A 55,881-nucleotide genomic window follows, 5' to 3' on the forward strand; every position below is an offset into this window, starting at 1 on the left:
CGAAGGATGAGTTAGAAGGAATCTTCCAAGGATACAAGGTAATCTACTCTTCTCAATCTCTACAATTGGATTTGGGACATGGGGAACCTCATTATCATGGGTTGGTGGAATTGTTGGTGAAGAAGTAAGAGATGTAGAGGTATCGGTCTTGGTCGGAATTAGTAAAAATGAAAAAGATATTTTAGGTTATAGGAAGACTCGTCAATTTTTGACGAGTCTTCCCTTATGTAAGAGAGATAGTCTCATTTTTGGCGTTTAGTGCAAGATAAAATATAAAAGTTGCAGTACGATACATGATATAGACGTCTATCATGAAAATCAGCGGAGTGGGTCCTTTTGTAAGAGAGATGTTGCATTAAGACATATTCTACTATTCTCATTTATTAAAAATAATCTACATTTCATGAAACGTTTTAATCATCCCATCAGTCTAACTTGTAGAAAAAGAGGTGAGGGCATGTTGAGAGAGAAAACAATCCGCGAGGCGAAAAGAGGGGATGAAAAAGCATTTCAAGATCTTATTCAAATAGAGAAGAACAAACTCTATCGTCTTGCCTACGTATACGTTAAGAATGAAGATGATGCTCTTGATATAGTTCAGGATGCGATATATAAAGCTTTTCTATCGATCAAAAAATTGAAGGAGCCACAGTATTTTTCCACTTGGCTATCAAGGATCCTCATTCATTCCGCATTGGATTATCTTAAGAAGCATAGAAGGGTAGTCCCAATAGAGGACATGGGTGAGTTCTTTAAAATAGAGAATCTTCAGCTGGAGGACAAATTGGATTTGGGTGGAGCAATCGACAGGTTAGATCCCCTCTATAAAACAGCCATCATTCTTAGATATTATAAGGATCTCCCCATTAAGGAAATAGCGGAATTATTAGAATGCCAAGAGGGTACGGTTAAAACGAGAATACATAGAGCGATCAATCAGTTGAAGTCAGATTTGGAGAGAGGTGAATATGATGAACGATTTATCCAACAAGGTAAAGAAGGAAATCGAAGCGATTCACATTCCTGAAGAGAGGTTAACCTTTTCAATCGAACAAGCTATTAAAAAGGGAAAACGGCATCGAAAAAAGGTTAGGGAAAAATGGACCTATGTTTGTAGTGCAGCGGTTGTGCTGATTGGCATGTTCCTTAGTTCTGGCACTGTTTCACCAGCGATGGCAAAAGTGGTTTCAAAGATTCCGATTATCGGAGAGATCTTGTATTCGGATGAGGGGATATTAGAGGCGATTTCAGAGAGCCTTCAAAGAGAAGGATATGACGTTAATAAGATAAACCTGACAATCACTCAAGAAAAAGAAATTATAATTGGAATCAGAGGTCAGATACCCCAATATGAAATGATAAAAGAAAAGGTAGGGGGCATTGTCTCGAATGTTCTTGAATCAAAGGGATATGATGCATACACCTGGAAAGTAGTTAGGAAACAGGAGGAGAAAATACCAGTTAAGGATGAACAGGTACAGAGGAGGAGTAGGGAATTCCAATTAATTGACTCTGAAACGAGGAAAGAAGCATCAAAACGAAATATTAAAATATCAAGTATATTCCAATTCGAAAATCCCAAATCCATAGTAGTGGAAATTCCAAAAACTGAGGAAAGAACGAACGAAATCAAGAGAATTGTAAACGACGTGATGGCTACTAATCAGCTCACAGAGATTCCAATTAAAATAAAGAAAGTGAGCGTTAGCAAAAAGAAACAAGAAGGAAGATGGTCACAGGTTCTTATGCCGATTCACCATGATCTAATGGGTAAGGAAGAGTATAAGGTGAAAACAGTGGGGTTTACTGTGCATCCCAGTCCGCAAATTTTAGTATCTCTTACGATTTCTAGCAAAGATGTAGAGGCGGAGGAGTTTGCCCAACAGCTCGAACTAAGGATTGATGAAGTCCTGAAATCTGAAAAGATGAAGGCATTGGTTCAGGATGATTCTTATCAGATTCTGATTAAGAGTAAAGAAGGAAACGAAATTAATTGAGGTATAGAATGAAATAAAAAGAGGAAAAAAGTCTGGCGTCCTCGCCTTTTATAAAATACTAAGCATTCACTGGGGGCTAACAATGTTAAAAATAGTGAGAATAGTGGTCAGCATCATTGTGTTAGTGTTATCTGTTTATGGATTATTCAGTACGGAAAAAACTGAACTCCTGCCATTTATCATGCTCTTGTTGAGTGTACTTTTAGTGGTCATGGGAACGGAAGAGTTGAAGAAAAGCCCTAAGTCGTATAGTGGATACCTGTTTTATATTGTCTCATTTTTTGTGTTCATGGTTTCTTTAAAAGGGCTTGTCTATTAATTTTCTTATTTAACAAAACCTGCTGAGAGAGTATTTACAAACAAACCGAAAAGAAGCAAATGATCAGGGAAATGCTCCTATGTATCAAAAGTAAAGGTCCGTCCCTCAACGCGTTAACGCACTGAGGGACGGACCTCTACTTATTTACCTTTTATTAATAGTCACAGTTGCCTATCCACTTCAAGTATCGCTTCAATCTCCAAATTTAAGGTTACGTGAAAAAGGGTGAGGCTACATTTATATTATCGTTTTTTTCCTGTCATGACCTTTATGAAATCTTCCACAAACATCTGATAGTCGATCTTCAGGAAGATATTGATGTTCTTTTCAGCCGGCTTGGAGCTGACCCTGAAGTCGGCGATGGATGTACCCTGTCCGAGTCCTGAGGTCAGGACTTCGACTTCCCTTCTGATGGTCTTCCCCATGTCAGGATTCACCATCAGGGATAGGGTCACGACATCGTGTAGGGGGGCTCCGTTTATACCGGGGACCAGTTTCTTATAGGCATTGATATAGTATGTCATAACGTCATCCATGATCTGGACGAGGGGGTTATCGGTCATCTCCTGAATGGTCTTGATTTGTTCTAGGGTGATGATCGCCTTGTTGGTGACGTTCAACGGGGCAATGTAGAGGTTATCGAGTTTTTTGACTACAAGTTCTGATGCAATGGGGTCCCCGTAGAAATTGGCTTCTGCTGAAGGCGTCACATTTCCGGGGACGAAGAAAGCTCCCCCCATGATATAAAATTCCTTCACTTTCTTGGCAATATCTTCTCCTAAAACGTAAAGGGAGGCGAGTGACGTGTTTCTTCCGACATCCACAATCGTGACATCGTCATTCTCCTCGATGATGGTGTATAGAGTCGAGAAGTTGGTGAATTCACCTGAGAAGTTATCCGGAGGACGGATCGGTCCCAAACCGTCCTTTCCATGGATTTCGGGATAGTAGGTGGGGATTTTCCCGGAAGAAGGGGTGTTGGAACCGCCGATGATCGGTACATCCGTCCTTCCTGCAAGCTTAAGCAGATAAGCGATGATATCGGTGGCTTGCTCCTTCCTGACATTTCCGTAGCTGGATACGATGCCAAGTACCTTTATGTCCGGACTCAACAGGGCATACATGATGGCAATGGAGTCATCTATGCCGGGATCAGCAAATAAAATAATGTTTTTCATGGGATTCTCCTCACGATATTCGTATTTCTATAACGTATCGGAGAAAGGTAGAATTTATTCCATTCGACAATAAAATGCAACCGCTGCTTCTTCCATTTCAAGGAGCTTTTGCTTCAGGTCAAAGGAAACGTATAATAAGGTTGTCTAACATGAAGAAAGGAATGGAATCAATGAAATCACTAATAGGAAAGATTGCACTTGTAACAGGAGGAAGCCGGGGAGCTGGCCGTGCCATTGCTGTTGAATTAGGAAAAGCTGGGGCGACTGTGTATGTGACGGGGCGCAGCAAAAAAGGGAATGCAACCAAGAACTTTCCGGGAACGATTGACGACACGGTTACTCAAATTGAAGAAGCTGGCGGAAAAGGAATCGCGGTTCGCTGTGACCATACGATCGATGCGGAAACAGAAGCAGTCATCGGGCAAATTCGTGAAGAACAAGGAAAGCTCGATATCCTGATCAATAATGTGTGGGGCGCCCATGACATCGGAGTGAATCCGGGTCCATTCTGGGAGATCCCTCTTGCGAACTGGGATACGATGTTCACTGCAGGTGTACGAGCTCAGCTGGCAACGAATCATTTCGCCATACCTCTACTTCGTGAAAATAAAGAAGGAATGATTGTTCATACGACTTTCTGGGATGATGGAAAGTACACGGGGCAGTTCTATTATGATCTGGCGAAGAACGCACTCGTCCGCATGGCGTACGGACTTTCAGAAGAATTAAAAGACAACAATATCGCGGTTCTTGCTGTGTCACCAGGATTTATGAGGACAGAGCTTGTGCTTAAGCATATGGGAGTGGATGAGGAACACTGGCAGGATTCAGAAGACTTAAAGTCATCTGAAACGCCACATTATGTGGGACGTGCCATTACGGCGCTTGCGATGGATTCGAACGTGATGGAGAAGACAGGTCAGGTGTTGAAAGTCGGAGAACTTGCTAAAGAATATGCGTTTACAGATGTGGATGGGCGATACATTCCACCGTTTACGATGTAGGATGATGAGCCCCCTGGCATAGAACCGGGGGATTTTTCAATTTTAATCATTCAGTCTTAACCCTGGTGTAACCCGAATAAACTATTCATGATAACCACTTTTCCATACGAATAGGGGTGGCGAGATGTTTTCGGTGACAGAAATGCGTACGTTTGAATTATTTTCTGTTTCTCATATCACTGTGCTTTTGCTGTTTGTGGCTGTATCGATTTGGTTGGTTTACTTCAGACATTTCCTGAAGAGATATCAGTCAATTTTGAAGTGGACGCTATTCTGGGTGTTGGTCCTGTGTGAGGTGTCGTGGCATATCTGGCTACTTATAACAGGAACGTGGGAAGTGGGGGATTTACCTCTACAGCTCTGTTCTGTCAGCACCTTTATCGCGGTATATCTGTTTCTGAAGTCAAATCAGAAGGCATTTTACTTGTTGTTCTTTATCGGGTTTCTCCCACCGATGTTAAGCATGGTGACACCTGAAATGGCTTATCAATTTCCTCATTTTCGCTTTCTTAAATACTTTCTCCATCATGCAGCCATTGCGTGGTCCGTTCTTTATTTCGTCGTGTATGAAGGGTACCGGGTCCCAAGGAAAGCCATCTGGACCGGCTTTCTCATGGTCAATCTTCTCGCCCTACCGATCTTCTTCCTGAACATTCTTCTCGATACGAATTTCTTCTACCTGGCGAATCCTACGGAATCCAAGACGATCTTGTCCTTTTTCGGAACGGGAGTCAAGTATTATATGAATCTAGAAATCGCAGCACTTGTGGTATTTTTTGTGACGTATCTTCCGATGGGGATGCTGATGAAGCGGGAGAGGGAAAAAGGGTAACGACTTTTCAGTTTTATTCGTCTAATGTACAAAAGGGGTGTAGACCGTGAACAAAATTTTAACGATTATCAATATCATTGCAGTGATAGCTGTTGTTTTATTTATTATACAACCGATTCGAACAGCGCCGCCGACACCAAATGTAACCGTAGGGGAAGTTGCCATTCCGACATCAGAGGGCTCTTATTGTTGGGAGGGATTTATTTCAGGTCAGTGTGTGGATAAGGAGTATTCAAGCGTAGTGGCCATGGCAGATGAATATCAACCAACTACGGTATCCCAAAATGAAAAGATCAAAGTTACATTTGATAAGAAGCCAAAAACGCTGGAAGTGGAGAGATGGATGGGGGAGGAGGAGGTAGAAATAGTGGAAATAAAGGATGATTTTCTGGGGGTTCCAAAAGAGAAGGGGGTATATGTGTATCATATAATCTCCAATTGGAAGCAGGGAGACGGGAGTTATGTGTTTTCGGTTGAAGTGAAGTAATGGAAAGCACACAACCAATCTGAAGATCCCTTTTAGAGTGAAGTATACGTAAAAAATCAATTATACCAAGGTGTTGATTTCCCGTTCACTCCTATATATATAGGTTGAAAACCTATATATATAGGAGTGAATGGGGGGCCTGAACATTTGAATGGATGGACGAAGCCGCTAAGTGAGCGCGATGAAACAAGGGGGGTCATATGTAAATGAATTATGAATGGTCTCATGGCTGATATCAAGTGATGTGACGGTGAAGGATGGTAGCCATTTGTCCTCTCAATGTGAATCAGATAAAAGCGGGACTCGGGATAGACATGGATACATAAAGAAGACTGTAAAGATGGAAAAGATAAAATAGTATATAATAGCTGCTTGGGAGCTGAAAAATCATAAATGAGGAAAATTATGGGGCCAGGGAGAATCGTTTTAATGGCAGTAATGGCAGGGGTTTACTCTGCAGTTTTGGATAATATGGAGACTGCCTACAATTTAAATACTAGTGTGAGTGCTGTTCTTTTAGTACTATTCACATTTACTACGGGATACATGTTGTATAAGGTAGGGCAAAATGGAAGTGAAGAATGAATTTTTAATCAAGCTCTTTTTACGAAGAAAAATAATCAACGAGAATTAAGAAATCATCAAACATATATTAATCAATTGAGTTAGATTAGACTTAACAGTGATGCTGCCTGAAGTTGTCTATTATCCAAAAAGCTTTTACAATAATATGTAACAAGAAATCAGTTTATAGGTGGAGGGATAATGATATGACCAACACAGAAAAACATTACTCAGAAGAAAAGTTCTGGGACAAGTTAAAAAAATACGGGGTAAAGGCGGGACATTCCGTCGTATATACGGCTTTACTTCTTTACTTTGTGCTGCAAAAACCGGATATCCCTGTGAAAGCGAAGATGGTGATCATCGGTGCGCTGGGCTATTTCATTCTTCCGACTGACTTTATTCCTGACATTGCGGTTGGAATCGGATTTACAGATGACCTAGGAGCATTGGGGTTGGCTTTATTGCAGGTCGCCATGTATATCGATGATGAGGTGAAAGTAAATGCAAAGGCAAAATTGAGGGATTGGTTTGGGGAAGATGTAGATACATCTGAAGTTGATGATAAATTGTAAAGAAACAAATGGATGGCCGTTGATCGTCTTTATTTCATTATGAAGATGAACAATGGCCATCCTTTTTCTATATATTCAAAAAATCAATATACACTATTGAATTGCCTCGTGAAAATGGGTAAGATGAAGAAGCAACAGGTAATTTATCAGAATAATTTGAAATTATGACCTAGGGGGTATATGATGGGAAGAATAGTTCATTTCGAAGTCCATGTTGATGACATGGACAGGGCAAAGAAGTTTTATGGTGAGGTATTCGAATGGAAGTTCGAAGACTGGAGTGAATTCGCCGGAATGCCTTATTTTGGGGCGGTAACAGGGGATGAGAATGAGATGGGAATCAACGGAGCGCTGATGCAGCGTCAAGGTCCTCCTCCTGAAGCGAACAAGCCTTTAAATGGGTATGCTTGTACAATGGGAGTGGGAGATTACGACGGTACCGAGAAGAAAATCCTCGAAAATGGCGGGAAAGTCGCTATGCCGAAATATGCTCTTCCTGGAATGGCTTGGCAGGGTTACTACATAGATACAGAAGGGAACATCTTCGGGATTCATCAGCCGGATAAAGATGCAAAATAAGATCTGATTTAAGCAACGCCCTATACAATGAGATAGGGCGTTTTTCTAGTGTAGATATCGATGGTTTTTTACTATCAGAATTCTATTCTTGTGGTAAAATAAGGGTATAATAAATAGTAGGTGAGTGATAATCATAGAGGTATTTTTGATTTGTTTCTTTGCGTTTGTCATCATCTATCAAACGGTGTTTGCGATGATTAAAGTGTTACAAATCGCTTTAGAGCGGAGACAAATAACAAATCAAAAGTATAAAGTGATGCTTACCTCTTCCATTACAGTTGGTAGTGTCAGCGCTGCACTCTTGCCTGTTGGGTATACCATTTTCTATTAGTCTATTCTTAAATGGGTGTAATGAATCAAAATAGAAGCATTTGGAGGGGGCATATGAATTCATTGATTGGAATCGCCATTATTCTTATCGTGTTTTTTTCATCAAGTATCATTGAGAAAAGATTGAAAAATATTGAAATGCAGAATAAGGTTGTCATTAAGGTTTTAGAAGAAATTAGAGATAGAAAATAGTAGATAGAAATATCAATGAACGGAGAGAAAAGGGAGTATGAAACGATTTATCCGCTTGTTTTTTAAAGAAAGCCAAAATAAACGTACTATTAAACCTATTAGAACTATGAATAGCATATTATTAGTCTTTGCCCTGATTTTGCTCATTATGGCATTTTTAAATGATACTTCCATGAATTATATGGGATGGTCTATGATGGTACTTGGGTTGATTCATTTGTTAGATGGCATAGAGAATTATCTACTAAAAGAGAGCATGGGCCCATCTTTCGGACTTGCCGCCGTATTTTGTATGTTTTCTTACACGTTGTTTTAGTATAGGTACATCTTTCCCAAAACCCCGCCAATATTCTCTCATGTTGTGGTAGAGGCCTCTATTTGATTTCTATACGAATGACTTTTCCTTGAATCACTTTTTCAACAGACAGTTCTTCATACGCGTTTAGTTCCCTCATTCAGCTTTCACGCCTATAAAGATTCAGACATATGGACAAAATCAGCATTCTATTCATCTAATACACCTCGATCTATCAATGGTAGAGAAGGCGATATGCGTTTCAGGAAGGATGAATGTTTCGGGAGCGATCGGATAATCGTAAGTAGATTTTTCCCTGCTTATGCAATAAAGCAAGTGCAGGAATCAATTAATCTATCTAATCAATAAAATATTCAAATCAAAGGTGTAGAGTGGTTTTCATAATAATAAAATCTCACATATAGGAGGCAATACATATGGATACAACACAACAAAACAGCAGTGCCTGGGACAAAAAGGTCGAAGAAGGATCCAGGTATACAAAGTCGGTCAGTAGTGAAATCATTGAGCGAAGTAGAAATGGTGAATGGGAGATCACGGTCACAACTGAGAAATCGGTACCAAAAAGTTGGTTTCCGCAATCGTTAAAGGATCTGAAAATACTTTGCTTGGCTTCTGGCGGAGGACAGCAGGCTCCAGTTCTTGCTGCCGCAGGAGCTGACGTGACGGTTACGGATCTATCCAAGAAGCAATTAGAACAAGATGAGGAAGTAGCTCAACGTGAAGGTTTAACATTGAAGACCGTACAAGGAGATATGGTGGATCTTAGCAATTTTGAAGATGAATATTTTGATATGATCATTAATCCTGTCTCCAATTTATTCGTGAAGGATGTTCATCCTGTATGGAAAGAGGCTTCCAGGGTTTTAAAAGATAAAGGCATTCTTATTTCCGGGTTTACCAATCCTCTACTATGGATCTTTGATGATGCAGAAGAAAGAAAAGGGGTTTTGGACGTCAAGCACTCTATTCCTTCCTCCACTTTGGATCATTTATCTGAGAATGAGGTTCAGGTATATCTTGATTCAAATCAAACGATTGAATATGCCCACACGTTGGAAGACCAAATCCAAGGTCAAATCGATGCCGGTTTGGTCATTACAGGTTTCTACGAAGATGACTTTGGGGGAACGAGGATTTTAGACAAACATATTAAAACGTTTATGGCTACCAGGGCTGTAAAGGGCAGAGTAAAATAATAGAGCTTCTTCGAGGGAGGGAAAAGATGACGGAAATGCGTAGGGGAGATGTCGTCCTTATCCTAGGAATCGTGTTGATGATTGGATCCGTACTGAATTTCATAGCGTTCGATGAGAGGAAAGGCTCATTTCTCCAACTCACCTTTGGCATGTATGAACCCTTTGGGACATTGGCATGCCTCTTGTTCTCAATCATCCTGATCGGGATTGGGTATCATCTTAAGTGGAATGTTTCATTCATACATTTTGTCCTTTACCTAATATTCATTATTATTATTTCGGTTATTCCAGTTATTTTCATATTCATACATGCTGGGGAACTCTGATATGCAATAAAAAAAAGATCCCCCTCAAACAGATGATTTGTAATCAATTACTACCCATGTAAAAATTAATTCATACTACATTAATCGGAATGAGGAGATGATGGAATGAACGTAGCTGTTGTAGGTGCAAATGGACAAATCGGGAAGCATGTGATCAGACTTTTACAAGAAAACAATAATCATTCGCCGAAAGCCATTGTAAGAAAGGAAGAGCAGGCGGAGGCGTTTGAGCAAGAGGGAGTTCAATCTTCACTGGTTGACTTAGAAGGAACAGTCGATGACATTGCTAAGGGACTTCATGGTACCGAGGCAGTGGTATTTACAGCTGGGTCAGGTGGCAGCACAGGTTCTGATAAAACGTTACTTATCGATCTTGATGGAGCGGTGAAAGCGATGGAAGCCGCGAAACAGGCCGGGGTCGATCGTTTCATCATGGTCAGTGCACTTCAGGCTCATAACCGCGAGAACTGGAATGAATCCTTGAAGCCTTATTATGTAGCAAAACACTTCGCTGATCAGGCCCTTGTACAGAGTGGCTTAACCTATACGATTATCCGCCCGGGAGGATTATTGAATGAACCGGGTACTGGGAAGGTCTCAGCTGGAGAAAATCTATCTAGAAGCTCAATTCCCCGTGAAGATGTGGCACGCACCATCGTGGTTTCCCTGTCAGAGGAACATACATTCAACAAGGGCTTCGATCTCGTGTCAGGTAGGGATGAGATCCAAGTCGCAGTTCAAAACATATAGGAATAGTGGAGAAAGAATGGTCATCGTTTGTGATGGTCATTCTTTTTTTAGTTGAGAACATTGTTTTATTTTGGAATAATTGGTATACAGATACAAGTGGAAGGGATTTGAAAATGAACTATTTTTTGAAAGTCAATCTCATGAGCATTTTATATGCTCTCATGATTCTGGTACCGACCGAGTTAATGGTAAATGTATACAGGTTGAGTAGACGAACGGGCTGGGATATCGCTACTGTCAATGATGTCAGTGGATTCCTTATTATGGCCGATCTCATTTTGGGGACGGTGCTATTTTATCTAATCACTAAAAATTGGATGGGAAAACGGAAGGAAAGCTATTGGACTTCTATTCTTTGGTTTCCATATTTTATCCTGTTTGTTTATGTTACCGCCACATTTTTTCCTACCACCTATAGAGGGGACACTCCTAATCCGGCTTCTGGCATTGTGCTGATTGGGATGTTGATAGTATATCCATTTTATATTTTGGTGATGAACTTTTTAGGTTTGATAAGTGATGAAGAGGGAGGAGAATATTCCCATGGTGATAAATAATGAAAGAAGAAAAACCATCGCCATTGATATGGATGAGGTGATTGCTGATTTTCAAAAGAAGCATTTGGACCTATATAACCACGAGTATGATGAAGTTTTGACACTTGAAGATTTACAATGTACAAGGCTATGGCAAATTCGTCCCCAGTTAAAAGATGAGATTCTTGCGTATGTGGATGATCCGGGTTTCTTTAGGGACCTTGAGGTAATGGAAGCAAGTCAGGAGGTAATAAAGGAACTCAGTCAAGATTTCGAGATATTCATCACGACAGCAGCAATGGAGCACCCGTCATCCTTTTCAGCGAAATATGAGTGGCTGAAAGAACACTTTCCTTTTATATCAGACTTGAATTTTGTCTTTTGTGGGAATAAAAGCATTATTGATGCAGACTATCTGATTGACGACAGCCCAAGGCATTTCAAAGGGTTCAGAGGAAAGGGCTTATTATTTACTGCACCTCATAATGTGGAGATTTCTTCTTTTAAGCGGGTAAATGATTGGCAGGAAGTAAGAGAATATTTTTTAAGATAACCATATCCAATGTGGTGCTCGCCACTTTAGAGGAGTTTCCTTCTTTTATTAGTTAAATATTTCGTAATTTTCTTGCAAATCGAACTTGGAAAAAAGTTCAAATCGAGGTAAAATAAGAACATACGTTTCGTTCGAGGCGATAGATAGGGGGAGAGAATGATGAATCAAACTAAATATAAATCAGTATGGAATCTCGACAGCATCTTTAAGGGCGGAAGCGGATCACCCGATCTTCATGACCATATGATTCAGACGGAAGTTTATATCAAGGAACTGGATGAGAAATTGAAAGAGTGGAAGACTCCACGAGAGGAAAGTGATGCATATCAAATAGCTGACATACTTCATGAACTTCGAGAAATAAAATTGTGTATATCCCAAGCGAGATCCTTCGTCATTTGCCTTCTTGCCCAAGACCCGAAAGATCAGGTAGCTCAATCCTATAGAGGCAAGACTACTGCTCTTCTTTCACGCTATGAATCAATTAATAGTCGCTTTAAAAAGAGGTTAGCTATAACGGAGAAATCTCTTTGGCGGAATTTGCTAGAAACAAAGGAATTAAAAGAGTATCGCTTCGTCCTTACTGAATGGAAAGACGATGCGGACAGGGAACCCTCTCAGGAAATGTCAGACCTCATGGTGGATGGGTATCATTCCTGGGGGGAGTTCTATCAATCGTTCATGAGCAGTATTAAAGTCGAAGTAAAGAACCAGGAGCTATCTGTTGGACAGGCTCTCAATCTTCGTTCTCATTCAGACCCGTCTGTACGGGAAGAGTCCCATAGGGCACTGGTGGAGAAGTGGGCTGAGCATGAGGGAATGTTCGCTCAAATCTTGAATCATCTTGCGGGATTCCGCTTGAACATGTATAAAAGCGTAGGAGTCGAGGACGTGATCTCCGTCCCCCTTGCCCAAAATCGCATGAAGGAAGAAACACTGCATGCCATGTTATCCGTGATTGAGAAGAATAAAGAGCCTTTTGCCGATTACTTGAATGTGAAAGCTAAAATGAATGGCGATTCTAAAATGAAATCCTTTCACTTTGGTTCTCTGATGAATCACGAACAACAAAGCATTGAATATAGTGAAGCGGCCGCGTTGATCGAGGAGCAATTTCATGGGTTTGGAACTGAAATGGGCCAGTTTGCAGAGAAAGCATTCGGGGAAGGTTGGGTCGAGGCTGAAAATCGTCCGAATAAGTCAGCGGTGGCATTTTGTGCAGGTTTTCCGCAAATAGGTGAATCAAGGGTATTCCTGACTTTCAATAACACGTTCAAAGGGATTTTATCCCTTGTACACGAATTGGGGCATGCTTTTCATAACCATGCCATGAAATCTGTGGATGGGATCAACAAACAGTATCCCATGAGCTTGGCAGAAACGGCTTCAACCTTCGCTGAAATGATCATACTGGAAGCGGCCATGGAGAAAGCGAATTCCGACGAAGAGAAACTGTTCATCCTCGATGAGAAACTAAAGCGAAGCGTCATGAACTTTATGAACCTTCACGCAAGATTCATCTTTGAAAAAGAATTTCACGAAGAAAGAAAAAAGGGGTTCGTTTCCGCTACCAGACTAAACGAGCTAATGAAGTCAGCCATAGAACGGGGCTATGATGGGTCTCTTGATGAGATCCCGATTCACTCATGGGTATGGACGCCCCACTTTTATAAAACTGAATCTCCCTTTTATAGCTTTCCATATACATTTGGATATTTACTTGCGTTGAATTTCTTTGCGAAAGCCAAGGAAACAGGGAAAGAATTTGAACAGCACTACTTGTCACTGCTGGAGGATTCAGGAAGCATGTCTGCAGAAGATCTCGTTATGAAGCACTTGGGGGAAGACATCACCGAGGGAGCCTTTTGGGAAAAAGGGATGAGATTATGCATTAAGGACAGTGAGGAATTTGTGAGATTGGCCGCATCACTAGCGAAGTGAAGAAGACTATAGGTTGACATAAATAACAATGATTGATGATCAGGAGAGAATTCATGGACAAAATCTTATATAATCTGGCAAGTCTACTAAACAATCAAGATACAAAAATGATCATCGGCATCTCAGGACACGGTGCTTCAGGGAAAACCACATTTGCAAAGAAGCTTTTGACGCTTCTGGAAGGAAAGGATATTAACTATATCAACACCGATCCTTATATCGTTAGTTCAGACGTCAGAAAGCATACATCCATCCAATATGAGTATCAAAGTGAAATCCATCAATCCAAAATGACCGCCTGTCATCCCAATGCCCATCATATGTTGGCACTGGACCGGGACCTCAAGATGGTGAGAGAGGGAATGGACTTCTATACGATGGACGTTCAATATGAAAGAAGTCAGCTAATCACCTCCCGAAACAACCTGACGATTATTGAAGGGATGACGGTTGCGTTCAGCAATCCCAATTTATTCGACGTCATGATTTACTTTTATACGGATGGTGAAACGGAACTAATGCGAAGAGGGATTCGTGATGTTTCAGAGAGAGGAATGGACATAGAGTATTTACGAAATACCCATAATGAACGCAGAAGATGGGGAAGAGATAACAAGGGGATTGACGGATAAGAGGAGACATGATGCAGAATTAGTAACAAGGATACTGCGAGACGAAGGAATCGATGTTGTAATCTCTAGCCCATACAACCGTTCAATCTTAACCGTACAAAAGCTTGCTGAACAAATTGGGCAAGAAGTAATCATCTTCGAAAACCTAAAAGAAAGAATGTTTTCTGCTGGAAAAATGAGAGTTTCTGATAAAGATTTATACATGATATTAAACGAATCATTTACAGATCCTCACTTTAGATTGCCTAGTGCGGAATCTAATCATACAAGTCAGAAACGAGCCGTAAACGTATTGATAGACTTATTAGATATCTACAAAGGGCGAAAGCTTGTAATAGGAACTCACGGATTGGTTATGACGTTGATGATGAGCTACTTTGACAAACAGTATGATATGGATTTTCTATTGAATACTTCAAAGCCAGATATATATCGCATGGAATTTAAAAGTAGGGATTTAGTTGGGGTGAAAAGGTTATGGGAGGAGTAATCATTCCTTTACCTAGTCCTCCCTTGGTTATATATTCTTTATTATAAATGATGAAATGAAATAAAATGCTCAAGAATGGAGGAAGTCATGGAATCTACACTCATTATACTAAGAGGAAATTCAGGTAGTGGAAAAACAACGATTGCAAAAGCACTTCAGGATCATTTCGGACATGGAACCCTCCTTGTTTCTCAAGATACCGTTCGGCGGGATATGTTGAAAGTTCATGATAGAAAGGGAAATCTATCACTTGATTTGATCCGTCAAATTACAGAATACGGGAAAGGTAAATGTGAGTTTGTCATTCTCGAAGGGATTTTAAGTAATGATCGTTACGGCGAAATGATTCACGATTTAATCCAGTACTATAATGACAGAGCGTATGCCTATTATTTCGATTTATCCTTCGCGGAAACCTTCAGACGGCATAATACCCGTTCAAAGGGGAAGGAATTCGGGGAAGAATCTTTACGTGCTTGGTGGATAGAAGAAGATGTCCTTGGGATGAAAGGTGAAACGATGATTGGTAATGAGATGACAGAGGATATTGTTTTAAGCATGATTCTAAACCAAGTTCAAAGGTGATTGAATTTAATGTGAGTACGCTGTATTTACATTAGAGAAAACATTTTGTGATTGTATGGGAGCATTATAGCCAAACTGGATGGAGGGCATGATCATTCGAATCGAAGCTGTGAACATAATACCAAGGGTAAGTCAGATGAAACGATTCATTTATGAGTTACAAGAAAAAGGTATTGTTGAAAGAGAAGGGTTATTTACAGAAGTATTTCAGGTATCCAAAGAAGAACTTGATTCGTTGTTGTTTTTTGGAATGTTCAATATTCATGCAAACGTCCATTCTCTAAAAGTGCAAATTGAAGAATTATGCACTCTTGACTATGAGTACTTCATTTACACTGAATTAGTTTCCTTACAAACGAAATATCCTTCTTCGAAACCCATAAACTTTGAGTTGTTTCTGCTAGATGAAACCGATGAATTTGTGAAAGGAAAGCTTGGGGGAGTATCTGCCTTTACGGATTGGAATGGAAGAATGTGTTTTATCGTCGAACCACATGTGAAAGTGAGGGCTGCATTAAAGTCGGTAATCTTTCACGAGTACCATCATCATTGGAGAATGAGTCAGTTATCGATTGCTGAAGAGGATGAAACTCTACTGGATCGTTTAGTGTTAGAAGGTTTAGCAGAGCATTTTGTACGAGTGGAGTTGGGCGAAGCATTCCTTGGACCATATAAAGATGCTCTTTCGGAAACCGATGCCCGAATGTTATGGAATACGAAATATAAGCAGCATATACACGAAAAGGGGGAAGCTACAGACTCTTTTATGTTCGGGTGTGAGGAGATGGGGCTACCCTTTTGGGGTGGATATTCTTTGGGGTATCATCTTGTCGGATGGTACATAGATGAGCACAGGGAACAAAGGATCGAATAATTAACCTCATTACCTTCAATAGTTTATACAAGATGAAATAAAAGTAAGGGAGGAACATTGAAAAACTCATTGAGGAATTCTTTTTTTTGGAGGATCGCATTTACTCGAAAAGAACCTTTGAATTTGTTAACAATTTTTGGAATAATGGATAATAAGCAACGAATAGTGGAGGGATTGGATGAACATAAACGGGTATCTCATTCGATTAGCGATCACCATTATGGTGATATTTGGTGGAACGTTTACGATTCATTTTGTCAAAACGGGAGAAGTATTGATAGATCAGTTGCTAGGGGCTTCTGTTGGAATAATTCTTCTCGTGGCATCATGGGTATGGAGGAAAAGGAATATAAGGGGTGGAGAATTAATATGATCGGGTTACTCAATCTTGGAAGCCTATTGCTGGGACTGCTCGCTTGGATTCTTCCAGTCATTAATCTCATGCGATTTAGGGGAAATGAGCATAGAAGAGGGGTCGCGTTTTCCGTATTGAGCATGAGTGCGTGTGCTATATCACTATGTTTCCAGATGTTTTATCACTATCATCTAGTCATTATTGAGGATTGGTCAGCTCTTATGGACATAACGGGGGTAATGGTGACCATCGCGTCAGTGCTTCTCATTGGTACGGTTGGATTAAATACAATGACTCTGATCTTGTATCAGAACCGAGTCCCAGAATAATAAGAGTGAGGTATAATCATGACTTCAAAAGAGAACGTGAGAATGTGCGACAACGGGCATAAATATGTGAAAAAGAGCGATTGTCCGTCCTGCCCTATTTGTGAAGAAGAACGAAAACCGGAAACAGGATTTCTTTCTGTTCTTTCAGCACCAGCCAGAAGAGCGTTGGAAAACAATGGAGTGACGTCTTTAGAGGTGTTATCAACATTCAGTGAGAAAGAAATTCTCGCCTTTCACGGTATGGGACCTTCCTCTATACCAAAACTTAGGAATGCGTTGGAGGAAAGGGGATTATCGTTTAAGTAAGAGGGAATTGAAGTGATCAAGCATCATTATTAAAGTCTTTATTGAAAGTATTAAGAAAAAGGGAACCCCAAAAATAATGGAGTTCCCTTTTTCGCGACCAATCCGGTATTATGCCCCGGTTAGTATAGATAGACTCTCCTTGCTATGAAATACGGAATTCTTCATGTCTTTATTTTAACGATAAGTGAATATACAATAGGTATGCTAATATGGATTCATATAAAAATAAGTGTAGCATCGAAAAGAAATAGGTGAGTATATGGACATCAGGCACTTGAAATATTTTATCGAAGTGACGAGATTCAAGAGCTTTACACGGGCAGCAGATTCTTTGTTTGTGACCCAACCAACCATCAGTAAGATGATCAGGAATTTAGAAGAAGAGCTTGGGGTGGAATTGTTCGATCGGTCGAGGAAGCAGCTCATGTTGACAGATGCAGGACGGGCGATTTTGAAGCAGGCCCAGACGATTGATAAAGCATTCGAGAATGTTCAGCATGAACTGGATGATCTGATTGGACTTCAGAGGGGGCATATTCGCATCGGGCTGCCGCCGATCATGGATGCCGGTCATTTCATCAAGGTGCTGGGGGAATTTCATGCATTGTATCCTGGCATCACATTTCAGCTGATTGAAAATGGGACGAAACGAATTGAAGAAGATATTATAGGCGATCATCTTGACGTAGGGATTGCTGTCCTGCCGACAACGGAAGACAATTTTCATCACTTTTCCTTCATGAAAGAAGAACTCCGGGTCGTGGTGCCTAGAACTCATCAGTTGGCTTCTCGGAAGCAGATTAAATTGAAGGAACTGGAGAATGAATCGCTTATTCTCTTTAATAAGGACTTTGCATTGAATGACCGGATCAGGGGAGCATGTAAAGAAGCAGGTTTTCTTCCAAAGGTTGTGTCGGAGAGCTCTCAATGGGATTTCATCGGGAAGATGATTGAAGCGGGACTCGGGATTTCTATTCTGCCTACGAGTGTCTATAAGTTGCTGAAAGAGGATCTGATCGCCATCCAAGTAGTGAAGCCGGTGATCGAATGGGATCTTGCGATTATTTGGAGAAAAAATCAATATTTATCGTATGCTACAACAGAATGGTTGAAGTTTACACAGGAACGATTGATAGAGAGCATCTCGGATTGAGAGATGCTCTTTTTTGTTTTTAATAAAAATAATTTACCTGATTTTAGAAAAAATCATATTGATTTCACTTGAATGAAAGCCGTTGCATAGACAGTGTCTATGCTGAAGATAATGAACATTCATTTCACTTATCGCACCTGCGGGCGTACACTTTGGTTATCAAACGTTTGAGAAACCAAATAGCACAGAAGGGATTGGTCTATAATGTCAAAAACGAAGCATCCAAAAGAAAGTCTGGTCGTGAATACCGATCAGGTTATGATCAATGACTTAAACAACTACAATACTTTGTTCGGCGGTGTTTTGATGAAGAAGCTGGATAACAATGCCACGTTATCTGCAAGACGTCATGCCAGAGTTAAGGAATGTGTGACAGCGTCCACCGATTCCATCGACTTCCTATATCCGATTCATCAATCCGATTCGGTGTGCGTTGAATCCTTCGTCTCATATGTCGGGAATAAGTCGATGGAGATCTTCTGTAAAGTGATTGCCGAAGACATGATCACAGGGGAAAGACGAATCGCAGCAACTGCCTTTCTTACCTTTGTCGCATTGGATGAACATAAAAACTCGATCAAAGTTCCGGAAATTGTGCCGGAGACAGCTGAAGAGAAATTTCTCTTCGAATCAGGGAAAGAACGGGCTGAAAGAAGACGGATCAGACGAAAACACAGTAAAGAACTCATGGAAATCGTAGGATTGGAAAAACCATGGAATATGGGAGGAGAGGCATCATGACAACAATGGTAGCAGGAATGAACGAACTGCACGAAGCAAAAAAAGATGTGGAAGAGTTAAAACAGGAATTTCCTGAATTGAATGAGCAGCTGGTCCATGTTGTAAGCCTTACGAGACAATTGCAGCTAAAATACGGGTATATGGGTTCATTATTAAGAGACAAAGAGTTGCCGGACTATGAGCCCCAATTTGTAAGAGGTTCGATACTGGACTTGTATCAGCAGGAAGTGAGGAAACTGAAGGACAATCCGAATATCTCGAAGCTCAAGAACATAATGAAAAAACATTGTCAAATCACTGATTCGAAGCTGTTCTTGTTGATCTTAGGTGCAAAGCCTGAGTTGCTTCAAGGGTCAACGATAATAAAATGATTCTTTAAAGCAGGCAGTTGAAAATCTGCCTGCTTTTCAATTCGTATATATGATTGCAGAAAAAGTAATGATCGCCTTTATCGTGATTCTTACATATATTTATGACTGAAGATTGAAACTTTTTAAGTTTGATATCGTAAATGTAAGAAAAGGGGGATTTCACTTGAAAAAATTATCAGTAAGATCTTTATGTTCTGCTCTGGTTATTGCATTATGTGTGTGGATTGCGAGTATGGTGTTTTCATTTTCCTATGGTGAATGGAGTTTCTTCATCGGCCTTGGATTAACGGTTGTGCTTTTCTTTTTTAACAGTAGTGGTGGCACTTTATCCAAGGGAGCTACGATGCAGGCAAGTGAGGCAGGATGGAAGATTCAGAAGGATAATGAACTGAAAGCAAATGTAGGGGCCGTTTTTTATGGTTCTGCGTTATTTACGCTTATTAGTTTTGTTTTAATGTTAGTCACGTTCTTGTAGCGAAACACAGGAATGTTATATGGGTTCTCCAATTGGATAAATGTTTTCTAAGTTTATGAAAATAGCAATTTCAGATGAAAAGAGGAAATGTACTAATGACGAATGTAAATATGGTAGAAAAAAATGTTACAAATGGCAAGGCTACAACCGGAATGATTTTGGGGATAGTCTCCATTTTGACTGTGATTATTCCATTTATCGGGATTATCCTGGGTGTAGTTGGTTTAATTTTTGGTATCATAGGAAGGAAAGAAATAAAGCGTTTTAATCAAGAGGGGAAGAAGATGGCTATTGCAGGTATCATTTGTAGTGTGATTGGTATACTACTACCTATCGTTTTGATTATTTTGACTTTAATGGCTTATATGAATCCTGTATCAGTATAACTATTTGATAAAGTGCTCATTTATAAGGGTACCTAAAGTGACTACAGGATTAATTATTTTGGGCATTATTCTAATTATTGCAGGTTTTCTAACACCAATCGATTCCGGTACAACCATTTTGGTGTCGTCCATTCTATTTGTGATTGCATTTGTGCTATCACTTAAGAAGAAGAGAAGACTTTAGTAAAATTGAATAGAAAGAGAGACCAAACGGACCAAAGCTGGCCCGTTTGTTGTATACATAGAAGATTATTTTTTGAAATTTAAAATGCGAAGAATCGACTCATAACACATAGTTCGATAATACCCATGCAAGCTCTCATCATCCTTCATTAACCACTGAATTAAGCTGCCATCAATCATACATCGAATACTGACGGACGTTTGCTCGATGTTGTCTACTTGAAACACATTTTCTTCGATTCCTTGAGTTATAATTTGCTCGGTGATGGACCGGCAGTTTTGATAGAATCGTTGATTGATTTCTCCGTACTTCTGATCATTTTTTACTTGTGCTAAAAAGTCCAGGTAGACTCGATAGAAGCTTTTATTTTCTTCCGGACTGATGAACACCTGGTTGATATAGGCTTCAAGCTTTTCAATCGCTGTTTCTTTTTCAGCAATCGATTCGGCTTCTTTTTCATATATTTTTGTTGTAATCCATTCGAATAAGTGAGCGAATACATCCGCTTTATTTTTAAAATAATAGTTGGTTACGCCCTTACTGACATCTGCGTAATTGGCAATATCCTGCAGCGTTACAGATTCATACCCTTTTTCAGATGCTGCCTGAAACGCTGCCTTTAGTATTTGTTTTCGTCTTTGTTCCGCTTTTTTAGCCATTGTGACATCGAACCTCCAGTTAAAACCTACGATAAGTATACTAGATATTATTGACTTGTACGAGTGTTTTATACTGACCAGACAAAATAAATTGACCGGTCAGTATAAAATATACTATGATGAACGAGCAAAGTATTTATGAATAGATTCGAAAGGGGACATATTGACATGTCAATACAATTTAATGCTCTTGTTGTGAATAAAAAAGAAGACGATTTTTCAGTAAAGATTAAAGAACTATCTGTTGATGACTTACCAGCCGGTGATGTGACAATAGAAGTTCATTATTCCAGCGTCAATTATAAAGACGGTTTAGCGAGTATTCCGAATGGGAATATTGTGAAATCCTATCCATTTGTGCCCGGTATAGATCTTGCAGGAATCGTGGCTTCATCAAACGATTCTCGGTATAAAGAGGGCGACAAAGTAATCGTGACGAGCTATGAACTTGGTGTTTCCCATTTCGGTGGATACAGTGAATATGCGAGAGTCCCTGGCGATTGGGTGATACCACTGCCGGAGCAATTGACACTGAAAGAATCGATGACCTTTGGGACGGCAGGATTTACAGCAGCACTTTCCATCCATCAATTAGAAGAAAACGGTCTAACTCCTGAAAATGGTCCCGTATTAGTGACAGGGGCCACAGGCGGCGTAGGAAGCATGGCCGTTTCAATGCTTGCCAAACGAAATTATCACGTCATTGCAAGCACGGGAAAAGAATCAGAATATGATTTCTTAAAGAAACTAGGGGCAACAGAGGTCATCTCACGTGAAGATGTAACCCCTGAGAAAATTCGTCCGATCGGAAAACAGAAATGGGCAGCTGCCATTGATCCAGTCGGCGGTAAGACATTGGCTTCTGTATTAAGCAATACTAAATACGGTGGGGCGGTAGCGGTAAGTGGATTGACAGGGGGAGTAGATGTACCGACCACTGTGTTCCCGTTTATCCTTCGAGGTATCGATTTACTAGGGATTGATTCAGTGTATTGCCCTAAAGAGTTAAGAGTCAAGTTGTGGGAGCGAATGGCAACGGACTTAAAGCCTGAAGGACTAACTGACATTGAACAGGAAGTGTCATTAGAAGAACTTCCTCAAACCCTAGCTGACATCCTTGCTGGAAAAACAAAAGGGAGAACAGTCGCAAATATCAGGGAATAGAGGAAAGACTGTATCAAAAATAAATTTGACTGAAAGGGGTTGATCTCATTCGAGATTAACCCCTTTTTCTTTGAGGAAGTGTTAATTGAATCATGTACCATTATTAATTATATCTTCAAATCGTTATTTAAAGTTTACGAAAACAACCTCTTAAAATGATTGATAAAAAACCCATTATTTGAAATAATTGGTATGTTCAGTATTTCTTCTTGAACAAAAAATACGAGCGGGGGAATTCTCTTGGCATCCAATCAACATCTACAAAATATCTACGTACCACCAAAACATATCGTATCAGCAGCAACGATCGTCCTGAATGAAAAAAAGGAAGTCTTATTGATTAAGAGTCCGAGGAATGGCTGGGAAATGCCTGGTGGGCAGGTGGAAGAGGGAGAATCTTTGAAGGACGCTGCAATCCGTGAAACCAAAGAGGAATCAGGTATTGATGTAGAAATAATGAAATTCTGTGGAATCTTCCAAAACGTAAGGGCATCTATTTGCAATACTTTGTTCTTAGCAAAACCGGTTGGTGGCGAGTTTACCACTGCTTCTGAAAGTGAGGAAGTGGGGTATTTCTCCATTGAAGTGGCATTGGAAATGGTGACGTTTAATAATTTCAGGCAAAGGATTGAATATTGTCTGGATGAGAGTGCTCATCCGTTTTATATAGAGTTTTAAGTGGTGAGAGGCAAGCATCCATTTGTTCAACAGGGGGGGCTTAACATTGTCTAGTATTGAGATCTGTGAGTTTGACGATCACTGGACAGAGACATTTCTGTCATTAAGAAAAGTATTTGAAGGAAGTCTAGGTGACCTAATGATTCGAGTAGAACATGTAGGCAGTACAGCTGTAAAGGGTCTTGGGGCAAAGCCGATTTTGGACATCGATGTGGTGGTAGAAAATGATTGTGTGTTGCCTGCAGTTAGTCATGCTCTTGAACAGATTGGATACTTTCATCAAGAAGAATGGAGTTTTGAAGGCAGAGAATCTTTTGGGAGACAAGATCATTTTACACCTTGGGATGGACACAAGAAGAATTGGATGGATCATCATTTATACGTTTGCACGAAAGATAGTTTGGAATTGGCAAGACATCTAGCTTTCAGGGACTATCTTAGGAGCAATCCAGAAGCTGTTGCTGAATATGACAAGACCAAAAGAAGGCTAGCTGAAAATTCCACGGATAGAGCTGAATATACAAAAGGTAAAACGGACTTTATTACAAAGATTTTAGATAAATCCATGAGTTGATGGAAAGGAACAGCTATATTCATATAAGGCTTAATGAGCCCAAATATGAAGAAACTATTCCATTGAATACATTCAGAGGAACCCCCTTTGAAAAGGAGATGATTGGTTTTTGATTAAGATTGAGGGAAATGACAACTACCCTTCAATTAAACAGCTATTGTCCTATTCAACGTCTAACGCCGAACATCATTTTGAAAAATACCTTCAATCACCATCCGGAGAATTATTTGCACTCGAACATGAAGGGGAAATGGTGGGATGCATAGGGGTTGAATTTATCGGGCTGACTACGTGTGAAATCAAGCATCTAGCTGTATCACCACGAGTTAGAGGAAGAGGAATGGCCAGTGAAATGATTCAAAATATCATAGACATGCATAAGGTAACAAATGTTTTGGCAGAGACAGATAAAGATGCAGTCTTGTTCTATCAGAAGTTCGGATTTACGATCATTAGCTTGGGAGAGAAGTATCCAGGGGTTGAACGATTTTTGTGTGAGTATTCCATCGATCGTAGATAGGTTGATCTACTTATCAAAATTCAAGGGGGAGTGTTGATCTATGTTCAAATCTGAAATGGTGAATAGAGTACTATCATTAACACTATATTGGTGCGTGGTGATTTTCGTCGTAAGCCAGAATAGCAGCTTGATTCATAACCCCCCTTTCATTCTAGTAACTTCCGTCCTTCCTCTTTCTTTCACAGTACATCAATTAATGAGGATAGTAGAGCTGATAAAATAGATTGAGCTGTAATATTTCTATTGAATCCAAAAAAATTAACAAGAGTATTCTGATGGTGATTGCTCATAATTCGCAGGGCGGATGTGCATTCTTTGCGAATAGTATGAACTAATGGTTAGTGTTTTTAACCTCTTATCTTCAAGTGGGTCTGTAATAAAATGTTCACAAAGCTTAACCCTCACTTAACTGCAGAAAAATATCTCTTTAGTAAGATGAAGAAGTCAAAAATTCAAAAAGGTGATTCTATTCATCGATTTGGAGAGTACTTAATTTTTATTGCAGATGAGGAGGATGAAAATTGAAAAAATTAATGATTACACTGGTTATTGCACTTTCGATTGGTACCACTACAACGGCTTTCGCTTTTCCAAATGCCGTTCCTTATGGAAAAGAAGGAAATCAGCTAGAAAAAAACGTGAAGAAGCTTTCTCGTAACACCCAATGGGAACAAAAGGAAAAGGTAGATCTACAATTCAATACATTTCATCCACAAGGAATGACTAAAATCGGAGACCTTTACTATATGACCTCTGTAGAAATAATTGAAAAACCTGTAAAGTATGACCATCCACAAGAAGGATACGACCGTTCAACAGGAAAAGGAATTGGACATTTGTTCGTTTTCGATAAAAAAGGTAAGCTCTTAAACGATTTGAAGCTCGGTGAAGGAGATATCTACCACCCAGGAGGTATTTCTTATGATGACGAATCCATATGGGTATCTGTTGCCGAGTATCGGCCTAACAGTAAATCTATCATCTATAAAGTGGATCCGGAAACACTGAAGTCGGAAGAAATGTTTAGAGCAAATGACCATATTGGAGGTATTTTACGAGATGGGAAAACAGGAAAGTTAAAAGCAGTAAACTGGGGTTCAAGGTCATTTTATGAATTCAATAAAAAAGGGAAGGTAGTAAGTAAATCCAATAATCCAAGTCACTTTATCGATTATCAAGATTGTGAGAGTTCTAGTAATGATAATATGATATGTAGCGGGATGACAGAATTCCACCAGCAAGGAAGTTCTGAAGGTAAATATGAATTAGGTGGAATAACGTTGCTGGATATGAAATCAATGGAAATTGTACACGAGCTGCCTATCACAATGACTTCACCTCAAGGTCATGTGGTGACTCGGAATCCTGTCTATCTTGAAAATGCGGATAAGGGAATCACATTATATGCTGTACCGGATGATGATCAATCCTCCATGCTAATATATGAAGCAGAAACAAAATAGGGTAAAAAGACCACATTGATTGTGATAGTCATCTGTACCATTTTGGGGTGCATATCATTGACATGAAATTAGAAACGTCCTGTGAATTGGCACAGGGCGTTTTGTTTTATATCAAAAATTATTCCTTCTTTATTCGGTGGAAGATAGACTAATCAACAAGTAATTCCCACTGTCAATTCTGGTTTCATTTACAAAGAGAGTTATTAATTTGTTTCCTTTACTTATGGTAAAATAAGTTAATGAAGAAAGTTGATTTAGCTGAGGTTAATACGTTTAGGCGATTCTCTGATCATTTTTTAGAAGCCTGTGGGAATTCTTCAGCGGATATAGAATATTTCATTAAGGTAGGAGGTTCACAGATGATCCAACCCAAACTAAATTTTGCCCCTTTTCAGTCCAAGTACGCAGAACAAACCGTGAAGATGTGGAGGGAGAGTAAAGAACAAGCTATTGGACAGAAAGAGAAACATAGCTTTGAAAATCACCTGTATTTTTTAACGAATATACTACCTGAACAATTTCAAATTGATGTCGCACTAATCGGCGAAAGCGTGGTTGGAATGGTGGCTTATAGTGAAACGGAAATTAGTCAACTTTACGTCCACGTAGGATATCAAGGAAAAGGGATCGGTCAGATATTATTAGATAGAGTGAAAGACCGGTCCACTGGGAGATTGACATTGTACACATTTGACGTAAATAAACACGCCCAACGATTTTATGAAAAGAATGGATTCAAAATTATAGGAAGAGGACATGAAAATGAAGAGAATCTTCCTGATATTCAGTTTGAATGGAAAATAAATGATTATGAAAAAAGAAAGTGAATGCTAATGTCTTCATTTTGAGTGGTTGACGCAAGATAAAGTGATTGAATTTGTAGAACGGTAGACTGATCCATTCGTAGAGAACGTGAATCGTATGTTTGAAGCGCACATTTAGGATCAACATCCTATAGATTCTACTAAATGAAGCCATTGACACTTGCTAGTTCAGTAGGCGTGAAGAGAATTTCCGTTTTCATCCATAAACTCAGTCTGGGGTCGGATGAAAATAATTCCAATTACCGTTACGATTTAGATAGATGAATAGGGAGGGATGATTTTGACGCAACTGCAAACGAAGAAGTGGAATCTAGCACGTGTACACCCAGGCGATGGCGAGAGTCCGATACAAGAACAAATCCAAGAAATCCTTTTATATATTGACGAGACACAAGGGGAATTGGGAAATTACGTTTCAATTGAAACTGCCGAGGCGGTTGAGGTGACTGGTCGTGTACAAGAGCTGTATACGAAGGTATTTGATATGGATGAATATATTTTTTGCATCAGAGCGGAAGATGTTCATAATCAGAAGGCGCAATCCTTTGGTGATCAGAGCAATCGGGTAAAGGCGAAGATGGATACACTCCTCCTCGCGTATTCTCAGTATCTTGCTCGTATCCCCGAGGAGAGTTGGCAGGCGTTTCTCCAGCACCCGGCTATTGCAGGAATGGAAAGATTTGTGACAGAACAGAGGAAAAAAGTGAAAGATCAGTTAGATCCTGATCTGGAAAAGGTGATTCATTCCCTTTCGATTCATGGTTTTGACGGATGGGAAGACCATTATATGGAGGAATTCGCTCGTCTTACTGTGCCAGTAAGGAATGACGATGGTACTGAGAATCTCTCATTTGATATGGCCTATGTACGTGCGATGCTTTCCAATGACCGAGAAACGAGACAGGAGATCGCTGGATCGCTTTTGAAGGTTTGTCGTGAAAATGAAGATCGTTTCGCATCGATTTTCAACCATTTTGTGGGGTATCGCAATGAACTATACAGGTTAAGAGGCTGGACAAACCCGTTGAAAGAAATGTTGGAACAAAATCGGATCAGTGAAGCGTCAATCAACAGTATGATGCAAGCACTCCACAAGAACAAATCTTTGCTGCATCGATTTTTAAAAAGAAAAGCAGAGCTAACACAAGTCGAAAAGGTGAGCTGGTATGATATTTATGCCCCGACTTTCACTTCTCAGGCGACCTTGACTTACGAGGAAGCCGCCGATATCGTAATCGGGCGATTCCGCGATTATAACGAGAAGCTAGGAAGGTTTGCTGAAAATGCGTTCGCTGATGGCTGGATTGATGCGGAGCCTTCTAATGCCAAGCGACACGGTGCATTTTGTGCATCCTTCCCTCAATCTAAGGAGAGTCGTGTGATGCTTTCCTTCACAGGATATTACCAGGATGTCGTAACCATCGCACATGAGCTCGGCCACGCTTATCACAATTCGCTCCTGTATGAAGAACCTGGATTCTCCCATAAAGTTGGCACAGGACTTGCTGAAACGGCCTCGACGTTTGCCGAAAACCTCGTACTAGATGCTGCGATCGATTCAGCCCCAACACAAGAAGATCGTCTATCACTGCTCGAAATGAAAATCACCAACGGTCTGAAATATATCACATACATTCCGGCCAAATTCGAATTTGAGCAACGTTTTTATCACAAGCGAAGAAGTCAGAAGCTGTCAGCCAGTGAACTTGTTCAGCTAATGGAGACAACAGAACGGGACTGGTTTGAGGACTCACTGGAAGAAGTCCATGCACATAACTGGATGTCGATTCCCCATTACTTCAATACAGAAAAAGCGTTCTACAACCTGCCCTATACGATTGGATACTTGTTCAGCAACGGCATGTATTCTCTCTTTCAATTGGAGAAAGAAACGTTTCCCAAACGATACGATCAGCTTCTGCGGAGTTCTGGAAATCACTCCATGGAGCATCTCGGCCATCAGTTCTTACAGCAGGACTTGTGCGCCCCATCCTTCTGGGAAACGGCTATTAAACCTTTGGAGGAAGCGATTATTCAGTATCTTGAAGAGACGAAAGAGTATTGTTGAATGCGTTGAGCCTGGTGTGTACCGGGCTCTTTTTCTTTGAAATGGGAGCGGGATCTGTATGGATATTTCAGTCATCTGGATATGCGTTTCTTGCATTATTGTTTCAGTGGTTAAAAGAGGGGACTTTTCATTAAATGGACAGTTATTTGAATTAAGGATTGTCTGATAAGTGAAAATTTGAAATAATTGGTAGTAATTCCAATGTCAGCTTATCTTAAAAGGCGAGAGGATGATAACGAATGATTTCAGAGCTTAAAGCGTCTGAATTTTATAAGTGTAAAGAATTATTATATGAAGAAGGACACCTAGAACCAAAGGCTATAATTGAAGGGAAGAATTCTGGTCGCATATTTGTAGATGATATTAATGCACCAACCTCTGGATTAATTTGGTTGGGAAGTAATAATGGCTTTATCTTCATTGGTAACGAAGAAAATGAGGGGTTTAATTTCGAATTAAACAATTTTTTTAATACAGTAATCAAATCTGATGCCAATAAAGTTGGTTTAACAGCTTTTGAAGCCATAGGTAACCATTCGAAATGGAATGAGACTATCAAAAAAGTATTTGGCGAAAATTTGAAAAGTTATAATCAAAGGGTTTATGACTTGCAAAAGGATCATTATAGAATACAAAATGAACCTGTATTAGAGCAAGGCTATGAAGTTAGAAAAATCACAAAAAACATCTTGGGAAATGAAGGTTGTTTAACATTTAAAAACATTGGATTTTTGAATTCGAAGATTTTAGAGTTTTGGACTTCATTTGAAAGATTTTTAAATAATGGTATTGGGTATTTAGTTGTTTATGAAAGTGAAATTGTAAGCGTTTGTTTCTCAGGAGCAGTAGCTGGAAATGTACATGGTATAGACATTGAGACTTTAAAACATCATCAAGGAAAAAAACTTGCACAAAAAGTAGCCCATTCTTTTGTGCAAGATTGTATAGAGAATAATTTGACTCCATATTGGAATTGTATGGAGGTAAATATACCTTCTAATTCTGTTGCTGAAAAAATAGGATTTAAAAATAAATTTAATTATATTTGGTATAGTATCCCTTTTTGAAGGGGAATTGCTGAACAAGCAACCACTAATAGGTTGCATCATTCAATGGCAGGTCAATACTAACGGGGGAGATTTCTATGTGGTGGGAGTATTATGGAGACGCGGTAATTGCTGTATCAACATTGACTGCAATTTTGCTTTTGACTTCTATTCATTTCTTTAGTGCGAAAAGTAAAAAAGGGTTCTTAATTCCTTTGTCTATATCAATAATAGGTTATATATCCTTTGTAGTAGGTATTGTCTTTATCAGAGGGTGGAGTGGTATGGGATTTATTGTCTATGGCTTTATAATAATGGGCATAGGTGTCGGATATTATCTTGGAGTCGGAGTATATAAAAAAATTAGGTACCAATGAATAATGTGTGGTGTATATGCCACTAGCGATAGCTTCCTTCATTTTTACGATTGTGGTTCAAACTAATACAATAATAAAGTAATCATCCTATTATAGGGCGTATCTGAGATAAGATAGGTTATTTTTGAAAAAATCGTCTTGAGTTTGTTGGATGAAATTGAAATAATTGGTATTGAGGAATATTTACTCTATGAAAAGTAGACAGGTTTGTTAAAACGATTTTAAAAAATAAGTGTATGACTTACAAAAGGGGTAGTAGATATGCTAAGTAAACCAGAAACGAACGAGTATCCTCGGTATTATAAGGAATATGTGAACAATGTACCAGAAGGAGCTCTTGACCAGATTCTTGAAGTTCAACTAAAGGAAACCATGAACTTGTTGAAAGATTTAAGTGAAGAAATGGCCGAGTTTCGGTATGCTCCAAAAAAGTGGACAATCAAGGAAGTCATTGGTCACATAACTGATACAGAGCGCATTATGTGCTACCGCCTTCTCTGTATAGCCAGGGGAGATCAAGAGATGCTGCCAGGATATAATGACGATGAGTATGTGAGAAGGGGCAACTTTAATCGGTTTTCCTTACCAGAGCTATTACATCATCAATCTCTTGTCCGTCAAAACACCATTATCCTTCTATGCAGCATGGAGGAAGAAGCATTGCTCCAACGTGGAAAAGCAAACGGATCCGAATTGACCGCCCGTGCTATTGCTTACATTATTGCCGGGCATGAGATTCATCATCGAACGCTGATAAAGGATCGATATCTAAACTCCGGTAATTGACATCGCAATGGTTATAACAATCGGCATCAAGGGGGAAGTAAATTGGAGATGCAGATAAGAGAAGCCACCAAGAGTGATTATGAAGTGGTTCATCAAATGCAAAAACAAGTTCACGAAATTCATACAATGGAAAGACCAGACCATTATATGATGGCGGATACTACGTTAGACATGGAATATTTCAACAACTTGATAGATGGTGAAAACACAAAGGTATTCTTATTAGAAGAAGACCAACCAATTGCTTATACAATCATTACAATCAAGAATACAGAGGAAAGACCCATTTTAATTCCAAAGAAAGTTGTCTATATGGACGATTTCGGTGTTGATCGTAAGTACAGAGGAAAAGGAGTGGGGAAACTATTCTTTGGGAAAATAGTAGAGTTCGCAAAGAGTATCGAAGCAGACTCATTAGAGCTAGGCGTGTGGGAGTTTAATGAAAATGCGATAAAATTTTATGAATCAATGAATCTAAAGACAAAAATGAGACGGATGGAAATAAATTTATAATGCTTCTCTTGTTCTATTAATGGGGATTTAATAGGAAGTACATCATTCAAGAAACTCTACTATCGAGGTGTTTTAGTTTGCAGAAATGCGATAAATGTACGAATCAATTTAGCTGGAGTGAAATCTATAAATCATTTATATGGACATACAAACCATTTGAGTGTAATAACTGTGGAACGGAACACAGAATAACCATCTTTGGGAGAGTATCTTTTGCTTTTTGCACAATTGTCCCTTCGACGACCTTTATGAATTTCCTCTCCCCTTTCGAAAATATCATTCTAACTCTTGTAATAGGGATGATCATACTCTTGGTTGGTTCGTTGTTAGTACCATTTTTTGTTAATTATAAGGGGTTATTTTGAGATTTTTCTATCTATCGCTTCAAGGTAGAGTGCCATAAAGGGAGTCATTTTGGCTCAGACTTTTGTTTTTGCACTTTTTTACGGAACCCAGAAAACCGTTATGCATGAAAAATAATGTAAATCCCCGAACTGTGAAGGTATAAAAACGATTCATTTCTTTGCGTCATTAAGATGATCATTCTAATTTGTATAGATTAGTATTGTATTACCCTCATCATTTTGAAATAATTGGTATATAATAAATAGACTGAATTATCGATAAAATAAAGCAGGGAGGTAAGGATATGCTGTGGTTAATTATTGCACTTGCCGTGGTATCTGGAGTCATAAGTGCATTCTTGAGGAGGAAAAGCAGCTTTGATGCAAGCAATGAGCATGAAAGACAAATTCAAGAAGAAGACCGTGTTAAGGCCGGTAGCTGGTTTAACGGTGGGGGTCAGTAGGCTGTACTTAATGGCATAAATAGCTTGAAGGGAGTCCGAGACCATCTGGAGTCCCTTTCTTTATGGAATTGAGGTGGAAGAGCATTAAGGTTTTAAGAAGAGTAAATATTGTGATTGGCTTGGTTGCATTAACCATAGGCTTCTATCATTTTTTTATAGAGAATATCGATTTCTCTATGGATCGCATTCTATTATTTTTAGCTCTCATGTATGCGTTGTTTGGGCTTGAAGGTGTTAAAGGTGATGAGAAAAATAAGGTTCTTGCTTATACCTATTTATTGGTTGCAGTAGTTATTTTTTCGGGATTAATTATAGAGTTTTTTAAAAGTTTCGATTGAAAAATGTGCTTGAGGAGGTTATGTGTGTTGAAGACAGAAGACTTTTATTGTGATGAAGTGTTAAGTGGAAAAACAGAAGTGAATAAAGTGTTGGATACAGAGAATGTATTAGCCTATCATCATACAAGGCCGTTTTATCCTGTACATATTGTGGCAATTCCTAAGAAACATATCCCGTCCTTCCTTCATCTGGAAGAAAGTGATGATGGATTATTGCTAGAGCTCCTCAGGGTCATCAGGGAAGTAGCTGCTACGGTGACGGAAGAAAACGGGGCTTGTAAGGTGATTACCAATATTGGTGATTATCAGGACTCCAAACATCTCCACTTTCACATCGTCGCCGGCAAGCCGTTGAGGTAATGGCTTCACGCCTGGATTTTTAATACAGGAGGATTGTTTTATGGAAATGGTGTTTGATTTATTAGTTGGTGTAGGAGTAGTTTTTTTAGTGTTGATCTCATTTTTGGTTTATACGATATTTAAAAATAGGAAGTAGGCGGAATAAGATGATTCAATACAACAAAAAAAATTGTACGGTTTTTCAAAGCTCTTTATACATGACCACTTCGGCAGTAATAGAAACAGATGAGGCTGTTATAATGACGGATCCGAATTGGTTGCCTGTAGAGGTCGAAACAATCAAGCAATATGTAGATGAGATTTTGGGTGACAGGCAGCTCTATATTATCTATACACATAGCGACTTTGACCACATCATCGGTTCAGGGGCATTTCCGGATGCAAAGGTAATCGCTACATCTAAACTAAAAAATAAACTAAATAAAGAAGAAATTATCCGGGAAATACATCAGTTTGATCAGATGTACTATTTGAAGAGAAATTATGAGCCAGAATATCCGTCTGTTGACATTGAGGTTTCACATGACGGACAGAAACTGGAGATAGGTTCTGTTACGTTGAGGTTTTATCAAGCACCGGGACATACCGATGATAGTCTGTTCACGGTTATTGAACCGTATGGAATCTTTCTTTCAGGCGATTATCTGTCTGATGTCGAATTTCCATTCATCTTTGGCACGTATAAAGATTATGTAACGACGATCGCTAAGGTTGAAACCATTTTGAATAACCACCAAATCACTCTGCATGTGCCAGGACACGGCAATACTACAGAAAATCTTGAAGAGATTAGAAACAGATTAGACTTATCTGCCTTTTATTTAAGAGAACTTCCTGAAGAAAATAAGGATCTAGAAGGCTTTTTGCAAAAGGAGTACCCTTTTTATGAAGGGATGAAAGGGAATCATGCAGAAAATATAAAGGTAGCTTTCCGAGAGTGAAGTAGACATGGAGATTAAGAAACGAGTATGGAAGATTAACATGAGTTCGTTTCACTGAAGGAAAGAGAGGTTCAGAAAGAAATGTCTATAGCCCAAATGGCAGAAAACATACTATCTTCCTATCAAACTCACAAAGGGAAAAATCGTCCTTACATTATCGGAATTGATGGGCTCGGGGGAGCAGGCAAGACCACCTTTGCGAAGGACCTGAAACATGAGTTGGAGCATCGGGATTATCATGTAACCATCCTGCATATCGATGATTACATTGTGGAATCCAAGAAACGGTACGGAACGGGATTTGAAGAGTGGCAGGAATATTATTTTTTCCAATGGGACATTGAGTTGATCCAGTCAGAGCTCTTTGAGAAGCTGCATCAGCCTAAGTGGGAGCTGACGTTACCATTCTATGATCAGTCAATGGATAAAGTAGTAACGAAACAAATGGACATTCCTCCTTCTTCGATTCTAGTGATTGAAGGTGTCTTTGTACAAAGGAAAGAATGGAAATCTTTTTATGATTTTACGATTTTTATAGACTGTCCCCGGGAAGTGAGAGTGGAGAGAGTGTTGGACCGTGATGTGTATCTTGGTGAGTACGGGGCTAGGGTAGAGAAGTATGAGAGGAGATATTGGCCGGCTGAGGACTATTATATGCAGAATGAAGAGCCTGTGAAAATAGCGGATACTCTTCATCGTTTGTAAGTATAGATTCACACATATTGAGTGATTTCTGCCCCATAAATTTCCCCTTTGAATGTGCCACTGGAAAAAGAAATCCATTGAAGTTTTCTGAATGCAACCGATAGGTACAGTATGTAACGAGGTTGCATTTGCGAAATTAGGGGAAAAGGTGGTCATATGATGAATCATGCAACGATTAATAAAAGCACTCAAGTTTTAGATCCAATATCCATAGTGGCATCGCTTGAAAAAAACTTGGCAATGATAGAATTCGATACAAATCGAAAAGTGATTTGGGTAAATGATAATTTTTCACAAGCGATTGGGTACAATGGGAGTGAAGTTATAGGGATGGATCATCAGGAATTCTGTACTCCGGATTATAGGAATAGTCAGAAATACACAGAATTATGGAATGATCTTCGAGCGGGTAAAAAGTTTCAAGAAAAAATCGAAAGGGTGAACAAGCAAGGTAAACGAATTTGGCTTGAAGCTACCTATATTCCAATTTTGAACGAGGATCGTAAAGTTCATGCCGTTTTGAAAATTGCTACAAATATTACGAAGCGTGAAAATATCACTCTAGAATTGATCGATCAATTGAAACGTATGCCAAAGGAATTGGTGAATGTGGTGATGGAGAATTCTTCTGAAAAAAAGAAAGCCATTCTTTCACTGGAAAATCAAATCAATTTAATTGATGAGACCTCTAAATTGATCAAAAATATTTCTGCCCAGACCAATTTATTAGCATTGAACGCCGCTATTGAAGCTGCGAGAGCAGGAGAGCATGGCAGAGGATTCAATGTTGTGGCGCAGGAAGTTCGTAAATTATCAGGAAATGCAGATGAGGCCATTAAGGAAGTCAATTCCAATATCGAGCATATAACTAAAGAACTTTCTAACGTACATAGAATAACCGAAGAGCTCCAAAAGATGGTCTCGGAAACCAAGCATACATTTGATAAGACAATTGCAGAATTCGAGAAGATACAATAATCGTTCTGATACGAAAATAGGAGAAAAAAATCCAGTTAGAACCGTCTATTCGCTACTGAAAAAATAATGAAATTCAAGGGAAGCTTATCTTAAATGAGGTAAGCTTCTTTTTTGAATTAAGCATTGTATAAATGATCGAATTTTGAAATAATTGGTAGTGATCATCTTTACAAGATGTTGAGTATCGGTGAAAAAGTCAGGAAAATCATGACTTAAGAGCATAATCATTTTAGGGAAAGGGGAGCAATCTTTTGGCGACTTGGATGGTACATTTTAGAATTGCAGAGAACCTATTAAAAAAGGGTTTACTAGCATCTGAAAAGGAGTTTGTAGTAGGGAATATCGGGCCGGATTGTGGATTGCCTGATAAAAAGACAGGAGAATTTTATCCCGGGAAAGATGTAACCCACTTTAAAGAAAATAATAAAATCAGCCCTCGATTGTTTTTAAATCAATACATGCAGAAAGAGACGTTCGATTTTACCGACCCACGATTATCCTTCTATTTAGGATGTTATCTTCACCTAGAAACCGACGTGGAATGGAGTCGACTGCATACGGAAAAGAAGAAAGAACGTGTATATCAAGATATCCTTGGAACTTCAGAATATACGAGGTTGATTAAACGAGACTGGTATGGAGCTGATTTTGTTTATCTTCATGAGCATAAGGACTCAATCTTTGAAAATGTCTTTCAACATATCACGAGTTTCCCAGATTATCTGGATATTTTTCCTGCTAATCAGATTTCAAAACAGATTAAGCGGATTACTGAGTTTTACAATGGGGATTCGTATGAAATGGTATTGGATCCAGATTATAGGTTTGACTATTTAACCCCTGATGAAGTGTCTCAGTTTGTGCAAGAGACAACGGAGAAGTTGGTTCATATCCTTAATACTATCTTTGCTGAGCAAAGAGTTTGGGATAAAGATAAAATGTTGAATCGTTAATCCATCAGCAGTGTTAGGGCATGATTTCAAGGAACAACATTAATGGAGACAAATTAATTGACAGCTATATGAAAAGGATTAGACTCGTCAAATGATGAGTCTTTTTATTATTTTGAAAATGTTCCTAATAAAACGAGAGTCAAATTGTGGATTGTTCATGACTTTACTATCTGATTGATTAGATTGAGTAATAAAAGTGATGAGGGAGCTTTTTATGTAAAAATTTATCTTCGATCACAATTAACTATATTGTAAATATGTAAATTCACTCAACTAATTAATAAAAATGAAACAGATAAACTAGTCCCACATTAAGGCATTATGAATAGTATTTATAATAAGACAAGAAAGGAGTTTTATAATGGATACAAACGAAAAAAAATTAAAACAATCTGAAGAATGTGACTGTGGTGAAGGATCACCCGTAGTCCAGCAAGAACAAGGCTGTACGGATACGGTCAGTCAACAAGTGTGTGTTGAAGCAGTAGTCACTATAACACCGAATGTTACACCAGGAGAAGCAATGGTTACATGTGTTGGACAACCAGCAGTAGGAACGACTTGTGAAGATCTTGGATTTACTCCAAGCGTTACGATCCCTGGCTCCTGTACGACCACATTCGCACAAGTGCTTTGCGTTAATATCCCTCTTACCTTCAATGCAGAAGTACAAGCAACCCCTGGACAAGTTGGATGCGGACCTGCATTTAATGTTCCTAACTGTCCTGTTCCACAGGCGAACAAATAAAAAATTTAGAAAGGAGAACATTCATGGCAGCAAAAGAAAAACAAACGAATCTACAGCAAGAAGAAGGATGCACGGATATTGTCAGTCAACAAGTATGTGTAGAAGCAGTTGTTACGATCACACCAACCGTTACGCCAGGTGAGCCTATGGTAACATGCGTCGGGCTCCCAGTAGTGGGAAGGACGTGTGCGGATCTTGGATTCACTCCAAGTACCACGATGCCTGGCTCCTGTACAACAACATATGCCCAAGTGCTTTGCGTTAATATCCCTCTTACCTTCAATGCAGAAGTACAAGCAACCCCTGGACAAGTTGGATGTGGACCTGCTTCTAACACCCCTAACTGTCCTGCACCGACTACCTGTACTCATTCAATCGGTTTTTATCAAAACAATCAGGAGGTTACCAATGCTCTCATCGCTTCTGCAGGTGGCGCTATTATTCTTGGAAGTGACAATACAGGTTTAAGTCTGACTGCAACAACTGCAAACGCAGAGGATATACTCTCGATTAATGCTCCTATTCCTCCTACTCCTGAGGACCCTCCATTCAGAGGACAATACCAAGCGTTATATGCTCAGCTGTTAGCAGCCAATCTCAACGTATTAAGTGGTGCAACATGTACGTTTGCTACCGAAACCATTGAGAGTGCAAATAATTTCTTGTCATCATCCCCACCAGAAGGGCTAGCTGGTGCTCCTGCATTTACCTCGGCATTAACATCGTATAATGAAGGAACAGCTGAAGGCTGTCCAGCTATGTGCTTAGAATCTGGATGCGATTGTAATAATTAATAAGTACAATAGGTCAACAGATAGTATAATAACTATCTGTTGGTTTATCTTCTAATTCATTAGTTGGATTGGGGAGGATCGATAGGACAAGGACCTGCTTCTCCATCATTACAAGCAACCTTTTTGGGCTTTACCTTTGCTTCAGCCGTAAATTCTAATGGAATTTCAATACATAGCTTTTGGCTTACAAGAAAACTACATGATTCCTCTTCATGATGATCCGACTTAGGTGATTTATGTTCTTTGTGATGGTGATGAGGCTTTTGATTGCGGTCCTTATGTTTGATTTTTTCTATCTTTGTATCTCCACATATGACCTTGGGTGTTTTCCCGATTTTCACATTCGGTTTGATCGTTACAACGGCTTCTACACAAACATCCTGGTGAAGAATCGTAATACATGTTGAAGTATTGATGATATCTTCCATCTCTTCAAGAATCTCTTCCTCTTCTAATATGCTATTTTTATCTTCTTGCCTTTTTGGGTCAGTTCCATCATTCATAATCAGAATCATTCCTTTCTCTATATACAGACACCTACTTATTGTTAGTAAATGTTCGAATCACATTTTTTGAGTTAGGCAATGATGGAATTCCGCTAAAATAGGCTACCCAGAGAGGACAAGTTGTTTGAATGATGTTATCGCTTTTTTGCTGAAACTTACAATGAGTAGAATATACATTATAAAAATGCCGATGCATTTGTAGGTCTCACTTTGTGAAAATGGTCTAACATTTATAAATGCTATTTGTTTGTAGAAATTAAAGTGGGAGCAATTTATATAATCGAAAAGAACGGACAGGATTCTTGCCTTTAACTGACGAAAGTATATTAGGAACACTCCATTTCAGATTTACAATCGATTGACTACAAAGGATGGATGAAATGAGTCGCATGGATGTGTAGTTATCATAATGGAATCACCTTAATAGGGGGTAACTTGATTCAATTTGGATTAATGCCCCCCTGTTCGGGCTAGTGCGATTATAAACGAAAAACGAGATGGAGGTATAGAAGATGGATATGAAACAAGTATTTCGTATGCAATTGGATGCCTGTCAAGCAAGCGACAAGACCAATTCGATCTTCGAGATTATCAATGACCTTATTTACTACAATCAACGCTTTTTGAATCGATTAAAAAACATTGAAAATGGAAAAAACTCAAGTGAAAATACATTTAGTGTAGATTCCCACTGTATAGAGTGTCCTGATTTTGGACAGTTTTACATTTTTCCTCCTTTTCATAGCGAATACATCAAGCATGGCACATTTCTTGCAAGATGAAATAGAGATTAGACAAAACGGGAGGTCATATTATGAAAAGCAGTGAATCGATTGCCATTGTAACAGGTGGGGCGTCAGGTTTAGGGGAAGCGACAGTAAGGCAGATTATTAAGCTTGGTGGGAAGGCAGCCATCCTCGATTTATCAGAGGAAAGGGGTCAATCGCTTGTAGAAGAACTAGGGGAAAGTACAATTTTCGTCAAAACGGACGTAACGAATGAGGAAGAGGTCTCAAGTGCCATTTCTAGAGCAGTCGAGTCATTCGGTTCGATCAATACGGTTGTTAATTGTGCAGGCATCGGGAATGCGTCGAAGGTTCTGTCGAGAAAAGGGGTCCATTCTTTAGACATGTTTTCGAAGGTCATTTCTATTAACTTGATCGGGACGTTCAATGTGATCCGACTCGCTAGTGAACAAATGTCCAAGAACGAACCGAATGAGCTTGGTGAAAGAGGTGTCGTCATTAATACAGCTTCGGTCGCGGCATATGAAGGTCAGGTCGGACAAGCGGCCTACAGTGCTTCGAAAGGGGGAGTGGTCGGAATGACGCTGCCAATTGCAAGGGAACTTGCCGCGTACGGCATTCGGGTAATGACGATTGCCCCTGGGTTGTTTCATACTCCAATGTTTGAATCGTTACCGGAAGAGGCGATTGACTCCCTTGGGAAAATGGTGCCATTCCCTAAGCGGCTCGGACACCCAGGTGAATATGCCCAGCTGGTAGAAACTATCATCACAAATCAGATGCTTAACGGTGAGACAATCCGTTTGGACGGTGGTATCCGAATGCAGCCAAAATAATAGAAATCCAGAGCCTCTTTTTCATTCAAAGAGGCTTTTCTTATGGGCGCACCTACCCAACAGGAATCGGGAATTATGCTAAAATGACAGGAGAAAATGTAATGAAACACTTGTGAGTACCTAAGCTGTTACTTGGCTTTCGAACGGCAACCAAATGAATGAAGTCAAAGAAAGGAAGTGAAGAATGTGATTACATATACATCCCTCCATCATGTAAGCCTTACAGTGACTGATTTAGACCAAGCTAAAGCATTTTATGGGGATATCTTATGTTTGAACGAAATACCCCGTCCAGATTTCGATTTTCCAGGAGCGTGGTACGAAATAGAAGGACAGCAGCTTCATTTGATTGTCGACCCCTCATCACAAACCATTCGAGAGGATAAACGTTTATCAAGCAGAGAAGGTCACTTTGCTCTCCGTGTCCGGAACTACAGTGATGCATTAGCATGGCTAAAAGAGAAAGAAGTGGAAGTTCTTGAAAAGCCACATTCTAAAAGTGGATTCGCTCAAATCTTCTGTGCCGACCCGGATGGGAATTTGATTGAACTGAATGTAGAACAAAAAAATCTATAAACGTCAAAAATGAGAGATCAGGGGATTCAGTACCTCTGATTTTTTTTGTTCCAGAGAGTTTTCTATCATCTTCTCTGAAAAGGTTAGATACGAATCAAGCAGTGACCTTTCGTAAGTAAAGCAGTATAATGGAACTATGAGTTTGAATTTTCAGAATTATCATCAGTGCAAATCTTCTGAGGACGAAAATAAACACAAGCTTGTATAAGAAAAGGGGGATTGCAATGATTCAGTTCCGGGACATTGTCACTCCAGTTGATTGTGTGATGACGGAAGAAACCACATTAAAAGAAGCAGTAGCCATCATGAAAGTGAAAAAATGGAATCTACTGCCCATAACCGATGAAAATCGGAACATCAAAGGTGTGTTTACACGTAGCCGCTTATATCAAATGATACTTGATCGGGTGTCACTTGAAACACCGATCAAAGCGTACATAAAAAAGGAAACCGGGGCGATTAAGATTGATACCCCATATACCCAAATAGAGGAACTCGTGAAAACGAGCAAGGCTGGTACAGGAGTCGTCCTTGATGAGGAGGACAAAGTAATCGGCCTCTTGACAAAAACTGAAATGGTAATGGCTTTATTGAAATCAGCCAATACATTGAAAGAACAGCTTGAAACGATTTTAACCCATTCCAATATGGGCGTATTGATGACCGATGAACATTTTCAGATTATCTATGCGAATCAATCCTTTTCTCATATTACCGGACGCCCCGTCGCAAGCGTTCTGTCGCAACAGCTCGGTGATCTATTCCCGAATTTCCCTATTGAACATCAAGGACATTATCATGATGAAACATACCAATCAATTCTTCATTTTTCCTCCTATGAAACGGTGAATCATAAACAAGGGAAGATTATTCTATTCCAGGATATTTCCGAAATCGAAAAGATGGCTGAGGAGCTTGAAACGGTCAAGAAATTGAAATTGACGATCGAGACCACGTTAGAGCATGCCTATGATGGAATCCTGATGACCGATGACCGAAATATTATCACGATGGTTAGTCCGCCACTCCTCGAATTATTCAATCTTGAAAAGAAGGAAGTGCTCCATCAGGATGTTGGTAGGGTACTGCCACAGTTAAGGCTTGAAAATGTATTCAAGTCAGAAACTGCTGAAGTCAGTGATTTCAAAGAACGGAAAGGCATTAAATATATTGTCCATCGAATACCGATCAAGAAGGACGGAAAGGTCATTGGAGCAATTGGGAAGGTAATGTTCCGCCAGTTGAACGAAGTGAGCGAGTTGTTCCAGAAGCTGCAAAAAGCGGAAAGCAAGGCAAGCTTCTACCATCAGCAGCTGCAAAAGTCCGAATCGGCCCGCTTTACTTGGGATCATATTCTAAGCGAGTATCCGTATATGGATAAATTAAAGAAAAGTGCGGCCAAAGCGGCGAAGGGAAGGTCGACGGTCCTGATCAGGGGAGAAAGCGGAACAGGGAAGGAACTATTCGCCCATGCGATTCATAACAGCAGTGCCAGAAGCGATGGCAAGTTTGTCATTGTAAATTGCGCAGCCATCCCTGAAGATTTGTTGGAGTCTGAGTTTTTCGGATATGAGGAAGGGGCATTTACAGGGGCGAATCGCCGGGGAAAAGTGGGGAAATTCGACCTTGCCAATGGGGGAACATTGTTTCTCGATGAAATAGGCGATATGTCGATTACGCTTCAGGCAAAATTATTAAGGGTTCTGCAAGAACGGGAATTTTACCGGGTCGGAGGAAATGAACGGATCAAAGTGGATGTGCGGATCATCGCAGCAACCAACCGGGAGCTTGAGAAGATGGTGAAAGAAGGTAAATTCCGGGAGGACCTTTATTACAGACTGAATGTCATTTCCTTGAATATTCCTCCCCTCCGTGAACGTGTTCAGGATGTGGAGTATCTCAAGAATAAACTCATGATCGAACTAAATGCCATGCTTGGCACAAGCATCACAGGTATGTCATCGAAGGCGGAAGCGGCGCTGTATCAATATGATTGGCCAGGGAATGTCCGGGAGCTTCGAAACGTGCTAGAACGTGCCATGACATTTGCGGAGCATGGGAACATTCAGGTGGAGGATTTGCCGGATTATCTGACTTCCATGCTTCCTGATCAAGTGGTTATCCCCGTCAGTCTTGCAGAGAATGCAGAGCTCGGTGCCATCAAAATGGCTATGCGACAGGCAAATGGCAACAAGGCGCAGGCAGCAAGGCTTCTCGGAATCAGTCGTTCAGGACTATATGAAAAACTTAAGAAATATCAGGACTCTCTACAGAGTGTCTAAACATACCGATTGAATCCTACATTTCTGCGTAGAACTGTCCAAATCAAGGTGTCCATTTATTGGACACCTTGATTTCGATTCTTTCATCCCGAGGCTTTGACATGTGGGTTTATTTATTTTCTGAAAGTTGGCACAATTATTGCATATGTAAAGATGAGTGCGTTTTCAAATTCATGTCTAATAGGGGGAAATGGAAAATGGATATCGGATCATATTTAGCACAAAATGCGAGAAAAAAACCGGAAAAGCTGGCAATTGAATGTGAAGGAAGAACCTACAATTATAAGCAATTTAACGAAGAAGTGAATAAACTGGCCCATGGGCTTCTTGGACTGGGGATTCAAAAAGGCGATAGGATTGCATTAATGATGAAGAATTCCGACCAGTTTGTTCAAGCTTTCTTTGCAGGAGCGAAGGTCGGTGCGGTGATTGTACCAGTCAATTTCCGCTTAACGTCATCTGAAGTTCATTATATTTTTGATCAGTCCGACTCCTTGGTTGTCTTCTGCGACGAGGAATTTGAGGAGACGGTTACCTCAGCAAGAGAAGAAACCCGCGTCTTGCATGTAATCACGACGGGAGCGCCGAAAGTCGTAGGTCATCATTCATTTGACCGGGTAGTGAGTGATAATGTAGAAAATCCGCACATCTATATCAGTGATGACGATGACCTGGAAATATTGTATACATCCGGGACCACTGGCAGGCCTAAGGGGGCATTATTCGATCATAAACGAATCTTCAATGTTGGCCTGACGATGATGATCAGCATGGGTATCAACGAGAGAGAGAATTTCCTTCATATCGCTCCGCTGTTCCATTCAGCCCAACTGAACTTGTTCCTCCTTTCAGGTGTTGTACTTGGAGCAACACATATCATCCATCGGGATTTTCATCCGGTGAAGACGCTCGAGAAGATACAGGAGCATAAGGTTACTCACTTCTTTGGAGTGCCTGCCATGTATACCTTTATGCTCCAAGTGCCGAACGCTTCTGATTATGACCTTTCTTCCATTAAGAGATGCGGATACGGAGCGGCACCGATGGCCCCTGAAATGGTCCGTAAAGCAATGGAATTGTTCAAGACAGATCAGTTCTTTAATCTGTGTGGCTTGACCGAAGCAGGACCTGGAGGGATCCTCTTAGATCCTGAAGGGCATAGCACCCATTTTGGAAAAGGAGGGAAAGCGGCTTTCCTGACTGAAGCGAGGGTCGTGAATGAAGAAGGAAAGGACGTTGCACCCGGCGCTGTCGGAGAGTTCATCGTCAAGGGTGAATCAACCATGAAGGAATATTATAAGAAGCCGGAAGAAACGGCGAAAGCGCTGAAGGAAGGATGGTTGTATACAGGGGACCTCGCCACCATTGATGAAGAAGGATATATCACACTCGTGGACCGGAAAAAGGATATGATCATTTCAGGCGGAGAGAACGTGTATTCCATCGAAGTCGAGGACATCCTTTACGAGCATCCAGCTGTATTGGAAGCGGCGATCATCGGACTACCGGATGAAACATGGGGAGAAGCCGTCTGTGCCGTCATTGTACAGAAACCGGGCATGAGCATAGATGAGCAGGAACTAAAGGACTTCTGCCGCCAAAAACTGGCAGGCTACAAGATTCCCAGAAGAATCTTCATCGAAGAAGTGTTGCCAAGGAATGCATCAGGGAAAATATTAAAATACCAGTTACGCAAATCTTTAAATGGAGTTAAACAGTAACAAATAACTGATTTTCATAGAGGAGAGGTAAGGATGAAACACCTTTATTTAACCGATGACCACGATATGTTTCGCAGGTCATTACGGAAGTTTCTAGAGAAAGAAGCATACCCTTACTATAATCAGTGGGAAGAGGAGCGGCTGATTCCCCGCTCTTTCTGGACGAAGATGGGTGCGCAGGGCTATCTGTGTCCGGATATTGATGAACCGTACGGTGGAAGCGGGGTCGACTGGGGATACTCGGTAATCATTAATGAAGAGATTGAGCGAGTGGGCTCAGGCCTAGTCGGCATCGGACTCCATAATGATATTGTGGTTCCTTATATCACAGCGTTTGGGACAGAAGAGCAGAAACAGCGCTGGCTCCCGAAATGTACAACGGGAGAAATCATTACGGCGATTGCGATGACAGAACCGGGAACAGGTTCGGATCTCGCCAATATCAAGACCACCGCTGTTCTTGAGGGGGATCACTACATCGTTAATGGGTCCAAAACGTTTATCACGAACGGCATCCATTCGGATCTGATTGTGGTTGCCTGTAAAACCGATCCAAAAGCGAACCCGAAGCATAAGGGTGTCAGTCTTCTTGTGATCGAGCGGGACACTCCTGGATTTTCACGAGGGAGAAAGCTGAACAAGGTCGGATTGCACTCTCAGGACACTGCGGAGCTCATATTCGAGGACTGTGTGGTCCCGAAGGAGAATCTGCTTGGCGAAGAGGGGAAAGGTTTCCTATACCTGATGGAGAAACTTCAACAGGAACGCCTCCTCGTTGCGATTGCTGCACAAACCGCATCAGAGGTGATGCTTCAGCAGACAATCGACTATGTGAAGAGCCGGGATGCATTCGGAAAACCCGTGAGCAAATTTCAGAACACGCAATTTAAGATCGCTGAGATGGCGACAGAAAATGAAATGGGCAGGGCTTTTCTTGATCAGCTGATTGCTGAACACATTGACGGACAGGATATCGTGACGAAGGTGTCCATGGCGAAGTGGAAGCTAACCGACAGTGCCAAGAAGATTGCCGCTGAATGCATGCAGCTTCATGGAGGATACGGATACATGGAAGAATACGAGATTGCAAGGAGATTCCGGGATATTCCTGTCGCAAGCATCTATGCAGGGACAAATGAAATCATGAAGACGATCATTGCGAAGAATTTAGGTTTATAGAGAACGAGATTTTATATACAGAAAGGAAGAAGGAATATGCGTGAAGTAGTGATTGTGGAAGGGGTAAGGACACCGGTTGGGAGAAGGAAGGGACTTCTGAAGGATATCCGTCCCGATGACCTTGCTGGACAGGTGTTACAGGAGGTTGTGAAACGAGCGGGGATTGATTCGGGGCTCATTGAAGATGTCATACTAGGTTGCGTTACTCAGGCAGGTGAGCAGGCAGGTGACGTTGCACGTGTGGGTGCCTTGATTGCTGGCTTTCCGGTTGAGGTGCCTGGAACGACGATTGACCGCCAGTGCGGGTCGAGCCAGCAGGCCGTCCATTTCGCTGCGCAGGCGATTTTGGCAGGGGATATGGATGTGGTGATTGCTGGTGGAGTGGAGAATATGTCCAGGGTACCTATGGGATCAAACTATCAGGATGCGGTTCCGTTTAGCCCTAAATTGAAGGAGCGCTATGAAATTATCCATCAGGGGTTATCGGCTGAGAGAATCGCCGAGAAGTATGGATTCACCCGGGCACAGCTTGACGAATTCGCGGCAGAAAGTCACCGAAGAGCGTTGAAAGCACAGGCTGAAGGTCATTTTAAAAAAGAAATTATGCCACTCGAAGTAATGAATGAAAACGGTGAAACCAGCTTCGTGACCGATGACTCGGGACCAAGGGAAGGAACGACAACGGATGTTCTGGCAGGATTGAAAACGGTCTTCAAGGAAGACGGGGTGATCCATGCAGGAAACTCAAGCCAGATCAGTGACGGGGCAGCCGTCCTTCTATTGATGAGTCGTGAAAAGGCGGAAGAGCTTGGATTGAAACCACGCTTTAAGGTTCACACAAGAGTAGTGGTCGGTTCAGACCCTACTTTGATGCTGACAGGACCGATTCCAGCTACGGAAAAAGTGTTGAAAAAGTCCGGATTGAAGCTTGAGGAGATCGATGTGTTCGAGGTCAATGAAGCCTTTGCTCCTGTTACGATGGCGTGGCTTAAGGAAACGGGCGCGGATCCGGCTAAATGCAATCCGAATGGTGGAGCAATTGCCCTAGGTCATCCACTCGGTGCCAGTGGGGCACGCTTGATGATTACGATGATGCACGAGCTTGAACGAACCGGTGGCCGCTATGGATTGCAGACCATGTGTGAGGGGCATGGCATGGCGAATGCCACTATTATTGAGAGGCTCGATTGAATAGGATGAGGAGGAATGAAATCCCACCATGCTAAAGGGCATTAAAATAATCGACTTTACTAATTATATCCCCGGACCGTTTGCTACCCTAAGGCTTGCGGAGCTTGGAGCAGAAATCATCAAGGTGGAAGCTCCGAATGGAGATCCTGCAAGGCATAGTGGGGGAGGGTTGGTCTTCACCGCCCATAACCGGGGCAAAAAAAGCATTTCATTGAATCTGAAACAGGAAGAAGGAAGAGGGATTGCCCTCGAATTGATTCAAAAGGCGGACGCAGTTATTGAAAGCTTCCGCCCGGGAGTAATGGACAAACTTGGTCTCGGGTATGATGCAGCGAGAAGCATCAATCCCACGATCATCTACTGTTCGATTACAGGCTATGGAAATAGTGGGAAAATGGCTGGGCTTGGAAGCCATGATCTGAATTATATGAGTGTAAGCGGAGCCCTATTCCAATTGACGGACGGGAGTGGAAGGCCGGTCCATCCGACCCAAACGTTTGCTGACTACATAGGGGGACTAGCCGCGAGTGAACGGATCCTGGCGGGTCTTGTCGGTAGGGGGATAACCGGAGAAGGAAGCTATCATTGTATTTCCATTGCAGACAGCATGACTTCATTGATGACAAACCATGTCCTGATTGAAAAAGAAATGGGATACCCAAATGGCGTATACACCTTAAACGGCACCGTAGTATCCTATGGGTTGTATGAAACAAAGGATGGGAAATATGTAAGTCTCGCTGCCCTTGAACCAAAATTCTGGCGGAACTTTTGCCTGGCAATTGGCAGGGATGAGTGGCTGACTGCTCAGTATTCGAAGCCAAAACAAGATAATCCGATTTACGTTGAGCTCGTGGACCTGTTTAAAAGGAAATCACAATCGGAGTGGGCATCATTTGGGCTTGACGTGGATTGCTGCCTGACCCCGGTACTTAAGACGGGACAGTTGGCTGATCATCCTCTGTTTAAAGAAAAGGGATTAATCACCCCTGATGGACAAGTGAAAATGCACGGAGACTTGAATAGGGAGCCATGCTCACCACCAGCTGGAATAGGCGAGCAGACGAAAGAGATTCTACAAGAATTTCTTGCTGTTACTGATGAGCAAATTCTGGATTGGCAAGAGAAGGGCATTATTAAATAGAGCGAATACGAGAAACGAAAAAGGGGAAGATATGTATGATGAAGGTTCCATTGACTGTAGGATCACTAATGGAGAGGGCTGAGAAGTTTTTCCCGAGAAAGCAGGTTGTTTCGCGAACTCTTTCTGGGATTCACCGATTAACGTATAAGGAAATCGGTGAACGTACCCGGAGGCTCTCAAGTGCACTGGAGAAGCTGGGTGTAAAGAAAGGCGATAGAGTCGGGACCTTTGCCTGGAATCATCATCGTCATCTGGAGGTCTATTTCGCAGCCCCAGGAATGGGAGCAGTCCTGCATACGATTAATATCCGCCTCTCACCTGAGCATATCGCATACATTATCAATCACGCAGAAGACAAAGTGTTACTCGTCGATGAGGATCTCCTTCCACTCATTGAACAAAACAAGGATATGTTCAAAACAGTCGAAGCCTATATCATCATGACCGACAAGGATGAACTGCCTGAAACGACACTGGAACCGGTCTATTCCTATGAAAAACTGTTGAAGGAAGCGAATCCAACGTTCGAATTCGTTAAGGATATCGACGAAAACGAGGCTGCCGGCATGTGCTATACATCGGCCACCACCGGACAACCGAAGGGCGTCGTATACTCCCACAGAGCGATCGTACTGCACTGCTTCGCCTTTGGACTGGCTGATACAGTGGCCCTTTCTGAAAGGGATACGGTGATGCCTGTCGTTCCGATGTTCCATGCCAATGCCTGGGGATTGCCGTTTGCTGCGACGTGGTTCGGTTCGACACAAGTATTGCCAGGTCCGGCATTCACTCCCAAGCTCTTGGCAGGATTAATTGAAGAGGAAAGCGTAACGCTAACTGCCGGTGTACCAACTATTTGGCTTGGACTACTCAATGAACTTGAAAAGGGGACGTACACCACTTCTTCCTTGCGATCCATCATTTGCGGAGGATCGGCAGCACCACGGGGAATGATCAAAGCCTTTGAAACAAAATACAACATTCCATTCCTGCACGCATACGGCATGACAGAGACTACTCCACTTGCCGTCGTTTCAACACTTAAGAGCCATCAGACGGGACTTGATGAAGAAGAAATCCTGGATATTCGTTCAAAGCAAGGACTGATAGTGCCAGGGCTTGAGATGAAAGTCATCGGTGTGAACGGAGAGGTAAAGTGGGACGGTGAAGAAATGGGTGAGCTCCTGCTCCGGGGACCGTGGATTGCAGATGAGTACTACAAGGATGAACGTTCACAGGATGCCTTCCGGGATGGGTGGCTTTATACAGGTGACGTCGCCACAGTCGATGAGGAAGGCATCATCAAGCTTGTCGATCGAACGAAGGACCTAATCAAAAGTGGCGGAGAATGGATCTCGTCTGTTGACCTCGAGAATGCTCTGATGGCCCATGACGCGGTCTTTGAAGCAAGCATCGTTGCAGTCCCACACGAACAGTGGCAGGAACGGCCAGTTGCCTGTGTTGTCTTGAAAGATTCATATAAAGATAAAATAGATAAAAGCGAACTGATTGATTTCCTGGCTCCTCAATTCGCTAAATGGTGGCTTCCTGATGATATTGTCTTTATGAGTGAAATACCAAAAACATCCGTGGGGAAATTTTTGAAACGGGCACTCCGGGAACAGTTAAAGGATCACTTAGTGCAGAATTCATAATGAGATTGCCGGCCTGGTGGGAAGAGGCCGGTTTTTTTGTATTCCGATTCGTTGCGCTTTGATAAATAAACGGACGTTTATAATAGAATTAATAAAAAATGGAAAGATAAAAGTACCATTACATACTTGAGGATGAACCCTAATTGGATAATTATACGAATGATAACACGGCTAGAAGATACAAAGCGCACGTCAGTATTCTTGGCACAACTCAAATTCATTTAAAAAATCCTTATATTATCGCATGGTGGTCTGTTTCGTTCCCTGGGTTTGGTCACTTGCTTCTGTCCAAGTATATTAGGGGATTCCTATTATTGGCCTGGGAAGTGGTGATCAATTTAAAAGCCCATGTGAACCTGGCGATGATCTATTCTTTTCAGGGGAATATCCCGATGGCGAAAGAGGTATTAAATACACAGTGGCTTTTAATTTACATTCCCGTCTATATTTTTGCTATTTGGGATAGCTATAGGACAACGGTTGATTTAAATAATATATACATATTGGCTGAACGGGAAGACCATCAAATCAATTCCTTTAGTATGGGGGCATTGGAGATCAATTATTTGGATAAAAGGAACCCTCTCTTAGCAGCTTTATGGTCATTTTTTATGCCTGGTTTGGGTCAATTGTATATTCACAGGATTGTGACGGCGTTTGTCGTGATCGTTTGGAGTGTGGTGTTTTTTTATTACTCCCATATGCTTGAGGGAGTGTCTCTCTTGTTTCTTGGAGAGGTAGAGAAGGCAACGGATGTCCTGAAACCTGAGTGGCTGCTCATGTTTCCCTCCTTATATGGGTTCGCAATATTCGATGCGTATATGAATACGGTCGAAAATAACAAGCTTTACGAAAAGGAACAGAGGCGTTTTCTTAAGAATTACTATCAAGCAAAGTCATTTCGGATTTTGAAAGGAAAAAAGATATTATGACAATGCAAATTTTTTCTACTTTTGAAAATCACGTCTTTTTAGAAATCGCCATTGCTGGTCTAGAGAAGGTCGGGATCACAAAGGAAGATATATTCGCGGTTCCTCTGGATAATCGGAAAGAAAAAAGGAAAATATTTGATACACTGCATCGGTCAGACGGAATATCACTGATTGATATGGCCATGCCAATGGCAACTGCATGTGCGGTCATTACAGCAAGCATCGGATTTGAACTTAAGTGGGGCCCTATTTACTGGGGGTTGATCGGTGCGGTAGGAGGATTTGTATTAGGGTTGGCCATCCGTCTCATTCTTGTCTCCAAATCCAATCAGAAACAGCATCGATTAAAGGGAAAGCACTCGGAAGTCATCCTGATTGTAGAATGTGACGAGTCAAAGGGAGAGCAAGTTGAGAAAATCCTTTGGGAGCATTTTGCATTGGGGTTAGCGAAAATAATGAAATGAAAGCACAAGGAATGGAAACCGGCCAGATTGTTCTGGCCGGTTTCTTTATTGGGACCATATTCATTTCCGTCTTGAGGGGTTCTTCAGCTCTCCTGATTCACCCTTCCTTTTCCAATTCGAAGGGATATTCCTAGTGAAATGATTGCGAGCGTAACGATCATCCACACGACTCCGGCCCAGTCGAAATGGTGATAAAAAGAGCCGCTTACGGTTCCTCCGATACTTGAACCTGCATAATAAGCGGACAAGTAAAGGGCTGAGGCCTGTGCTTTATCATGGATGGCCAGTCGTCCGACCCAGCTGCTGGCAATGGAATGACCGGCAAAGAAACCATAAGTGAAGACGGAGATCCCGATGATTTTCACCCAGATATTTGGGTGGAGGGTGGTGAGCACCCCGAGTAACAAGATAAGTAAAGACAGTGGAAGAATCTTTCTCTTACCATATTGATCCGCAAGCATCCCCATCCAGGTTGAGCTGAAGGTACCTACAATGTAGACGATGAAAATAAAACCGACGACGGTTTGGCTTAGTGAGTAGGGTGGAGCGATCAGTTCGAACCCTATGTAATTGTATAGGGAAACGAATCCTCCCATCAGAAGAAATCCAATGATAAATAAAGACAATAACCCCGGTACTTTGAATTGACTGAACAAGGAACCTGTCAACGGTTTAAGCTTGAAAGACTGGGGGACGAAATGGTTCGACGCGGGAAGCAACAACAGGAAGAAGAAACTTGAAAGCAAGCTGATGATTCCGATACCCATTAACGCGATATGCCAATTGAAATAGTCGGTCAGAACACCGCTGATGATCCGTCCCGACATTCCACCGATGGAGTTCCCGCTAATGTATAATCCCATTGCCATCCCTAGGCTTCTCGCCTCGATTTCCTCACCTAGATACGCCATCGCAACAGCTGGAAGTCCAGCAAGCGTAATCCCCTGAAGAATCCGCCCTGCAACCAACAGATGAAAGCTTGAGGCAAACCCGGTGCATATGGCAAGGAAGGAAGAAGCCAGTAATGAGAAGGTCATCACAGATTTCCTGCCGTATACGTCTGATAAGGATCCCGCGATTAATAGACTAATCGCTAGAGCAATGGTCGTTGAGGACTGGCTGAGACTTGAGCCAGCCGGTGAAAGATTGAATTCATTTGCAATCTCAGGAAGCAGGGGCTGCGTCCCCCAAAGAATCGCAAACGTGCTGAATCCACCTGCGAAAAGGGCAAGGTTGGCATTCTTGAAAGCCGATGTTCCCCGCTTGATGTATTCCATAGTACAAGACTCCTTTATTTTCCTTTGTAACATGAAAAGTGGTTGAGAGATGGATAGTTTAATGGAATTCACTCTTTCTAATCCGCCTTCTACAAGACCTTGTAGAGGTTGCAATGAATGAATAGCTGGAAGTCAGTCTAGTATCGGGACCAGCTCCAACAGAATTTCCGAATACTCAAAATACCTGTCGGTCGCCGACAGGTATTTTGAGTTGAACCTATAAACCAGTATAAGCGTCACACATTCAAGAGGTGGTCTTTAAACTCGGTAATAAATGTTCCAATATGTTTAGGGCAGAAGGTAGATCATGATAGGTTTCCTTCCGACTATTCTGGGTGATAACAAATGATTTTAATTCCTTGGAGTAAGAAACCAACAATACCTCAGAATCATGTTCAGAAAATGAATGCGTAATATCACATTCGGAATAGGTTTGAAGGGTTTGTAAGATTGTATATAACTCACGATTTTCTGACATTCTCTTTATCTCCTTTCAAAAAAAGGGAAGGAATTTGTCTGATTTTGGCTAATTTTAACATAATTAAATGATGCTTGTAAGAGAGGAAAGTCACGTTTAGAGTGAAATGTTTGTAGAATGCGAGAAGCATAGTGCTGCGAAATCGGGGTCTTGTCAAAATAGGCTAAAAGACTGTATTTTCTTAAATAATTCGGCTAGCTGCTCCATTTTATGGGGGTGCTCTAGCAAGAAAAGTGTCCATTCTCTGATATATGTCAATTTTCGCTGAAACGTAAAAGACAAGGGGATTCTGTGTCACTTTAGCAAACGATTCTTTAAAAAGCATGAATATACTAAAATTCATGTAATCACTATTTTTTAAAAAAGTAGTGATTACATGAACCTATATCATTTTCACTATCCACGATTTAAGAAGAGGGATTTTCGATCATTTGGTAGAATACGAGTTACAGGTTGGTTAAAGGTCAGGCAAGGAGGAATGAAGGATGATTGTGGAAATACTTACCCGTGATGAGCTTATTCGATCTTAACCGGTGATGAGGGAGTTATGGACCGATTTATCTGAGGAACAGTACATCGCATTATTTGAAGAAATGAAAAAAGTTGGATCAGGGTGGGGGCAAGGCTCTATATTAGATTATCTGTACAGCTGGAATGGAATAGACCCGGATTATATTGCAGAGGATTTGGTGGATGCTGTGGGGTATAGTGTACTCAATCATCAGGGGTGAAGCGGATTTGAAGTTCTGCTATGTATCCGTGCAATAATGTACTATAACCGAGTCCTCCTATAGGCGTATGATTACATGAGAATACGCTGAAAGGAGTTTTCTTCATGAATGCTGCATCTTTTCTATTTTATTGTGTGATCGTGACGTTTACACCCGGCCCGACCAATATCATCATCTTGTCCACAGTTCATCGGTACGGGACGAAGAGGGCGATGGAATATACGTACGGGGCGACGATTGCGTTTGGTTTATTGCTCTCCATTTCTGCATTGTTGAACTCGTTATTAATGTCGGTCATTCCGAAACTGTTAGGTGGCATGAAGATGATCGGAAGCCTCTATATGCTCTATCTCGCTTATCAAATCTGCAAAAAGGATTCGGCGAAATCGAATGAACAAATACCGGCAAGCTTTCGATCAGGATTCTTCATGCAGTTTCTGAATCCAAAGGTAGTCTTGTTTACCATGACGGTCATTCCAAGCTTCATTTTGCCCCATTACGTCACCTTGTCTGAGGTGACAATGGGTGTCGTGGTGATCACCATCATTGGTTTTCTAGCTTTTTTCACCTGGGTTCTATTCGGAACAATTTTTAAGGAGTTTTTACGCAAGCATTCTAAGATGGTAAATGTGCTGATGGCACTTTTTCTAGGATATTCGGCACTAATGATTTGGATGTAGGAGGTGGAAGTCATGGACAAATTCACATATCGGAAATCGGCAGGTATTACGGCGTTATCAGCAAGTATGACGGATTTCTCGTACAAGAAGCATTCTCACAGGGAATATGCGATTGGAGTCACATTGCGGGGCATCCAACATTATCATCTGGATGGTAGCCTGCACCTCTCCCATCCAAACGGCGTGATGCTTTTCAATCCTGAACAGGCACATGACGGCATGGCCCATACGGAAGAAGGGCTGGATTATGTGATGCTGTACATCAAGCCTGAATTGCTCCTTGAGGTGACAGAGAAAAAAGAACTCCTCCGCTTCAGTGAGCCGCTCGTGTATGACAGAACACTTGAAAGGAGAATCGTAACTCTCGCGAATGCAATTCTAAGTGGACAGGATGAAGCGCAATGCAGTGAATACTTACTATCCCTAGCGGATCACATGGCTGAAACAAGTCTCTCAACGAACTATAAGAAGGACTCCACCCTTATCCGAAAAGCAAAGGATATGCTTCATTCCAATCTGGAAGGAGTTTTGAAGCTGGACGAGATTTCTGATGAACTTCAGCTATCCAAATTCCAGTTTATCCGATTATTTAAAGCTCATACCGGCATCTCGCCCTACCAATACTTCCTCAACGGCAAAGTCGAAATGGCAAAGGAAGTCATCGAGCAAAGGAAAGACATTTATTCAGCCGTCGCACAATGCGGGTTTGTCGACCTGACACACCTGAATAAACACTTCAAAAGTGTCTTTGGAACGACGGCATTTGAGTATATGTCACATGTAGGGGTAAAAGGCGAGACTCCTGCTAAATGATTGGGATCTGTAACAAACAGGATGGTTTTCCTGTCTATTTCATAAAGGGGGAGTTCCGTGAAAAAATCTCTATTATTACTATTGATATCATTTATCCTGTTGTTAGCGGTGACAGGTTGTTCCGAAGAAAAATGGAATCAAAGCAACCTGTTTGAATCAGGCCCGTACAAGATGATCGGGGTAGAGGACCGACTTGGGTTTATTTATGATGACTCGGAAGCTGTGCGATTTTATCCTGGTAAAGTAAATAAGTATATGTGGCATCTATGGGGAGACGAGGAAGAGGTGAATGGAAACCTAAAGGTAGTCGCCACCCATCAACAATCGAAAGAAGAAGTGGTTATGTTTGAAGGAAACCCTTTGGATGGACCCCATAATGGTGCAGATGTCCATACGAATTCATTGATGTCATTACCCGAAAGCGGGATGTGGAGATTGGATGCGTATGTGGAAGAGAGACTGCATGGGAGTGTTTATGTAGAGGTTCATGAAGAGTAAGGTTGTTATTGATCTATAGTGACTTGCTTTACACAATAAACGAGAACATGTGGATTGTGAATCCATAACGCCTATTTTTATATGAAATTGATTGTAAGAGGCTGGTTCTGAACCATTTTCAACTCAGATAGTAGTCTAAACGATCAATAAGAGTAATCGAATTCCTCATGAAACACTAGCTCCCTCATATATGATCCAGTTTGCATGATTTATGATCCACTTTATAAATAAATGAGCCGGTTTCTGAAATATATGAGCCGGAATTTTTTTATATGGTCCACTTTTCTTATTAATGAGCATGTTGTCGAAACGGAGC

Annotated in this window: 71 protein-coding genes and 3 pseudogenes (1 of these 74 running past the window's edge); 69 read left to right on the forward strand and 5 right to left on the reverse strand. The window is 40.9% G+C overall.

Annotated features, from left to right (window positions below; translation table 11 throughout):
* The 4 genes from FGG79_RS02380 to FGG79_RS02395 form a co-directional block, all read left to right on the forward strand.
* Positions 1–128, forward strand: partial view of a class I SAM-dependent methyltransferase gene (locus tag FGG79_RS02380; RefSeq protein ID WP_171050754.1) — the 3' end only. 526 nt of this gene lie to the left of the window's left edge; only the last 128 of its 654 coding nucleotides appear in the window; the start codon falls outside the window, past its left edge; its stop codon occupies positions 126–128.
* Between the two features lie 329 nt (positions 129–457).
* Complete coding sequence (locus tag FGG79_RS02385; RefSeq protein WP_138776155.1) at positions 458–1,027, forward strand: sigma-70 family RNA polymerase sigma factor; 570 nt, start codon at positions 458–460, stop codon at positions 1,025–1,027.
* The gene (locus FGG79_RS02390) at positions 972–1,997 is read left to right on the forward strand and encodes a DUF4030 domain-containing protein (protein ID WP_171050755.1); all 1,026 of its coding nucleotides are present in this window, start codon (positions 972–974) and stop codon (positions 1,995–1,997) included. The genes FGG79_RS02385 and FGG79_RS02390 overlap by 56 nt, the downstream gene beginning before the upstream one ends.
* 82 nt (positions 1,998–2,079) lie before the next feature.
* The gene (locus tag FGG79_RS02395) at positions 2,080–2,316 is read left to right on the forward strand and encodes a DUF3953 domain-containing protein (RefSeq protein WP_138776157.1); all 237 of its coding nucleotides are present in this window, start codon (positions 2,080–2,082) and stop codon (positions 2,314–2,316) included.
* A gap of 242 nt (positions 2,317–2,558) precedes the next feature.
* On the opposite strand, the gene FGG79_RS02400 is transcribed toward FGG79_RS02395, so the two are convergent.
* The gene (locus FGG79_RS02400) at positions 2,559–3,494 is read right to left on the reverse strand and encodes a nucleoside hydrolase (RefSeq protein ID WP_138776158.1); all 936 of its coding nucleotides are present in this window, start codon (positions 3,492–3,494) and stop codon (positions 2,559–2,561) included.
* A gap of 170 nt (positions 3,495–3,664) precedes the next feature.
* Here FGG79_RS02400 and FGG79_RS02405 point away from each other — a divergent pair, with 170 nt between their 5' ends.
* The 28 genes and pseudogenes from FGG79_RS02405 to FGG79_RS21610 all read left to right on the forward strand — a co-directional run bounded on the left by FGG79_RS02405 (position 3,665) and on the right by FGG79_RS21610 (position 20,559).
* Positions 3,665–4,498 carry an SDR family NAD(P)-dependent oxidoreductase gene (locus FGG79_RS02405; protein ID WP_138777542.1) on the forward strand — a complete coding sequence of 278 codons (834 nt, stop codon included), beginning with the start codon at positions 3,665–3,667 and terminating at the stop codon, positions 4,496–4,498.
* Between the two features lie 124 nt (positions 4,499–4,622).
* Positions 4,623–5,330: a YwaF family protein gene (locus FGG79_RS02410; protein ID WP_138776159.1), complete on the forward strand. Its 708-nt coding sequence runs from the start codon at positions 4,623–4,625 to the stop codon at positions 5,328–5,330.
* A gap of 46 nt (positions 5,331–5,376) precedes the next feature.
* Positions 5,377–5,817, forward strand: a complete 441-nt coding sequence (locus FGG79_RS02415) for a hypothetical protein (RefSeq protein WP_138776160.1) — start codon at positions 5,377–5,379, stop codon at positions 5,815–5,817.
* A gap of 429 nt (positions 5,818–6,246) precedes the next feature.
* Positions 6,247–6,402, forward strand: a complete 156-nt coding sequence (locus FGG79_RS21600) for a hypothetical protein (protein WP_171050756.1) — start codon at positions 6,247–6,249, stop codon at positions 6,400–6,402.
* 185 nt (positions 6,403–6,587) lie between these two features.
* Positions 6,588–6,956 (forward strand): YkvA family protein, encoded by a 369-nt coding sequence (locus tag FGG79_RS02420; protein ID WP_138776161.1) that lies wholly within the window; start codon positions 6,588–6,590, stop codon positions 6,954–6,956.
* Between the two features lie 183 nt (positions 6,957–7,139).
* The gene (locus FGG79_RS02425; RefSeq protein ID WP_138776162.1) at positions 7,140–7,535 is read left to right on the forward strand and encodes a VOC family protein; all 396 of its coding nucleotides are present in this window, start codon (positions 7,140–7,142) and stop codon (positions 7,533–7,535) included.
* A gap of 145 nt (positions 7,536–7,680) precedes the next feature.
* On the forward strand, positions 7,681–7,866 hold the full coding sequence (locus FGG79_RS02430) for a hypothetical protein (protein ID WP_171050757.1): 186 nt from the start codon (positions 7,681–7,683) through the stop codon (positions 7,864–7,866).
* A gap of 53 nt (positions 7,867–7,919) precedes the next feature.
* Positions 7,920–8,057 (forward strand): hypothetical protein, encoded by a 138-nt coding sequence (locus FGG79_RS21605; protein ID WP_171050758.1) that lies wholly within the window; start codon positions 7,920–7,922, stop codon positions 8,055–8,057.
* Positions 8,058–8,094: 37 nt separating this feature from the next.
* On the forward strand, positions 8,095–8,373 hold the full coding sequence (locus FGG79_RS02435) for a hypothetical protein (protein WP_138776164.1): 279 nt from the start codon (positions 8,095–8,097) through the stop codon (positions 8,371–8,373).
* Between the two features lie 416 nt (positions 8,374–8,789).
* Positions 8,790–9,572, forward strand: coding sequence for a class I SAM-dependent methyltransferase (locus FGG79_RS02440; RefSeq protein WP_138776165.1), 783 nt, complete (start codon positions 8,790–8,792; stop codon positions 9,570–9,572).
* A gap of 26 nt (positions 9,573–9,598) precedes the next feature.
* Positions 9,599–9,898 (forward strand): hypothetical protein, encoded by a 300-nt coding sequence (locus FGG79_RS02445; RefSeq protein WP_138776166.1) that lies wholly within the window; start codon positions 9,599–9,601, stop codon positions 9,896–9,898.
* A gap of 105 nt (positions 9,899–10,003) precedes the next feature.
* Positions 10,004–10,648: an SDR family oxidoreductase gene (locus tag FGG79_RS02450; RefSeq protein WP_138776167.1), complete on the forward strand. Its 645-nt coding sequence runs from the start codon at positions 10,004–10,006 to the stop codon at positions 10,646–10,648.
* Positions 10,649–10,761: 113 nt separating this feature from the next.
* The gene (locus tag FGG79_RS02455; protein ID WP_138776168.1) at positions 10,762–11,205 is read left to right on the forward strand and encodes a hypothetical protein; all 444 of its coding nucleotides are present in this window, start codon (positions 10,762–10,764) and stop codon (positions 11,203–11,205) included.
* Positions 11,192–11,737 (forward strand): 5' nucleotidase, NT5C type, encoded by a 546-nt coding sequence (locus FGG79_RS02460; protein WP_138776169.1) that lies wholly within the window; start codon positions 11,192–11,194, stop codon positions 11,735–11,737. The genes FGG79_RS02455 and FGG79_RS02460 overlap by 14 nt, the downstream gene beginning before the upstream one ends.
* Positions 11,738–11,896: 159 nt before the next feature.
* A complete protein-coding gene (locus FGG79_RS02465) occupies positions 11,897–13,678 on the forward strand; it encodes a M3 family oligoendopeptidase (protein WP_138776170.1) in 1,782 nt (593 codons plus the stop codon).
* Between the two features lie 53 nt (positions 13,679–13,731).
* A pseudogene (locus FGG79_RS02470) lies at positions 13,732–14,274 on the forward strand (phosphoribulokinase); the annotation flags it as partial.
* Positions 14,264–14,800, forward strand: coding sequence for a histidine phosphatase family protein (locus FGG79_RS02475; RefSeq protein ID WP_138776172.1), 537 nt, complete (start codon positions 14,264–14,266; stop codon positions 14,798–14,800). The pseudogene FGG79_RS02470 and the gene FGG79_RS02475, both read left to right, overlap by 11 nt.
* A gap of 87 nt (positions 14,801–14,887) precedes the next feature.
* On the forward strand, positions 14,888–15,385 hold the full coding sequence (locus FGG79_RS02480; RefSeq protein WP_138776173.1) for a kinase: 498 nt from the start codon (positions 14,888–14,890) through the stop codon (positions 15,383–15,385).
* An 88-nt stretch (positions 15,386–15,473) separates the two neighbouring features.
* Positions 15,474–16,259 carry a DUF2268 domain-containing putative Zn-dependent protease gene (locus tag FGG79_RS02485; protein WP_138776174.1) on the forward strand — a complete coding sequence of 262 codons (786 nt, stop codon included), beginning with the start codon at positions 15,474–15,476 and terminating at the stop codon, positions 16,257–16,259.
* A gap of 178 nt (positions 16,260–16,437) precedes the next feature.
* Positions 16,438–16,632, forward strand: a complete 195-nt coding sequence (locus FGG79_RS02490; protein WP_138776175.1) for a hypothetical protein — start codon at positions 16,438–16,440, stop codon at positions 16,630–16,632.
* Positions 16,629–16,943, forward strand: coding sequence for a hypothetical protein (locus FGG79_RS02495; RefSeq protein ID WP_138776176.1), 315 nt, complete (start codon positions 16,629–16,631; stop codon positions 16,941–16,943). The genes FGG79_RS02490 and FGG79_RS02495 overlap by 4 nt, the downstream gene beginning before the upstream one ends.
* A gap of 15 nt (positions 16,944–16,958) precedes the next feature.
* A complete protein-coding gene (locus tag FGG79_RS02500; RefSeq protein WP_138776177.1) occupies positions 16,959–17,249 on the forward strand; it encodes an RNA polymerase alpha subunit C-terminal domain-containing protein in 291 nt (96 codons plus the stop codon).
* Between the two features lie 259 nt (positions 17,250–17,508).
* Positions 17,509–18,402 carry a cidABC operon transcriptional activator CidR gene (gene cidR / locus FGG79_RS02505; RefSeq protein WP_138776178.1) on the forward strand — a complete coding sequence of 298 codons (894 nt, stop codon included), beginning with the start codon at positions 17,509–17,511 and terminating at the stop codon, positions 18,400–18,402.
* Positions 18,403–18,606: 204 nt separating this feature from the next.
* Positions 18,607–19,143, forward strand: a complete 537-nt coding sequence (locus FGG79_RS02510; RefSeq protein ID WP_138776179.1) for an acyl-CoA thioesterase — start codon at positions 18,607–18,609, stop codon at positions 19,141–19,143.
* Positions 19,140–19,514: a hypothetical protein gene (locus FGG79_RS02515; RefSeq protein WP_138776180.1), complete on the forward strand. Its 375-nt coding sequence runs from the start codon at positions 19,140–19,142 to the stop codon at positions 19,512–19,514. Before FGG79_RS02510 ends, FGG79_RS02515 begins: the two co-directional genes overlap by 4 nt.
* 163 nt (positions 19,515–19,677) lie before the next feature.
* Entirely contained in the window at positions 19,678–19,989 is a 312-nt protein-coding gene (locus tag FGG79_RS02520; protein WP_138776181.1) for a hypothetical protein, read from the forward strand.
* Between the two features lie 95 nt (positions 19,990–20,084).
* On the forward strand, positions 20,085–20,375 hold the full coding sequence (locus FGG79_RS02525) for a DUF4190 domain-containing protein (protein ID WP_171050759.1): 291 nt from the start codon (positions 20,085–20,087) through the stop codon (positions 20,373–20,375).
* A gap of 37 nt (positions 20,376–20,412) precedes the next feature.
* Positions 20,413–20,559, forward strand: a complete 147-nt coding sequence (locus FGG79_RS21610; protein ID WP_171050760.1) for a hypothetical protein — start codon at positions 20,413–20,415, stop codon at positions 20,557–20,559.
* A gap of 65 nt (positions 20,560–20,624) precedes the next feature.
* Here FGG79_RS21610 and FGG79_RS02530 read toward each other — a convergent pair whose 3' ends face one another.
* Complete coding sequence (locus FGG79_RS02530; RefSeq protein ID WP_138776183.1) at positions 20,625–21,218, reverse strand: TetR/AcrR family transcriptional regulator; 594 nt, start codon at positions 21,216–21,218, stop codon at positions 20,625–20,627.
* A gap of 168 nt (positions 21,219–21,386) precedes the next feature.
* Between FGG79_RS02530 and FGG79_RS02535 the strand changes: the two genes are divergently transcribed.
* The 22 genes and pseudogenes from FGG79_RS02535 to FGG79_RS21990 all read left to right on the forward strand — a co-directional run bounded on the left by FGG79_RS02535 (position 21,387) and on the right by FGG79_RS21990 (position 37,856).
* Positions 21,387–22,382, forward strand: coding sequence for an NADPH:quinone oxidoreductase family protein (locus FGG79_RS02535; protein ID WP_138776184.1), 996 nt, complete (start codon positions 21,387–21,389; stop codon positions 22,380–22,382).
* A gap of 240 nt (positions 22,383–22,622) precedes the next feature.
* Positions 22,623–23,060 carry an NUDIX hydrolase gene (locus FGG79_RS02540; RefSeq protein WP_240794183.1) on the forward strand — a complete coding sequence of 146 codons (438 nt, stop codon included), beginning with the start codon at positions 22,623–22,625 and terminating at the stop codon, positions 23,058–23,060.
* A 46-nt stretch (positions 23,061–23,106) separates the two neighbouring features.
* Positions 23,107–23,634 carry a GrpB family protein gene (locus FGG79_RS02545; protein ID WP_138776185.1) on the forward strand — a complete coding sequence of 176 codons (528 nt, stop codon included), beginning with the start codon at positions 23,107–23,109 and terminating at the stop codon, positions 23,632–23,634.
* Positions 23,635–23,743: 109 nt separating this feature from the next.
* Positions 23,744–24,154: a GNAT family N-acetyltransferase gene (locus FGG79_RS02550; RefSeq protein WP_138776186.1), complete on the forward strand. Its 411-nt coding sequence runs from the start codon at positions 23,744–23,746 to the stop codon at positions 24,152–24,154.
* Positions 24,155–24,675: 521 nt separating this feature from the next.
* Complete coding sequence (locus tag FGG79_RS02555; protein WP_138776187.1) at positions 24,676–25,617, forward strand: DUF6454 family protein; 942 nt, start codon at positions 24,676–24,678, stop codon at positions 25,615–25,617.
* 359 nt (positions 25,618–25,976) lie between these two features.
* Positions 25,977–26,444 carry a GNAT family N-acetyltransferase gene (locus FGG79_RS02560; RefSeq protein ID WP_138776188.1) on the forward strand — a complete coding sequence of 156 codons (468 nt, stop codon included), beginning with the start codon at positions 25,977–25,979 and terminating at the stop codon, positions 26,442–26,444.
* A gap of 277 nt (positions 26,445–26,721) precedes the next feature.
* On the forward strand, positions 26,722–28,509 hold the full coding sequence (locus FGG79_RS02565; RefSeq protein ID WP_171050761.1) for a M3 family oligoendopeptidase: 1,788 nt from the start codon (positions 26,722–26,724) through the stop codon (positions 28,507–28,509).
* A 239-nt stretch (positions 28,510–28,748) separates the two neighbouring features.
* Entirely contained in the window at positions 28,749–29,576 is an 828-nt protein-coding gene (locus FGG79_RS02570; RefSeq protein WP_138776190.1) for a GNAT family N-acetyltransferase, read from the forward strand.
* A 77-nt stretch (positions 29,577–29,653) separates the two neighbouring features.
* The gene (locus FGG79_RS02575; protein ID WP_138776191.1) at positions 29,654–29,932 is read left to right on the forward strand and encodes a hypothetical protein; all 279 of its coding nucleotides are present in this window, start codon (positions 29,654–29,656) and stop codon (positions 29,930–29,932) included.
* 261 nt (positions 29,933–30,193) lie between these two features.
* Positions 30,194–30,718: a DinB family protein gene (locus FGG79_RS02580; protein ID WP_138776192.1), complete on the forward strand. Its 525-nt coding sequence runs from the start codon at positions 30,194–30,196 to the stop codon at positions 30,716–30,718.
* Positions 30,719–30,766: 48 nt separating this feature from the next.
* Positions 30,767–31,231, forward strand: a complete 465-nt coding sequence (locus tag FGG79_RS02585; RefSeq protein ID WP_138777546.1) for a GNAT family N-acetyltransferase — start codon at positions 30,767–30,769, stop codon at positions 31,229–31,231.
* A gap of 77 nt (positions 31,232–31,308) precedes the next feature.
* Positions 31,309–31,596 (forward strand): TIGR04104 family putative zinc finger protein, encoded by a 288-nt coding sequence (locus FGG79_RS22380; RefSeq protein ID WP_171050762.1) that lies wholly within the window; start codon positions 31,309–31,311, stop codon positions 31,594–31,596.
* A 284-nt stretch (positions 31,597–31,880) separates the two neighbouring features.
* Entirely contained in the window at positions 31,881–32,039 is a 159-nt protein-coding gene (locus tag FGG79_RS21615) for a hypothetical protein (RefSeq protein WP_171050763.1), read from the forward strand.
* Positions 32,040–32,101: 62 nt separating this feature from the next.
* Complete coding sequence (locus tag FGG79_RS02595; protein ID WP_138776193.1) at positions 32,102–32,377, forward strand: hypothetical protein; 276 nt, start codon at positions 32,102–32,104, stop codon at positions 32,375–32,377.
* 27 nt (positions 32,378–32,404) lie between these two features.
* Positions 32,405–32,737, forward strand: a complete 333-nt coding sequence (locus FGG79_RS02600; RefSeq protein ID WP_240794233.1) for an HIT domain-containing protein — start codon at positions 32,405–32,407, stop codon at positions 32,735–32,737.
* A 197-nt stretch (positions 32,738–32,934) separates the two neighbouring features.
* Positions 32,935–33,678 (forward strand): MBL fold metallo-hydrolase, encoded by a 744-nt coding sequence (locus tag FGG79_RS02605; protein WP_346764040.1) that lies wholly within the window; start codon positions 32,935–32,937, stop codon positions 33,676–33,678.
* 81 nt (positions 33,679–33,759) lie between these two features.
* Positions 33,760–34,383 (forward strand): kinase, encoded by a 624-nt coding sequence (locus tag FGG79_RS02610; RefSeq protein ID WP_138776196.1) that lies wholly within the window; start codon positions 33,760–33,762, stop codon positions 34,381–34,383.
* 240 nt (positions 34,384–34,623) lie between these two features.
* A pseudogene (locus FGG79_RS22385) lies at positions 34,624–34,938 on the forward strand (PAS domain S-box protein); the annotation flags it as partial.
* A gap of 132 nt (positions 34,939–35,070) precedes the next feature.
* Positions 35,071–35,361: pseudogene (locus tag FGG79_RS22390) on the forward strand (methyl-accepting chemotaxis protein); the annotation flags it as partial.
* Positions 35,362–35,612: 251 nt separating this feature from the next.
* Complete coding sequence (locus FGG79_RS02620) at positions 35,613–36,314, forward strand: hypothetical protein (RefSeq protein WP_171050764.1); 702 nt, start codon at positions 35,613–35,615, stop codon at positions 36,312–36,314.
* A gap of 361 nt (positions 36,315–36,675) precedes the next feature.
* Positions 36,676–37,062, forward strand: a complete 387-nt coding sequence (locus FGG79_RS02625; protein ID WP_205688794.1) for a hypothetical protein — start codon at positions 36,676–36,678, stop codon at positions 37,060–37,062.
* A 23-nt stretch (positions 37,063–37,085) separates the two neighbouring features.
* Positions 37,086–37,856 carry a hypothetical protein gene (locus FGG79_RS21990; RefSeq protein WP_205688796.1) on the forward strand — a complete coding sequence of 257 codons (771 nt, stop codon included), beginning with the start codon at positions 37,086–37,088 and terminating at the stop codon, positions 37,854–37,856.
* Between the two features lie 59 nt (positions 37,857–37,915).
* On the opposite strand, the gene FGG79_RS02635 is transcribed toward FGG79_RS21990, so the two are convergent.
* Entirely contained in the window at positions 37,916–38,371 is a 456-nt protein-coding gene (locus FGG79_RS02635) for a hypothetical protein (protein WP_171050765.1), read from the reverse strand.
* A gap of 503 nt (positions 38,372–38,874) precedes the next feature.
* Here FGG79_RS02635 and FGG79_RS02640 point away from each other — a divergent pair.
* The 11 genes from FGG79_RS02640 to FGG79_RS02690 all read left to right on the forward strand — a co-directional run bounded on the left by FGG79_RS02640 (position 38,875) and on the right by FGG79_RS02690 (position 51,088).
* Complete coding sequence (locus FGG79_RS02640; RefSeq protein WP_138776200.1) at positions 38,875–39,144, forward strand: hypothetical protein; 270 nt, start codon at positions 38,875–38,877, stop codon at positions 39,142–39,144.
* A gap of 32 nt (positions 39,145–39,176) precedes the next feature.
* Positions 39,177–39,944, forward strand: a complete 768-nt coding sequence (locus FGG79_RS02645; RefSeq protein ID WP_138776201.1) for a 3-hydroxyacyl-CoA dehydrogenase — start codon at positions 39,177–39,179, stop codon at positions 39,942–39,944.
* Positions 39,945–40,130: 186 nt separating this feature from the next.
* Complete coding sequence (locus FGG79_RS02650) at positions 40,131–40,520, forward strand: VOC family protein (RefSeq protein WP_138776202.1); 390 nt, start codon at positions 40,131–40,133, stop codon at positions 40,518–40,520.
* Positions 40,521–40,744: 224 nt separating this feature from the next.
* Positions 40,745–42,802, forward strand: a complete 2,058-nt coding sequence (locus FGG79_RS02655; RefSeq protein ID WP_138776203.1) for a sigma-54-dependent Fis family transcriptional regulator — start codon at positions 40,745–40,747, stop codon at positions 42,800–42,802.
* 197 nt (positions 42,803–42,999) lie between these two features.
* Positions 43,000–44,523 (forward strand): long-chain-fatty-acid--CoA ligase, encoded by a 1,524-nt coding sequence (locus FGG79_RS02660; RefSeq protein ID WP_138776204.1) that lies wholly within the window; start codon positions 43,000–43,002, stop codon positions 44,521–44,523.
* 33 nt (positions 44,524–44,556) lie between these two features.
* Entirely contained in the window at positions 44,557–45,702 is a 1,146-nt protein-coding gene (locus FGG79_RS02665) for an acyl-CoA dehydrogenase family protein (protein WP_138776205.1), read from the forward strand.
* A 36-nt stretch (positions 45,703–45,738) separates the two neighbouring features.
* Positions 45,739–46,893 carry a thiolase family protein gene (locus FGG79_RS02670; protein ID WP_138776206.1) on the forward strand — a complete coding sequence of 385 codons (1,155 nt, stop codon included), beginning with the start codon at positions 45,739–45,741 and terminating at the stop codon, positions 46,891–46,893.
* A gap of 28 nt (positions 46,894–46,921) precedes the next feature.
* Positions 46,922–48,037, forward strand: coding sequence for a CaiB/BaiF CoA transferase family protein (locus tag FGG79_RS02675; protein WP_138776207.1), 1,116 nt, complete (start codon positions 46,922–46,924; stop codon positions 48,035–48,037).
* Between the two features lie 35 nt (positions 48,038–48,072).
* A complete protein-coding gene (locus FGG79_RS02680; RefSeq protein WP_138776208.1) occupies positions 48,073–49,692 on the forward strand; it encodes a long-chain fatty acid--CoA ligase in 1,620 nt (539 codons plus the stop codon).
* A gap of 143 nt (positions 49,693–49,835) precedes the next feature.
* Complete coding sequence (locus tag FGG79_RS02685) at positions 49,836–50,624, forward strand: hypothetical protein (RefSeq protein ID WP_138776209.1); 789 nt, start codon at positions 49,836–49,838, stop codon at positions 50,622–50,624.
* 2 nt (positions 50,625–50,626) lie between these two features.
* Positions 50,627–51,088: a hypothetical protein gene (locus FGG79_RS02690; protein WP_138777550.1), complete on the forward strand. Its 462-nt coding sequence runs from the start codon at positions 50,627–50,629 to the stop codon at positions 51,086–51,088.
* A gap of 83 nt (positions 51,089–51,171) precedes the next feature.
* On the opposite strand, the gene FGG79_RS02695 is transcribed toward FGG79_RS02690, so the two are convergent.
* Positions 51,172–52,365 carry an MFS transporter gene (locus FGG79_RS02695; protein ID WP_138776210.1) on the reverse strand — a complete coding sequence of 398 codons (1,194 nt, stop codon included), beginning with the start codon at positions 52,363–52,365 and terminating at the stop codon, positions 51,172–51,174.
* 244 nt (positions 52,366–52,609) lie between these two features.
* Positions 52,610–52,843: a hypothetical protein gene (locus FGG79_RS02700; protein WP_138776211.1), complete on the reverse strand. Its 234-nt coding sequence runs from the start codon at positions 52,841–52,843 to the stop codon at positions 52,610–52,612.
* Between the two features lie 533 nt (positions 52,844–53,376).
* On the opposite strand from FGG79_RS02700, the gene FGG79_RS02705 reads away from it, so the two are divergent.
* The 4 genes from FGG79_RS02705 to FGG79_RS02720 all read left to right on the forward strand — a co-directional run bounded on the left by FGG79_RS02705 (position 53,377) and on the right by FGG79_RS02720 (position 55,565).
* Positions 53,377–53,574, forward strand: a complete 198-nt coding sequence (locus tag FGG79_RS02705; protein ID WP_171050766.1) for a hypothetical protein — start codon at positions 53,377–53,379, stop codon at positions 53,572–53,574.
* 104 nt (positions 53,575–53,678) lie between these two features.
* Positions 53,679–54,254: a LysE family translocator gene (locus FGG79_RS02710; RefSeq protein ID WP_138776213.1), complete on the forward strand. Its 576-nt coding sequence runs from the start codon at positions 53,679–53,681 to the stop codon at positions 54,252–54,254.
* Positions 54,255–54,266: 12 nt separating this feature from the next.
* Positions 54,267–55,067: an AraC family transcriptional regulator gene (locus FGG79_RS02715; protein ID WP_138776214.1), complete on the forward strand. Its 801-nt coding sequence runs from the start codon at positions 54,267–54,269 to the stop codon at positions 55,065–55,067.
* Positions 55,068–55,124: 57 nt separating this feature from the next.
* Entirely contained in the window at positions 55,125–55,565 is a 441-nt protein-coding gene (locus FGG79_RS02720) for a hypothetical protein (protein WP_138776215.1), read from the forward strand.
* The last annotated feature ends 316 nt before the right edge of the window (positions 55,566–55,881 follow it).

The sequence above is a fragment of the Bacillus sp. BHET2 genome (assembly GCF_005938125.1).
Lineage (GTDB): Bacteria > Bacillota > Bacilli > Bacillales > Bacillaceae_B > Rossellomorea.

Excerpts from the sequence above, each read along its gene's own strand:
- FGG79_RS02385 (WP_138776155.1), top strand. The coding sequence starts at position 458 with ATGTTGAGAGAGAAAACAATCCGCGAGGCGAAAAGAGGGGATGAAAAA.
- FGG79_RS02390 (WP_171050755.1), top strand. The coding sequence starts at position 972 with ATGAACGATTTATCCAACAAGGTAAAGAAGGAAATCGAAGCGATTCAC.
- FGG79_RS02395 (WP_138776157.1), top strand. The coding sequence starts at position 2,080 with ATGTTAAAAATAGTGAGAATAGTGGTCAGCATCATTGTGTTAGTGTTA.
- FGG79_RS02400 (WP_138776158.1), bottom strand. The coding sequence starts at position 3,494 with ATGAAAAACATTATTTTATTTGCTGATCCCGGCATAGATGACTCCATT.
- FGG79_RS02405 (WP_138777542.1), top strand. The coding sequence starts at position 3,665 with ATGAAATCACTAATAGGAAAGATTGCACTTGTAACAGGAGGAAGCCGG.
- FGG79_RS02410 (WP_138776159.1), top strand. The coding sequence starts at position 4,623 with ATGTTTTCGGTGACAGAAATGCGTACGTTTGAATTATTTTCTGTTTCT.
- FGG79_RS21600 (WP_171050756.1), top strand. The coding sequence starts at position 6,247 with ATGGCAGTAATGGCAGGGGTTTACTCTGCAGTTTTGGATAATATGGAG.
- FGG79_RS02420 (WP_138776161.1), top strand. The coding sequence starts at position 6,588 with ATGACCAACACAGAAAAACATTACTCAGAAGAAAAGTTCTGGGACAAG.
- FGG79_RS02425 (WP_138776162.1), top strand. The coding sequence starts at position 7,140 with ATGGGAAGAATAGTTCATTTCGAAGTCCATGTTGATGACATGGACAGG.
- FGG79_RS21605 (WP_171050758.1), top strand. The coding sequence starts at position 7,920 with ATGAATTCATTGATTGGAATCGCCATTATTCTTATCGTGTTTTTTTCA.
- FGG79_RS02435 (WP_138776164.1), top strand. The coding sequence starts at position 8,095 with ATGAAACGATTTATCCGCTTGTTTTTTAAAGAAAGCCAAAATAAACGT.
- FGG79_RS02440 (WP_138776165.1), top strand. The coding sequence starts at position 8,790 with ATGGATACAACACAACAAAACAGCAGTGCCTGGGACAAAAAGGTCGAA.
- FGG79_RS02445 (WP_138776166.1), top strand. The coding sequence starts at position 9,599 with ATGACGGAAATGCGTAGGGGAGATGTCGTCCTTATCCTAGGAATCGTG.
- FGG79_RS02450 (WP_138776167.1), top strand. The coding sequence starts at position 10,004 with ATGAACGTAGCTGTTGTAGGTGCAAATGGACAAATCGGGAAGCATGTG.
- FGG79_RS02455 (WP_138776168.1), top strand. The coding sequence starts at position 10,762 with ATGAACTATTTTTTGAAAGTCAATCTCATGAGCATTTTATATGCTCTC.
- FGG79_RS02460 (WP_138776169.1), top strand. The coding sequence starts at position 11,192 with ATGGTGATAAATAATGAAAGAAGAAAAACCATCGCCATTGATATGGAT.
- FGG79_RS02465 (WP_138776170.1), top strand. The coding sequence starts at position 11,897 with ATGAATCAAACTAAATATAAATCAGTATGGAATCTCGACAGCATCTTT.
- FGG79_RS02475 (WP_138776172.1), top strand. The coding sequence starts at position 14,264 with ATGAACGCAGAAGATGGGGAAGAGATAACAAGGGGATTGACGGATAAG.
- FGG79_RS02480 (WP_138776173.1), top strand. The coding sequence starts at position 14,888 with ATGGAATCTACACTCATTATACTAAGAGGAAATTCAGGTAGTGGAAAA.
- FGG79_RS02485 (WP_138776174.1), top strand. The coding sequence starts at position 15,474 with ATGATCATTCGAATCGAAGCTGTGAACATAATACCAAGGGTAAGTCAG.
- FGG79_RS02490 (WP_138776175.1), top strand. The coding sequence starts at position 16,438 with ATGAACATAAACGGGTATCTCATTCGATTAGCGATCACCATTATGGTG.
- FGG79_RS02495 (WP_138776176.1), top strand. The coding sequence starts at position 16,629 with ATGATCGGGTTACTCAATCTTGGAAGCCTATTGCTGGGACTGCTCGCT.
- cidR (WP_138776178.1), top strand. The coding sequence starts at position 17,509 with ATGGACATCAGGCACTTGAAATATTTTATCGAAGTGACGAGATTCAAG.
- FGG79_RS02510 (WP_138776179.1), top strand. The coding sequence starts at position 18,607 with ATGTCAAAAACGAAGCATCCAAAAGAAAGTCTGGTCGTGAATACCGAT.
- FGG79_RS02515 (WP_138776180.1), top strand. The coding sequence starts at position 19,140 with ATGACAACAATGGTAGCAGGAATGAACGAACTGCACGAAGCAAAAAAA.
- FGG79_RS02525 (WP_171050759.1), top strand. The coding sequence starts at position 20,085 with ATGACGAATGTAAATATGGTAGAAAAAAATGTTACAAATGGCAAGGCT.
- FGG79_RS02530 (WP_138776183.1), bottom strand. The coding sequence starts at position 21,218 with ATGGCTAAAAAAGCGGAACAAAGACGAAAACAAATACTAAAGGCAGCG.
- FGG79_RS02535 (WP_138776184.1), top strand. The coding sequence starts at position 21,387 with ATGTCAATACAATTTAATGCTCTTGTTGTGAATAAAAAAGAAGACGAT.
- FGG79_RS02560 (WP_138776188.1), top strand. The coding sequence starts at position 25,977 with ATGATCCAACCCAAACTAAATTTTGCCCCTTTTCAGTCCAAGTACGCA.
- FGG79_RS02570 (WP_138776190.1), top strand. The coding sequence starts at position 28,749 with ATGATTTCAGAGCTTAAAGCGTCTGAATTTTATAAGTGTAAAGAATTA.
- FGG79_RS02575 (WP_138776191.1), top strand. The coding sequence starts at position 29,654 with ATGTGGTGGGAGTATTATGGAGACGCGGTAATTGCTGTATCAACATTG.
- FGG79_RS02580 (WP_138776192.1), top strand. The coding sequence starts at position 30,194 with ATGCTAAGTAAACCAGAAACGAACGAGTATCCTCGGTATTATAAGGAA.
- FGG79_RS02585 (WP_138777546.1), top strand. The coding sequence starts at position 30,767 with ATGCAGATAAGAGAAGCCACCAAGAGTGATTATGAAGTGGTTCATCAA.
- FGG79_RS21615 (WP_171050763.1), top strand. The coding sequence starts at position 31,881 with ATGCTGTGGTTAATTATTGCACTTGCCGTGGTATCTGGAGTCATAAGT.
- FGG79_RS02595 (WP_138776193.1), top strand. The coding sequence starts at position 32,102 with ATGGAATTGAGGTGGAAGAGCATTAAGGTTTTAAGAAGAGTAAATATT.
- FGG79_RS02605 (WP_346764040.1), top strand. The coding sequence starts at position 32,935 with ATGACCACTTCGGCAGTAATAGAAACAGATGAGGCTGTTATAATGACG.
- FGG79_RS02610 (WP_138776196.1), top strand. The coding sequence starts at position 33,760 with ATGTCTATAGCCCAAATGGCAGAAAACATACTATCTTCCTATCAAACT.
- FGG79_RS02625 (WP_205688794.1), top strand. The coding sequence starts at position 36,676 with ATGGATACAAACGAAAAAAAATTAAAACAATCTGAAGAATGTGACTGT.
- FGG79_RS21990 (WP_205688796.1), top strand. The coding sequence starts at position 37,086 with ATGGCAGCAAAAGAAAAACAAACGAATCTACAGCAAGAAGAAGGATGC.
- FGG79_RS02635 (WP_171050765.1), bottom strand. The coding sequence starts at position 38,371 with ATGATTCTGATTATGAATGATGGAACTGACCCAAAAAGGCAAGAAGAT.
- FGG79_RS02640 (WP_138776200.1), top strand. The coding sequence starts at position 38,875 with ATGGATATGAAACAAGTATTTCGTATGCAATTGGATGCCTGTCAAGCA.
- FGG79_RS02645 (WP_138776201.1), top strand. The coding sequence starts at position 39,177 with ATGAAAAGCAGTGAATCGATTGCCATTGTAACAGGTGGGGCGTCAGGT.
- FGG79_RS02655 (WP_138776203.1), top strand. The coding sequence starts at position 40,745 with ATGATTCAGTTCCGGGACATTGTCACTCCAGTTGATTGTGTGATGACG.
- FGG79_RS02660 (WP_138776204.1), top strand. The coding sequence starts at position 43,000 with ATGGATATCGGATCATATTTAGCACAAAATGCGAGAAAAAAACCGGAA.
- FGG79_RS02665 (WP_138776205.1), top strand. The coding sequence starts at position 44,557 with ATGAAACACCTTTATTTAACCGATGACCACGATATGTTTCGCAGGTCA.
- FGG79_RS02670 (WP_138776206.1), top strand. The coding sequence starts at position 45,739 with ATGCGTGAAGTAGTGATTGTGGAAGGGGTAAGGACACCGGTTGGGAGA.
- FGG79_RS02675 (WP_138776207.1), top strand. The coding sequence starts at position 46,922 with ATGCTAAAGGGCATTAAAATAATCGACTTTACTAATTATATCCCCGGA.
- FGG79_RS02680 (WP_138776208.1), top strand. The coding sequence starts at position 48,073 with ATGATGAAGGTTCCATTGACTGTAGGATCACTAATGGAGAGGGCTGAG.
- FGG79_RS02690 (WP_138777550.1), top strand. The coding sequence starts at position 50,627 with ATGCAAATTTTTTCTACTTTTGAAAATCACGTCTTTTTAGAAATCGCC.
- FGG79_RS02695 (WP_138776210.1), bottom strand. The coding sequence starts at position 52,365 with ATGGAATACATCAAGCGGGGAACATCGGCTTTCAAGAATGCCAACCTT.
- FGG79_RS02700 (WP_138776211.1), bottom strand. The coding sequence starts at position 52,843 with ATGTCAGAAAATCGTGAGTTATATACAATCTTACAAACCCTTCAAACC.
- FGG79_RS02710 (WP_138776213.1), top strand. The coding sequence starts at position 53,679 with ATGAATGCTGCATCTTTTCTATTTTATTGTGTGATCGTGACGTTTACA.
- FGG79_RS02715 (WP_138776214.1), top strand. The coding sequence starts at position 54,267 with ATGGACAAATTCACATATCGGAAATCGGCAGGTATTACGGCGTTATCA.